General features: G+C 68.3%; 58 protein-coding genes (2 of these 58 running past the window's edge). 32 read left to right on the top strand and 26 right to left on the bottom strand.

Annotated features, from left to right (window positions below):
• Window positions 1-114, top strand: partial view of a 5-formyltetrahydrofolate cyclo-ligase gene (locus tag WS95_RS16910; RefSeq protein WP_059780796.1) — the end only. It extends 495 nt beyond the left edge of the window; the window shows 114 of its 609 coding nt (coding positions 496-609); its start codon lies off the left edge, out of view; it ends in the stop codon at window positions 112-114.
• Between the two features lie 86 nt (window positions 115-200).
• Here WS95_RS16910 and WS95_RS16905 read toward each other — a convergent pair whose 3' ends face one another.
• A complete protein-coding gene (locus WS95_RS16905; protein WP_011546427.1) occupies window positions 201-713 on the bottom strand; it encodes a winged helix DNA-binding protein in 513 nt (170 codons plus the stop codon).
• Between the two features lie 149 nt (window positions 714-862).
• Between WS95_RS16905 and pxpB the strand changes: the two genes are divergently transcribed.
• From pxpB to WS95_RS16875, 6 genes are all read left to right on the top strand, one after another.
• Complete coding sequence (gene pxpB / locus WS95_RS16900; protein WP_059824742.1) at window positions 863-1519, top strand: 5-oxoprolinase subunit PxpB; 657 nt, start codon at window positions 863-865, stop codon at window positions 1517-1519.
• On the top strand, window positions 1516-2583 hold the full coding sequence (locus tag WS95_RS16895; RefSeq protein WP_059824740.1) for a biotin-dependent carboxyltransferase family protein: 1068 nt from the start codon (window positions 1516-1518) through the stop codon (window positions 2581-2583). Before pxpB ends, WS95_RS16895 begins: the two co-directional genes overlap by 4 nt.
• 55 nt (window positions 2584-2638) lie before the next feature.
• Window positions 2639-3403, top strand: coding sequence for a 5-oxoprolinase subunit PxpA (gene pxpA, locus WS95_RS16890; protein ID WP_034208618.1), 765 nt, complete (start codon window positions 2639-2641; stop codon window positions 3401-3403).
• Between the two features lie 439 nt (window positions 3404-3842).
• On the top strand, window positions 3843-4031 hold the full coding sequence (locus tag WS95_RS16885; protein ID WP_034208619.1) for a hypothetical protein: 189 nt from the start codon (window positions 3843-3845) through the stop codon (window positions 4029-4031).
• 270 nt (window positions 4032-4301) lie between these two features.
• On the top strand, window positions 4302-4685 hold the full coding sequence (locus WS95_RS16880; RefSeq protein WP_155294483.1) for a hypothetical protein: 384 nt from the start codon (window positions 4302-4304) through the stop codon (window positions 4683-4685).
• An 85-nt stretch (window positions 4686-4770) separates the two neighbouring features.
• Window positions 4771-5028, top strand: a complete 258-nt coding sequence (locus WS95_RS16875) for a hypothetical protein (protein WP_059780792.1) — start codon at window positions 4771-4773, stop codon at window positions 5026-5028.
• 29 nt (window positions 5029-5057) lie between these two features.
• Here WS95_RS16875 and WS95_RS16870 read toward each other — a convergent pair whose 3' ends face one another.
• The 11 genes from WS95_RS16870 to WS95_RS16820 form a co-directional block, all read right to left on the bottom strand.
• Window positions 5058-5864 (bottom strand): response regulator transcription factor, encoded by an 807-nt coding sequence (locus WS95_RS16870; protein WP_257139826.1) that lies wholly within the window; start codon window positions 5862-5864, stop codon window positions 5058-5060.
• A gap of 653 nt (window positions 5865-6517) precedes the next feature.
• Window positions 6518-7663: a TraB/GumN family protein gene (locus WS95_RS16865; RefSeq protein WP_059824735.1), complete on the bottom strand. Its 1146-nt coding sequence runs from the start codon at window positions 7661-7663 to the stop codon at window positions 6518-6520.
• The gene (locus WS95_RS16860; protein WP_059824734.1) at window positions 7656-8672 is read right to left on the bottom strand and encodes a peptide ABC transporter ATP-binding protein; all 1017 of its coding nucleotides are present in this window, start codon (window positions 8670-8672) and stop codon (window positions 7656-7658) included. Before WS95_RS16860 ends, WS95_RS16865 begins: the two co-directional genes overlap by 8 nt.
• Entirely contained in the window at window positions 8669-9667 is a 999-nt protein-coding gene (locus WS95_RS16855) for an ABC transporter ATP-binding protein (RefSeq protein WP_059824732.1), read from the bottom strand. Before WS95_RS16855 ends, WS95_RS16860 begins: the two co-directional genes overlap by 4 nt.
• Before the next feature lie 84 nt (window positions 9668-9751).
• Window positions 9752-10669, bottom strand: coding sequence for an ABC transporter permease subunit (locus WS95_RS16850; protein ID WP_034208626.1), 918 nt, complete (start codon window positions 10667-10669; stop codon window positions 9752-9754).
• Window positions 10670-10673: 4 nt separating this feature from the next.
• Window positions 10674-11684 carry an ABC transporter permease subunit gene (locus WS95_RS16845; protein ID WP_059824731.1) on the bottom strand — a complete coding sequence of 337 codons (1011 nt, stop codon included), beginning with the start codon at window positions 11682-11684 and terminating at the stop codon, window positions 10674-10676.
• Window positions 11685-11794: 110 nt separating this feature from the next.
• On the bottom strand, window positions 11795-13423 hold the full coding sequence (locus tag WS95_RS16840; protein ID WP_059824729.1) for an ABC transporter substrate-binding protein: 1629 nt from the start codon (window positions 13421-13423) through the stop codon (window positions 11795-11797).
• Window positions 13424-13745: 322 nt separating this feature from the next.
• A complete protein-coding gene (locus tag WS95_RS16835; RefSeq protein ID WP_034208629.1) occupies window positions 13746-15053 on the bottom strand; it encodes an MFS transporter in 1308 nt (435 codons plus the stop codon).
• Window positions 15054-15243: 190 nt separating this feature from the next.
• Window positions 15244-15555, bottom strand: coding sequence for a high-potential iron-sulfur protein (locus tag WS95_RS16830; RefSeq protein WP_059780786.1), 312 nt, complete (start codon window positions 15553-15555; stop codon window positions 15244-15246).
• A 156-nt stretch (window positions 15556-15711) separates the two neighbouring features.
• Entirely contained in the window at window positions 15712-16821 is a 1110-nt protein-coding gene (locus WS95_RS16825; protein ID WP_059824728.1) for an NAD(P)/FAD-dependent oxidoreductase, read from the bottom strand.
• Window positions 16822-16977: 156 nt separating this feature from the next.
• Window positions 16978-17958, bottom strand: coding sequence for an AAA family ATPase (locus WS95_RS16820; RefSeq protein ID WP_059824726.1), 981 nt, complete (start codon window positions 17956-17958; stop codon window positions 16978-16980).
• 249 nt (window positions 17959-18207) lie between these two features.
• Here WS95_RS16820 and WS95_RS16815 point away from each other — a divergent pair, with 249 nt between their 5' ends.
• From WS95_RS16815 to WS95_RS16780, 8 genes are all read left to right on the top strand, one after another.
• Window positions 18208-18927 carry a nitroreductase gene (locus WS95_RS16815; protein ID WP_034208633.1) on the top strand — a complete coding sequence of 240 codons (720 nt, stop codon included), beginning with the start codon at window positions 18208-18210 and terminating at the stop codon, window positions 18925-18927.
• Window positions 18928-19073: 146 nt separating this feature from the next.
• A complete protein-coding gene (locus WS95_RS16810) occupies window positions 19074-19559 on the top strand; it encodes a hypothetical protein (protein WP_059824724.1) in 486 nt (161 codons plus the stop codon).
• 5 nt (window positions 19560-19564) lie between these two features.
• The gene (locus WS95_RS16805; protein ID WP_059780783.1) at window positions 19565-20380 is read left to right on the top strand and encodes an endonuclease/exonuclease/phosphatase family protein; all 816 of its coding nucleotides are present in this window, start codon (window positions 19565-19567) and stop codon (window positions 20378-20380) included.
• A gap of 307 nt (window positions 20381-20687) precedes the next feature.
• Window positions 20688-21458: a ferredoxin--NADP reductase gene (locus tag WS95_RS16800; RefSeq protein WP_034208636.1), complete on the top strand. Its 771-nt coding sequence runs from the start codon at window positions 20688-20690 to the stop codon at window positions 21456-21458.
• A gap of 415 nt (window positions 21459-21873) precedes the next feature.
• Window positions 21874-22689: a quorum system sensor histidine kinase RqpS gene (gene rqpS, locus WS95_RS16795; protein WP_059780781.1), complete on the top strand. Its 816-nt coding sequence runs from the start codon at window positions 21874-21876 to the stop codon at window positions 22687-22689.
• A 7-nt stretch (window positions 22690-22696) separates the two neighbouring features.
• Window positions 22697-23353, top strand: a complete 657-nt coding sequence (gene rqpR, locus WS95_RS16790; protein WP_034208638.1) for a response regulator transcription factor RqpR — start codon at window positions 22697-22699, stop codon at window positions 23351-23353.
• A 198-nt stretch (window positions 23354-23551) separates the two neighbouring features.
• Complete coding sequence (locus WS95_RS16785) at window positions 23552-24958, top strand: amino acid permease (protein ID WP_059500609.1); 1407 nt, start codon at window positions 23552-23554, stop codon at window positions 24956-24958.
• Between the two features lie 253 nt (window positions 24959-25211).
• Window positions 25212-26237, top strand: a complete 1026-nt coding sequence (locus WS95_RS16780; RefSeq protein ID WP_059824722.1) for an XdhC family protein — start codon at window positions 25212-25214, stop codon at window positions 26235-26237.
• 61 nt (window positions 26238-26298) lie between these two features.
• Here the strand turns inward: WS95_RS16780 and WS95_RS16775 are convergent, their stop codons facing one another.
• The 6 genes from WS95_RS16775 to fliE all read right to left on the bottom strand — a co-directional run bounded on the left by WS95_RS16775 (window position 26299) and on the right by fliE (window position 30438).
• On the bottom strand, window positions 26299-27033 hold the full coding sequence (locus WS95_RS16775; RefSeq protein WP_059824720.1) for a PepSY-associated TM helix domain-containing protein: 735 nt from the start codon (window positions 27031-27033) through the stop codon (window positions 26299-26301).
• A 269-nt stretch (window positions 27034-27302) separates the two neighbouring features.
• Window positions 27303-27620 (bottom strand): EscU/YscU/HrcU family type III secretion system export apparatus switch protein, encoded by a 318-nt coding sequence (locus tag WS95_RS16770; RefSeq protein WP_059824719.1) that lies wholly within the window; start codon window positions 27618-27620, stop codon window positions 27303-27305.
• Window positions 27617-28969, bottom strand: a complete 1353-nt coding sequence (gene fliK / locus WS95_RS16765) for a flagellar hook-length control protein FliK (protein WP_059824717.1) — start codon at window positions 28967-28969, stop codon at window positions 27617-27619. The genes WS95_RS16770 and fliK overlap by 4 nt, the downstream gene beginning before the upstream one ends.
• Before the next feature lie 159 nt (window positions 28970-29128).
• Window positions 29129-29461: a flagellar protein FliT gene (locus WS95_RS16760; RefSeq protein ID WP_059824716.1), complete on the bottom strand. Its 333-nt coding sequence runs from the start codon at window positions 29459-29461 to the stop codon at window positions 29129-29131.
• Window positions 29458-29892, bottom strand: coding sequence for a flagellar export chaperone FliS (gene fliS / locus WS95_RS16755; protein ID WP_034208645.1), 435 nt, complete (start codon window positions 29890-29892; stop codon window positions 29458-29460). Before fliS ends, WS95_RS16760 begins: the two co-directional genes overlap by 4 nt.
• A 201-nt stretch (window positions 29893-30093) precedes the next feature.
• A complete protein-coding gene (gene fliE / locus WS95_RS16750; RefSeq protein ID WP_034208646.1) occupies window positions 30094-30438 on the bottom strand; it encodes a flagellar hook-basal body complex protein FliE in 345 nt (114 codons plus the stop codon).
• A gap of 249 nt (window positions 30439-30687) precedes the next feature.
• Here fliE and fliF point away from each other — a divergent pair, with 249 nt between their 5' ends.
• Genes fliF through WS95_RS16720 form a run of 6 tightly spaced genes read left to right on the top strand, consistent with a single transcriptional unit; the run spans window position 30688 to window position 37495 of the window.
• Window positions 30688-32451 carry a flagellar basal-body MS-ring/collar protein FliF gene (gene fliF, locus WS95_RS16745; RefSeq protein WP_034208647.1) on the top strand — a complete coding sequence of 588 codons (1764 nt, stop codon included), beginning with the start codon at window positions 30688-30690 and terminating at the stop codon, window positions 32449-32451.
• A complete protein-coding gene (gene fliG, locus WS95_RS16740; protein WP_034208648.1) occupies window positions 32441-33436 on the top strand; it encodes a flagellar motor switch protein FliG in 996 nt (331 codons plus the stop codon). The genes fliF and fliG overlap by 11 nt, the downstream gene beginning before the upstream one ends.
• A complete protein-coding gene (fliH, locus tag WS95_RS16735) occupies window positions 33429-34112 on the top strand; it encodes a flagellar assembly protein FliH (protein WP_059824714.1) in 684 nt (227 codons plus the stop codon). Before fliG ends, fliH begins: the two co-directional genes overlap by 8 nt.
• Before the next feature lie 32 nt (window positions 34113-34144).
• Window positions 34145-35644 (top strand): flagellar protein export ATPase FliI, encoded by a 1500-nt coding sequence (gene fliI / locus WS95_RS16730; RefSeq protein WP_373557156.1) that lies wholly within the window; start codon window positions 34145-34147, stop codon window positions 35642-35644.
• A gap of 5 nt (window positions 35645-35649) precedes the next feature.
• Window positions 35650-36108, top strand: a complete 459-nt coding sequence (gene fliJ / locus WS95_RS16725; RefSeq protein WP_059824711.1) for a flagellar export protein FliJ — start codon at window positions 35650-35652, stop codon at window positions 36106-36108.
• A 31-nt stretch (window positions 36109-36139) separates the two neighbouring features.
• Window positions 36140-37495 carry a flagellar hook-length control protein FliK gene (locus WS95_RS16720; RefSeq protein ID WP_059824709.1) on the top strand — a complete coding sequence of 452 codons (1356 nt, stop codon included), beginning with the start codon at window positions 36140-36142 and terminating at the stop codon, window positions 37493-37495.
• A gap of 27 nt (window positions 37496-37522) precedes the next feature.
• Here WS95_RS16720 and WS95_RS16715 read toward each other — a convergent pair whose 3' ends face one another.
• Window positions 37523-39163 carry a GMC family oxidoreductase gene (locus tag WS95_RS16715; RefSeq protein ID WP_059824708.1) on the bottom strand — a complete coding sequence of 547 codons (1641 nt, stop codon included), beginning with the start codon at window positions 39161-39163 and terminating at the stop codon, window positions 37523-37525.
• A 318-nt stretch (window positions 39164-39481) separates the two neighbouring features.
• On the opposite strand from WS95_RS16715, the gene WS95_RS34855 reads away from it, so the two are divergent.
• Together WS95_RS34855 and WS95_RS16705 are read left to right on the top strand one after the other, a co-directional pair.
• Window positions 39482-39892 (top strand): hypothetical protein, encoded by a 411-nt coding sequence (locus WS95_RS34855; protein WP_059824705.1) that lies wholly within the window; start codon window positions 39482-39484, stop codon window positions 39890-39892.
• Window positions 39889-41331, top strand: coding sequence for a coniferyl aldehyde dehydrogenase (locus tag WS95_RS16705; RefSeq protein WP_059824704.1), 1443 nt, complete (start codon window positions 39889-39891; stop codon window positions 41329-41331). The genes WS95_RS34855 and WS95_RS16705 overlap by 4 nt, the downstream gene beginning before the upstream one ends.
• 78 nt (window positions 41332-41409) lie before the next feature.
• Here the strand turns inward: WS95_RS16705 and WS95_RS16700 are convergent, their stop codons facing one another.
• Window positions 41410-42432: a serine/threonine protein kinase gene (locus WS95_RS16700; RefSeq protein ID WP_082746934.1), complete on the bottom strand. Its 1023-nt coding sequence runs from the start codon at window positions 42430-42432 to the stop codon at window positions 41410-41412.
• A 272-nt stretch (window positions 42433-42704) separates the two neighbouring features.
• The gene (locus WS95_RS16695) at window positions 42705-42917 is read right to left on the bottom strand and encodes a hypothetical protein (protein ID WP_006477514.1); all 213 of its coding nucleotides are present in this window, start codon (window positions 42915-42917) and stop codon (window positions 42705-42707) included.
• Window positions 42918-43735: 818 nt separating this feature from the next.
• Here WS95_RS16695 and WS95_RS16690 point away from each other — a divergent pair.
• A complete protein-coding gene (locus WS95_RS16690) occupies window positions 43736-44632 on the top strand; it encodes a DMT family transporter (protein ID WP_059824775.1) in 897 nt (298 codons plus the stop codon).
• 351 nt (window positions 44633-44983) lie between these two features.
• A complete protein-coding gene (locus WS95_RS16685; protein WP_006482800.1) occupies window positions 44984-45169 on the top strand; it encodes a hypothetical protein in 186 nt (61 codons plus the stop codon).
• Between the two features lie 107 nt (window positions 45170-45276).
• On the opposite strand, the gene mgrA is transcribed toward WS95_RS16685, so the two are convergent.
• Window positions 45277-46320 carry an L-glyceraldehyde 3-phosphate reductase gene (mgrA, locus tag WS95_RS16680; RefSeq protein ID WP_034208657.1) on the bottom strand — a complete coding sequence of 348 codons (1044 nt, stop codon included), beginning with the start codon at window positions 46318-46320 and terminating at the stop codon, window positions 45277-45279.
• Between the two features lie 193 nt (window positions 46321-46513).
• On the opposite strand from mgrA, the gene WS95_RS16675 reads away from it, so the two are divergent.
• Entirely contained in the window at window positions 46514-46720 is a 207-nt protein-coding gene (locus tag WS95_RS16675) for a DUF3185 family protein (RefSeq protein WP_034208658.1), read from the top strand.
• Between the two features lie 148 nt (window positions 46721-46868).
• Here the strand turns inward: WS95_RS16675 and WS95_RS16670 are convergent, their stop codons facing one another.
• Window positions 46869-47642 carry a phytanoyl-CoA dioxygenase family protein gene (locus WS95_RS16670; RefSeq protein ID WP_059824701.1) on the bottom strand — a complete coding sequence of 258 codons (774 nt, stop codon included), beginning with the start codon at window positions 47640-47642 and terminating at the stop codon, window positions 46869-46871.
• Window positions 47643-47993: 351 nt separating this feature from the next.
• Between WS95_RS16670 and WS95_RS16665 the strand changes: the two genes are divergently transcribed.
• Window positions 47994-48335 carry a hypothetical protein gene (locus tag WS95_RS16665; RefSeq protein WP_034208660.1) on the top strand — a complete coding sequence of 114 codons (342 nt, stop codon included), beginning with the start codon at window positions 47994-47996 and terminating at the stop codon, window positions 48333-48335.
• Window positions 48336-48446: 111 nt separating this feature from the next.
• Here WS95_RS16665 and metK read toward each other — a convergent pair whose 3' ends face one another.
• Window positions 48447-49634, bottom strand: coding sequence for a methionine adenosyltransferase (gene metK, locus WS95_RS16660; RefSeq protein ID WP_006482984.1), 1188 nt, complete (start codon window positions 49632-49634; stop codon window positions 48447-48449).
• Window positions 49635-49899: 265 nt separating this feature from the next.
• On the opposite strand from metK, the gene lpxL reads away from it, so the two are divergent.
• A complete protein-coding gene (gene lpxL / locus WS95_RS16655) occupies window positions 49900-50784 on the top strand; it encodes a lauroyl acyltransferase LpxL (RefSeq protein WP_034208661.1) in 885 nt (294 codons plus the stop codon).
• Between the two features lie 31 nt (window positions 50785-50815).
• Here lpxL and WS95_RS16650 read toward each other — a convergent pair whose 3' ends face one another.
• The gene (locus WS95_RS16650; RefSeq protein WP_034208662.1) at window positions 50816-51118 is read right to left on the bottom strand and encodes a HigA family addiction module antitoxin; all 303 of its coding nucleotides are present in this window, start codon (window positions 51116-51118) and stop codon (window positions 50816-50818) included.
• A 13-nt stretch (window positions 51119-51131) separates the two neighbouring features.
• A complete protein-coding gene (locus WS95_RS16645; RefSeq protein ID WP_059780767.1) occupies window positions 51132-51410 on the bottom strand; it encodes a type II toxin-antitoxin system RelE/ParE family toxin in 279 nt (92 codons plus the stop codon).
• A 391-nt stretch (window positions 51411-51801) separates the two neighbouring features.
• On the opposite strand from WS95_RS16645, the gene dapF reads away from it, so the two are divergent.
• From dapF to WS95_RS16625, 4 genes are all read left to right on the top strand, one after another.
• The gene (gene dapF, locus WS95_RS16640) at window positions 51802-52671 is read left to right on the top strand and encodes a diaminopimelate epimerase (RefSeq protein ID WP_059780766.1); all 870 of its coding nucleotides are present in this window, start codon (window positions 51802-51804) and stop codon (window positions 52669-52671) included.
• A 39-nt stretch (window positions 52672-52710) separates the two neighbouring features.
• The gene (locus WS95_RS16635) at window positions 52711-53436 is read left to right on the top strand and encodes a DUF484 family protein (RefSeq protein WP_034208665.1); all 726 of its coding nucleotides are present in this window, start codon (window positions 52711-52713) and stop codon (window positions 53434-53436) included.
• A 13-nt stretch (window positions 53437-53449) separates the two neighbouring features.
• The gene (gene xerC / locus WS95_RS16630) at window positions 53450-54370 is read left to right on the top strand and encodes a tyrosine recombinase XerC (protein ID WP_059824699.1); all 921 of its coding nucleotides are present in this window, start codon (window positions 53450-53452) and stop codon (window positions 54368-54370) included.
• Between the two features lie 76 nt (window positions 54371-54446).
• Window positions 54447-55404, top strand: the 5' portion of a protein-coding gene (locus WS95_RS16625; RefSeq protein ID WP_059824697.1) for a class I SAM-dependent rRNA methyltransferase. Its footprint extends 257 nt past the window's final position; the window shows 958 of its 1215 coding nt (coding positions 1-958); its start codon is at window positions 54447-54449; the stop codon falls past the right edge of the window.

Here is a 55404-nt window from a genome sequence, read left to right as displayed (position 1 = left end):
ACGGTCGGCATCGCGTACGAAGCCTGCCGAGTCGATGCGCTGCCGGCCGAAGCGCACGATCTCGCGCTGCACTGGATCGTCACCGACGGCGCGCTTTATCCGGCCGCCGGATAATGCCGCTGCGGGCGCAGCGACCGTCGCCGCCGGCCCGCGAGCGCGGCGCGGCGCCCGAGCGTTTCCGCGAGCGTTTCCGCAAGCGCTTACAGCGATGCCGCCGCGCGCGCGGCCGTGTCGTAAAGGCCCGATGCGTGGCGCAGCAACTGCGCCGCGTCGCCGATCTGCTCGTTGGTGAGGCCGCTGTCCTTCAGCGTCTCGATCAGGCAGTGCTCGCGGACCTCGCGGTACTTCAGGCACAGGTCGCGGCCCGCGTCGGTCGCGAAGAAGAACACTTCCTTGCCGCTTTTCTCGCTCTTCACGTAGCCGCGGGCGATCAGTTTTTTCAGCGCATAGGTCGCGACGTGCGTATCCTCGATATTGAGCACGAAGCAGATGTCGGCGAGCTTCTTCTTGCGTTCGCGATGGCTGACGTGATGCAGCAGCGAGACCTCGACCGCCGTCATGTCCTTCGCCCCCGCCGCCGACATGCAGCGGACCATCCAGCGGTTGAACGCGTTGCCGGCCATGATGAGCCCGTATTCGAGCTCCGACAGCTCCGCGCTCGAATCGGAAACGAGGTGTTCGGATGACACGATCTTGGTCGCAGGACGCTTCATGGAAAGGCGGCGCAAGCCGGATGACAGGATGTGCCCGAGTGTACGCCAGAAGCCCCGGCCGACGGGCTAGGCAAAAACGCTTATTGATAAGTTGTCGATATTTTGTCGACAATGTGCGCTAACATTGCCGTCCGAACCGTGCCAGTCCGATGACGCAACCCCGCATTTATCCGCTCGGCGATGCCGCCCTCGTCTGCGAGGTGCCGCCGCCCGCCACGCTCGATTGCCAGCGCCGCGTCTGGGCCGTGGCCGAGGCCGCGCGCGCGTGGCCCGACGTGATCGACGTCGTCCCCGGCATGAACAACCTGACCATCGTGTTCGACGCGCTCGCCGCGACGGCCGACTCGCTCACGCCCGCGCTGCGCGACGCGTGGGAGACGGCCGACGTCGAGCACGCGGACGGCCGCGAGGTCGAGATCCCGGTCGAGTACGGCGGGGCCGCCGGGCCCGACCTGGCCGCCGTCGCCGCCCACACGGGCCTGTCGGCCGACGAGGTCGTCGCGCGCCACGCGGCCGGTACCTACGTCGTGTTCTTCGTCGGATTCCAGCCGGGCTTCGCGTATCTCGGCGGCCTCGACGCGTCGCTGCACACGCCGCGCCGCGCGGCGCCGCGCCTCGAGGTGCCGGCCGGCTCGGTCGGCATCGGCGGCGCGCAAACCGGCATCTACCCGGCCACGTCGCCCGGCGGCTGGCAACTGATCGGCCGCACGTCGCAGTCGCTGTTCGATCCGGCGCGGCCGCAGCCGACGCTGCTGCTGCCCGGCGACCGCGTCCGCTTCACCATTGCGGGAGTCGACCCACGATGACCCAGAGCCACGCACCGGGCACCATCGAGGTCGTGCGGGCCGGCCCGCTGTCGACCGTGCAGGATCTCGGCCGCCGCGGCACGCGCCATCTCGGCGTCGCGCAGGGCGGCGCGCTCGACGGCCTCGCGCTCGAGGTCGGCAACCGGCTCGTCGGCAACCGCCCCGACGCGGCGGCCGTCGAAATCACGATCGGCCCCGCCACGTTCCGCTTCACGCGCGCCACGCGCATCGCGATCACCGGCACCGAATTCGGCGCGACGCTCGACGGCAAGCCCGTGTACTCATGGTGGAGCCTGCCGGTCAGCGCCGGGCAGACGCTCGTGCTGCCGGCCGCGAAACGGGGCATGCGCGGCTACCTGTGCATCGCGGGCGGCATCGACGTGCTGCCGATGCTCGGCTCGCGCAGCACCGATCTCGCGTCGCGCTTCGGCGGCCTCGGCGGCCGCTCGCTGCGCGACGGCGACCGGCTCCCGGTCGGCGTGCCGCCGGCCGGCGCGGGCTGCCTCGCGGCCGACGCGCCCGAATTCGGCGTGAAGGCGCCGGCGTGGTGCGCGTTCGTGCGCGTCGACGAGCCGCCGCGCCGCCACCGCCCCGCGCACGCGCCGTGGGCGATGCCCGTGCGCGTGCTGCCGGGCCCCGACTACGCGTCGTTCGCGGCCGATTCGCAGCAGGCGTTCTGGGACGAGGAATGGCTCGTCACCGCGAACAGCAACCGGATGGGCTATCGGCTCGCCGGCGCCGAGCTCGTGCGTGAGCGCCCGGTCGAGCTGCTGTCGCACGCGGTGCTGCCCGGCACGATCCAGGTGCCGCCGAACGGCCAGCCGATCGTGCTGATGCACGACGCGCAGACCACCGGCGGCTACCCGAAGATCGGCACGGTGATCCGCGCCGACCTGTGGAAGCTCGCGCAGGCGCGGCTCAACCTGCCGATCCGCTTCGTGCGCACGACGCTCGACGCCGCGCGCGCCGCCCTCGTCGCCGAACGGGCGTACTTGCGGCAGATCGACGTCGCGATCGAGATGCGCGAGGAAGCGCGCCGCGGCGCCCAATCGCGCGCGGCGTGACAATGACGGAAGCGGCACGAAGGACGCGCCACGCAACCAGTGGACGAGGAACATCATGGAAATCGATCTGAATGCCGATCTCGGCGAAGGATGCGGATCGGACGAGGCGCTGCTCGACCTCGTCACGTCGGCGAACATCGCATGCGGATGGCATGCAGGCGGCGCGAATGCGATGCGCGACTGCGTGCGCTGGGCCGTGCAGAAAGGTGTGTCGATCGGCGCGCATCCGAGCTTTCACGATCCGGAGAATTTCGGCCGCAAGGAAATGCAGTTGCCGGCCGGCGACATCTACGCGGGCGTGCTGTACCAGCTCGGCGCGCTGTCGGCGATCGCGCAGGCCGAGGGCGGGCGCATCGCGCACGTGAAACCGCACGGCGCGCTGTACAACCAGGCCGCGCGCGATCCGATGATCGCCGACGCGGTGGTGTCCGCGATCCACGACTTCGATCCGTCGCTCGCGGTGTTCGGGCTCGCGAACAGCGTGTTCATCGCGGCCGCGCGACATGCGGGGCTCGCGGCGGTGGAGGAAGTGTTCGCCGATCGCGGCTACCGCGCGGACGGCTCGCTGGTGCCGCGCAGCCTGCCCGGCGCGTTGATCGACGATGAAGAGGCGGTGCTCGCGCGCACGCTCGACATGGTGCGCAACCGGCAGGTGCGCGCATTGAGCGGCGAATGGGTGCCGCTCAATGCGCAGACCGTCTGCCTGCATGGCGACGGGCCGCATGCGCTGGCATTCGCGAAAAGGATTCGTGCGGCGCTCGAAGCGGCGGGCGTCGACGTCGTGGCGCCCGGCGCGCTGCAGGCCGACGAAGGGGCTTAAGTCGTTCCACCTCCACTGGCGCCTCTTGCGCCTACGTGCAGCGCTTCTCGAGCAAGGCCGCGTCACCCGCGAGCGTCGCATCGGAAGGGCATCCGGCGCGGCATGCCTTCGCCGGTTTGCGGATTCGTCGCATCGTCGAACGAATACACCGGATTTCGCTCCCCTCAACATCGAAGGCTCTTTTCGGCAAGCTCCGTCCTTCGAGAGCGCGGCACGTCGGCTCCTTGATTCCTTCGACCTGCATCGAAGCATCGATTCGCCGGACGGGGCGGCTGGCGCTCGCGTCGCCCGAGAGACAGCCCGTCTTCCGCCGAGTTATCTCGAAAAAACCGTGAGAAATTCCATATTTTCAGACGATTGAACCGCTGTTAAGTTTGGTGCCGAGACAGTCAATCGGAATGGCCGATCGGTTTTCTCTCATTCAAAGGAGACTTGACTCATGCGGGTTCTGACGAAGGACGAAATCAACCAAGCCAGCGGCGCGATTACCTGCACGCTCAATCCGAATCCGATCAATCTCGCCGACCTCGCGATCGCAACGGCATTGGGGGCGCTGGCCGGCCCTCAAATGGCGATTCTCGCTGGCGGCGGCAATTTCCTCTCCCAAAGCTGGATCTGCCGGTTCTGACCCAGATCGAAGCCCCGATCGCCCCGGTCGGGGCAATTTGCGTACTCGGCCAGATATGTTCTGAACCAAACCGCTCGATCCAATGAAACTCCGCACGGTCACCGATATCCTCAAGAGATACTGGGTCTATGGCGTTTTTCTTGCCCCTCTGGCTCCCCGTTTCGGAGGCGGCTGGAAAGGTATCGTCCTTGCCGCGATCATCCGGTCGGCAATCGTTTCGATACCGTATGCAATTCTGTTCCACGCATTCTCATCGGAAAATATCTTTGGATGGCTAATCGTCAGCTCGTCCGCACTTCTTTACTCGATCTGGCAGGAATTTCGCGCGAGCCCAAAAAATCGGCATTGACATCGCGCCCCGTCAGAATGCTCGAATCGACTAAAACCGACGAAAACCCAATCGCAATGGATGCAGTGAAACGATTCATGATCCGCTGGATTCATTTCAATCCACTTGCACACCGCTTCGGAGGCGGGTGCACGGGAATCGTCATGGCCGCCACAGCAAAAACCGCGCTGTTCGCAATCATCCATGCCGTCGTACTCGGCGTCACCGATATCGGAACACTTTCGTCGTGGCTCGCTTCCACTGCAGTGATGTTTGTCGTCATGCTGGCAGGCGAAGTGCTCGGCCAATGGGTTCATCGACGCTAACCCCGACACGCACCGACCGGCCCCAGGTTGGACGGCACCGCCGAAATCAGGCTCTGTCCGAATCGACCACGCGGTCCGTCAGGCAATGAAAAGCAAAACCCTCGCTGCAACCCTGAAAAAACTGGCTCGGCACGGCATCTTTCTCGGTCCGCTTGCTCCTCGCCTCGGAGGGGGATGGATCGGCATCCTGGCTGGCGGAGCAGTCAGAGGCCTCGTATTTTCCGTACTGTCCGCACTGGCGCTGTACATGCTCGGCACATGGGAACTGTTCAAATGGAGCGTGGGGACCGTCGGTTTTCTCGTGTATTCGGTCTTGCTTGAAATAGACCTGAGCCGGCAATGACGGTGCCGACTGCTCATTGACGTGCTCGTTCATCGCGACATCGCATCGCGCTGGCGGGCAACCGGTTCGTCCTGCCCGCCTTCCCATCCCCGGCCCTGCCGTGCATCGATCATCCCCAGCGCGATCGCTCGCGTGATCGCATGCGTGCGATTCCTGACCCCAAGCATCCGCATCACGTTCGCGATGTGATTGTCGACCGTGCCGACAGCCAGCGTCAGCGCCGTCGCGATTTCCTTCGTCGAATACCCGGCGCCGAGCAACTGCAGCACATCCCGCTGGCGTCCCGTCAACCGCACGTCGGCCTCGGCGTGCGCAGCGATCTCCGGATACGCGGAGCGGCCGTCGAGCACTGACTGCAGTGCGTCGGAGAAATCGCCGAGCGGCACACCCTTGGCAAGGTAGGCGATCATGCCGAGGCGCTTCGCCTCGGCGATCCACGACGGTCGCACACCCGCCGTGACGATCGCGCATCGATCGGCGACACCCGACGCATGAAACTGCCGCGCAAACGGCAGCCCGCCGCCAGGCACCTCAAGATCCAGAAGAATCCGGAACCACGCGGGCGCGCGATGAAACACTTCCATCGCGCCGCTCGCACTGTGACAAATCGTGACGTCGAGCCGGGCATCGAGGTCCACCAGCGCACCGCCTATCGCATTCGCAACGATCGGATGCGCATCGACCACCAGCACCGGCAGGCGCTCCCGTCCTCGTCCGTTCATCCGTCCGCCCCTGTTCGTTCGCCGTGGTAGGACGTAGACGGTGCCATCTCGGGCATCTCGACACAATCGCATAGCGTCCATTGTGCTGAACCCGGACGGGTGGCGCCGGCTCATCGGGCAGGCTCGATTCGGCTTGGGAAGAGACGCCCGCCCGAGATGGCAGGCGAAGGAGCGAGTGCCGGCGTGCCCGACAAGCGAGGCGGTATACGGCACATCGAGCTGGGCACGATCACGAACGGAACACGTCGGCCGCACCAAAGAAAAAAGCGCCCTCGTGGCGCTTTTCCGTTGGCGCAATCGCTGCGGCTTCGCCGTCTGTCGATTCGCCCCCCGAAACCGTCTTTCGACGGTGACCGGAAAACCATTCCGGATTAAAAAACGTCCGCCGCCGCCCGATCACTGCCTTCCCCGGTCAGACGACGGAACGTCGCTTATGTGCAAGTCGGCCTGCATGCATCTGTTGTTCGACGACGATTGGCCCCGCCGTGCATGCAGACTCTCCGCGGCCGGCACATGCTTCATGTGCCGGCGACGCTCACCCCGCGCTTTATTTCTGCTACCCCGTAGAACTTATCTATTCTTTTCATTTTTTCAACTTGTGGGGTGAAGAATAGATATCGGCCGAACGGGATGTCAATCGTTTTAAACGCTATTTTCCGACGATTCAAGGGTTTTCCTTATCGAGCGACGCCACCGCGCAGGCGCCGTGGGCCGTGCGCGCGACGTCGATCAAACAGGGGACGATCGATGCGGGCAGGCGGGCGCGATCAGTTCGCGTCGACCCGGTATCCTTGCTGGCGCAACAATTCGAGCACGCCGCGCGGGCCGCCCAGATGCAGCGCGCCGATCGCGACGAACAGCGGCCGGTTCGGCGCGGCGATTGCCGTCATCCGTGCAACGAAGCGCCGGTTGCGCTCGTACACGATCTTGTTGTCGAGCGACGCCGACAGCGCCTTCGAACGCGCGAGCCGCTCGCTCTTCGCGACGGCCCATGCGGAGATCGCATCGGCGTCGCCAATTCGCCACAGCCGGTGCAGCGCCTTGATGTCGTCGGCGTTCTGCGCGGGCGTCTGCACCATGTCCTGCGCGAGCATCTCGCGCTGCTCGGCCAGTGTCAGCCCGGTGAACGCGCGCATCTGCTCGGCGAGCGTCTCGAGCCCGATCACGCGGCCGCCCTTCTTCTTCAGGAACACGTTCTGCAGTTGCGCCTCGGTGCCGTATTCGGTCTGCAGGCCCGCCGACAGCGAATCGTAGGTCTCGACGACGAGCGCCGCGAGCCACGGCCGCATCTTGCGGATCTCGGCGAGCGCGGCCGGATTGCCGCGCAGGCGCGCCGCGAGCCGCTCCCACAGCGGCTCGGGCAGCAGGCGCTGCAGGCACGGGTAGCGGCACACGCCGTACCTCGACACGTCGTCCTGCGATTCGAGCAGGTCGTCGGGCGACAGTTCGAGCGCGAGCGTCGGCGACGCGGCGAGCGCCGCGAGGATGCGCGGCCGGAACGGCTGCGCGCTCGGGTAATCGGACGGATCGCCCGTGTGCAGCGTGCCGAGCACGTAGAGCGTGACCTTGCCCTTGGTCGCGACGTAGAAAGGCATGCGCGCCGGCTGCACGCGCACGGTGCCGCGCGATACCGTGCCGTCCGCTCCGGCCGGCGCGTGGAAGCCCGGCAGGCTCATGCCGGGCGGCGGAACCTGCGACGGATGAATCGGCGAAGTCGCCGGCGCACGCCCTTCGGCGCGCGCCGGCTCGACGGGCACCACGACGCTGGCCGCCACGCACGCACCGGCCAGCGCCGCGCCCGTGACGGTGCGCACGCTCCAGCGCCGCGCGTAGCGGTACGCGCGCAGCGCGCGCGCGCTGCCGGCCCCCGCACGGCGCACGCCGGACACGCGCGCCGCCAACGCTTCAGGCATTCTCCTCCCCGACCTCCTCGGCGCGATGGCAGGCCAGGCGCCGGCCGTCCACTTCGCGCAATTGCGGCTCCTCTACACGGCACCGCTCGATCGCGTACGGGCAGCGCTGGTGAAACGCGCAGCCCGACGGCGGATTGAGCGGCGACGGCAGCTCGCCCTGCAGCTTGATCTGCACGCGGCGGTCTTCCTCGAAGATCGCCGGCGTCGCCGACATCAGCGCCCGCGTGTACGGATGGCGCGGCCGTGCGTAGATAGTCGCCTTGTCGCCGAGCTCGGCGACGCTGCCGAAATACATCACCATCACGTCGTCGGCGACGTGCTCGACCACCGACAGGTTGTGCGAGATGAACACGTAGCTCGTCTTGAACTGCTCCTGCAGATCCATGAACAGGTTCAGGATCTGCGCCTGGATCGACACGTCGAGCGCGGACACCGGCTCGTCGGCGACGACGATGCGCGGATCGAGGATCATCGCGCGCGCGATCGCGACCCGCTGGCGCTGGCCGCCCGAGAACATGTGCGGATAGCGCTTCGCGTGCTCGGGCCGCAGGCCGACCGTGCGCATGATCTGCGCGATGCGGGCGGCGCGCTCGGCGGCCGTCAGGTTCGCGTTGATCTCGAGCGGCTCGGCGAGCGTCTGCTCGACGGTCTTGCGCGGGTTGAGCGACGCGAACGGGTTCTGGAACACCATCTGCACGCGGCGGCGCAGGTCGGCGATCGTGTCGCGGCTCGCGCCGGCCACGTTCTTGCCGTCGATCGTCAGGCTGCCCGACGTGGGCGTCTCGATCATCGTGAGCTGGCGCGCGAGCGTCGACTTCCCGCAGCCCGACTCGCCGACGACGGCGAGCGTCTTGCCGCGCTTCAGCGAGAACGACACGCCGTTCAGCGCCTTCACCGTGCCCTGCCCGAACATCCCGCGCTTGACCGAATAGTGCTTCGCGAGCGCGTCGGCGACCAGCACCGTATCGTCGTCGCGAGACGCGTGGCGCGTTTCGTGGACAGCATTCATCGTGCGCCTCCGTTCAGGTCGAGGGTGGAAAGATTGAGCGGCTTGATGCAGCGCGCGCGCATCGCATCGTTGCCCTGCACCAGCGTGTCGAGCGCCGGCCGCGCCTTGCGGCAATCGTCGACGACGTACTTGCAGCGCGGCGCGAACAGGCACCCGGACGGGCGATCATCGCGGCCCGGCACCATGCCCGGCAATGCGGCAAGGCGACGCGCCCCCTGATTGTGCTCGGGAATCGCCGCGAGCAGCGCTTCGGTGTACGGATGATGCGGCGCGCGGAAGATGTCGGGCACGCGGTTGGTCTCGATGATCTCGCCCGCGTACATCACCGCGACGCGATGCGCGACCTCGGATACCACCGCCAGATCGTGCGAGATCAGCACGAGCGCCATCCCGCGCTCCTTCTGCAGCTTCACGAGCAGATCCATGATCTGCGCCTGGATCGTCACGTCGAGCGCGGTGGTCGGCTCGTCGGCGATCAGCAGCTTCGGGTTGCACGCGACCGCCATCGCGATCATCACGCGCTGGTTCATCCCGCCCGACATCTGGTGCGGGAACGACGCGATGCGGTTCTTCGCATCGGGAATGCCGACCTGGTCGAGCAGTTCGAGCGCGCGCCGGTGCAACGCGTCGCCGCGCAGGCCTTCGTGCAGCTTCAGCACCTCCTTGATCTGGTAGCCGACCGTGTAGCTCGGATTCAGGCTCGTCAGCGCGTCCTGGAACACCATCGCGATGTCCTTGCCGACGATCCTGCGGCGCGCCTTCGGCGACGCCTTCAGCAGGTCGACGCCGTCGAACGTGATCTCGTCGGCCGTCACCTTGCCCGGCGCGTCGATCAGGCCCATCAGCGCCATCATCGTCACGCTCTTGCCCGAGCCCGATTCGCCGACGACGCCCACCACCTCGCCCGGCGCGACAGACAGGTTGATCCGGTCGACCGCGGGCAGGCCGTTGAAGTTCACCGCGAGATTGCGGATAGTCAGTAGATTTTGGGTCATGCCATCCTCCGCCGGGCCGCCCCAAGGAGGATGACCGCCCCCTTGGGGGGCAACGAACGAAGAGAGTGTGGGGGTCGTTTCATATCACGCCATCCGCTTCAGTTTGGGATCGAGCGCGTCGCGCAGCCCGTCGCCGAGCAGGTTGATCGCGAGCACCGAAATCAGGATCGACAGCCCGGGCATCGTCACGATCCACCACGCGTTGTCGATGTAGTCGCGCGCGGACGCGAGCATCGCGCCCCACTCGGCGGTCGGCGGCTGCACGCCGAGGCCGAGGAAGCCGAGCGCGGCCGCGTCGAGGATCGCCGACGAGAAGCCGAGCGTTGCCTGCACGATCAGCGGCGCCGTGCAGTTCGGCAGCACCTGCGAGAACATCAGGCGCAGCGTGCCGGCGCCGGCCACGCGCGACGCGGTCACGTATTCCTTCTGCAGCTCGCCGAGCGCCGACGCGCGCGTGAGGCGCACGTAGGCCGGCAGCGCGACGATCGCGATCGCGAACATCGTGTTGGTGAGGCCCGGGCCGATGATCGCGACGACCGCGACCGCGAGCAGCAGCGACGGCAGCGCGAGCAGCACGTCCATGATCCGCATCACCGGCGTGTCGGCCCACTTCTGGAAGAACGCGGCGATCAGGCCGAGCACGATGCCGGGGATCAGCGCGAGCACGACCGACACGAAGCCGATCCAGAACGACATCCGCGCGCCGAACATCAGCCGCGAAAGGATGTCGCGGCCCGCTTCGTCGGTGCCGAGGATGAATTGCCAGTTGCCGCCGGCGAGCCACGCGGGCGGGATCTTCACGTAGTCGCGGTATTGCTCGACCGGGCTGTGCGGCGCGATCAGCGGCGCGAGGATCGCGACCAGGATCAGCAGCAGCACGACGATGCCCGCGCCGACGGCGCCGCGGTTGCGCGAGAAATTGGCCCAGAACTCGCGCAGCGCGAGCGCACGGCCGCCGGCCGGCGCGGATTCGCTCGGCAGGGTATTTTGCAGATTGCTCATGGAATTACCTCGTGTGGCGGATGCGCGGATTCAGCACGCCGTACAGCAGGTCGACGACCAGGTTCACGACGATCACGAGCGTCGCGATCAGCAGGATGCCGCCCTGGACGACCGGATAATCGCGGCGGCCGATCGCATCGATCAGCCACTTGCCGACGCCGGGCCACGAAAAGAGCGTCTCGGTCAGCACGGCGCCGGCAAGCAGCGTGCCGATCTGCAGGCCGATCACGGTGACGACCGGGATCAGCGCGTTGCGCAGCGCATGCACGACGACCACGCGCACGGGCGACAGCCCTTTCGCGCGGGCGGTGCGGATGTAGTCCTCGCGCAGCACTTCGAGCATCGACGAGCGCGTCATTCGCGCGATCACCGCGAGCGGGATCGTGCCGAGCACGATCGCGGGCAGGATCAGGTGGCTCACAGCCGACTTGAACGAGCCTTCGTCCGGCGCGAGCAGCGCGTCGATCAGCATGAAGCCGGTCGGATGCGGGAAATCGTATTCGACCGCGATGCGCCCCGACACGGGCGTCCAGCCGAGGTACGACGAAAACACCATGATGAGGATCAGCCCCCACCAGAAGATCGGCATCGAGTAGCCGGTGAGCGCGGTGCCCATCACGCCGTGATCGATGACCGAGCCGCGCCGCAGCGCGGCGATCACGCCGGCCGGCAGGCCGACGGCGAGCGCGAACACGAGCGCGCACAGCGACAGTTCGACGGTCGCCGGAAAGCGCGCGAAGAATTCGCCCGCGACGCTCGTGTTGGTGATGATCGACGTGCCGAGGTCGCCATGCAGCGCCCGGCCGACGTAGTGGAGGTACTGCAGCGGCAGCGGCTGGTCGAGCCCGAGGCGTTTCATCGCCTCCGCATGCATCGCGGGATCGACGCCGCGCTCGCCCATCATCACTTCGATGGGGTCGCCCGGTATCAGGTGAATCAGCGCAAACGCCAGGATGGTGATGCCGATGAAGGTCGGGATCACCATCCCCACGCGGCGCAACACGAATCTGAACATGATGCGTCTCGTATTTTCTTGTGGGAAATGTGCGACCGGCGACGGGAAGCTTTTGGCCTCCCGCCGCCGGATGAGTTAGCCGGTCTTCGCGACAGCTTACGACAGGCGTGTTACTTCACGCTCACCCCGTCGAAGCGGGCATAGCCGAGCGGTTCGATACGCATGTCGACCACGTTCTTGCGCACCGGCTGATAGACCGTCGAGTTCGCGATCGGCGAGAACGGCAGCTGCTGCGCGAAGATCTGCTGCGCCTGCGTGTAGAGCTTCGTGCGCGCGTCCTGGCCCGTCGTCGTGCGGCCCTTCTGGACCAGCTCGTCGAACGGCTTGTAGCACCAGTGCGAGAAGTTGTTGCCCTTGATGGCCTCGCAGCCGAGCAGCGTGCCGAGCCAGTTGTCCGGATCGCCGTTGTCGCCCGTCCAGCCGATCAGCATCGTGTCCTGCTCGCCGCCGTGCGCGCGCTTGATGTACTCGCCCCACTCGTACGTGACGATCTTCGCCTTCACGCCGATCTTCGCCCAGTCGGCCTGGATCATCTCGGCCATCAGGCGGGCGTTCGGGTTGTACGCGCGCTGCACCGGCATCGCCCACAGCGTGATCTCGAAACCGTTCGGATAGCCCGCCTTCGCGAGCAGCGCCTTCGCCTTCGCGGTGTCGTACGCGGCCATCTTCAGGTTCTTGTCGTACGACCATTGGGTCGGCGGCATCGGCGCGGTCGCGGCCTGGCCGGCGCCCTGGTAGACGGACTCGAGGATCGCCTTCTTGTTGATCGCCATGTCGAGCGCCTGACGCACTTCGAGCTTGTCGACCGGCTTGTGCTCGACGTTGTACGCGAGGTAGCCGAGGTTGAAGCCGGCCTGCGACGGCATGTCGACGTTCGAATCGGCCTTCAGCGTCGCGATGTCGGCCGGGCGCGGATAGCTCATCACCTGGCATTCGTTGCGCTTGATCTTCTGCACGCGCACGCCCGGATCCGGCGTGATCGAGAAGATCAGCTTCGACAGCTTCACCGCACCCTTCTTCCAGTAATCAGGATTGCCATCGAAGCGGATCGTCGCGTCCTTCGTGTAGCTGCGGAAGATGAACGGGCCCGTGCCGATCGGCTTCTGGTTGATGTCGGCGGCCTTGCCGGCCTTCATCAACTGGTCGCCGTATTCGGCCGACAGGATCGACGCGAATTCCATCGCCATGTTCTGGATGAACGGCGCGTTCGGCTCGGCCAGCGTGAACTTCACGGTGTACGGGTCGACCTTCTCGATCTTCGTGATCAGCTTGTCGAGGCCCATGTCGGTGAAGTACGGGAACGACACCGGGTATGCCTTGCGGAACGCGTTGTTCGGATCGAGCATGCGCTCGAACGAGAACACGACGTCGTCCGCGTTGAATTCGCGCGTCGGCTTGAAGAAGTCGGTCGTGTGGAACTTCACGCCATGGCGCAGGTGGAACGTGTACACCTTGCCGTCGGACGACACGTCCCACTTCTCGGCGAGGCCGGGCTCGACCTTCGTGCCGCCGCGCTCGAATTCGACGAGGCGGTTGTAGACGGTGAACGTGGCGGCGGTGAAATCGACGCCGGTCGTGAATTGCGCGGAATCGAAACCCGCCGGGCTGCCTTCTGAGCAGTAGACGAGCGTTTTGTTCGGGATCTGTGCGAATGCAGAGCCCGCGACGCCGAGCGATGCCGCTGCCACGCCTGCCATGGCGGTAACACGCAGGGTGTGCAACAGACGGTTGTATTCCATGTTTCCTCCAGGTCTCCAGATCGGAACCGGCCCCGCCAGGGGCCGGCGTACGCGGATATTACTTGAGCTAACGATGCGGCAACAAGCTGGAGAAAAAACTCTTCTGGATGCCCGCCGGGTTTTTGCCGATTTTTAGTGTGGGTAAAAAATGCGACAACGCGCGCGAGCGACGATTCCGTTCATTTCGCGGCATGTTTCGTTCGACGACTAAACAATTCGGGTGCGAACACGAAGGGGGCGACGCCCCGTTTCCTCCGCATTCCGCAGCACATCATTGCGTTTTGCGAAACGATTCGATGACCGTCTTCGAATCGTCACGTCGTCACGCCGGCGCATCGAGATCGGCGCTGCGCGCGGGCACGAACGCGACCGCGACGATCGACAGCGCGAGCCCCGCCATCACGTAGTAGGTCGGCGCGAGCGGCGTGCCCGTGACCTTGATCAGCCACGTGACGATGAACTGGCCGAAGCCGCCGAACAGCATCACCGCGACGTTGTACGCGATCGACAGCCCGGTCGAGCGCACGTTGGCCGGGAACAGCTCGGCGATCATCGCGCCGAACGGTCCGTAGTAGCCCGCGAGCGTCACCGACAGCACGGCCTGTACCGCGATCAGCCGCCCGATGCTCGGCGCCGCGTCGAGCCACGCGAACAGCGGATACATCAGCGCGAGCGTCAGCACGAGCGACCACAGCGACAGCCCCTTGCGGCCGATGCGGTCCGACCACGCGCCGGCGACCGGCGACAGCACCATCAGCAGCAAGTTGCCGACGATCACCGCGTAGAACGACTCCGCATAAGGCAGCTTCAGTTGCTTCACCGCGAAGGTCGGCAGATAGCTGATCAGCACGTAGATCGTCACCGTGAGCGCGATCACCGAGCCGAGCCCGCACAGCACCTCGCGCGGGTGGCGCGTGAACACTTCGCCGAGCGTCGCGCGGCGCGCGCTTTGCTGCGCATGCAGGAATGCTTCGGAATCCGCGAGATGGCGGCGGATGTAGAAGCCGATCGGGCCGATCACGAGCCCGAGGATGAACGGCACGCGCCAGCCCCAGCTGCGCAGCGCGTCGTGCGACAGCCCGCGCGTGACGGCTGCGCCGACGAGCGCGCCGATCAATAGCGCGGCCGCCTGGCTCGCCATCTGCCAGCTGCCGTAGAAACCGCGTTTCGAGAACGGCGCGGCTTCGATCAGCAGCGCCGTCGCGCTGCCGAATTCGCCGCCCGCGGAAAAGCCCTGCAGCAGGCGGCCGAGCACGATCAGGAGCGGCCCGCCGATGCCGATCGCCGCATAGGGCGGCGCGATCGCGAGCAGGAAGATGCCGGCCGTCATCAGCAGGATCACGAGCGACAGCGCGGCCTTGCGGCCCGCGCGGTCCGCGTACAGCCCGAACACGATGCCGCCGATCGGGCGCATGAAGAACGCGACGCCGAACGTCGCGGTGGTGAGCAGCAGCGACGAGTATTCGCTGGTGGTCGGGAAGAACAGCTCGGCGATCACGACCGTCATGAAGCCGAACACGGTGAAGTCGTACCACTCGAGCGCATTGCCGATCACGGCGGCCACCACCGCGCGCCGGTTCAGCGCACGCTCGGGCCGGGTCGCTTTCGTTGAATTCGCAATCGTCGCCATGCGTGCCTCGTCCTCGTGAATACGTCGTATCGGGCGGTTCGGCGCGCGGCGTGCCGCGGCGCGCTGGTGTGCAGCGAGTGTAGAAAGCGACGGAACCGTTTTCAAGCAATAAAAAACGCCCGCCATCGAACGACGGCGAGCGTGTTGCGGTTTTCGCCACAATGCGGCATCGCACGATGCCGCACGGGCCTCAACCCATCTTCGAGAAAGCGCTGCACCAGCCCTTCGCCGACACCTGCTTGCCGGGGAACGCGCCGCACGGGCCCGAAGCCGAGCCCTTCTTGCCCTGATACAGCATGCAGGCCGCGCAATCCTGGCCCGCTGCGTATTTCGGGTACTTCGTCTTGTCGACCTTCGTGGCATCGGCCTTGTAGCCGAGCGCCGTCGCGGTCGGATCGGTTTCCGACAGCATCGGCGCATCGGCCAGCGCTTCGCGCGACAGCGCCAGCGCGGACACGGCGCCAATGCTCGTGATCAGGAAACTCCGACGGGATGTTTTCATGGGGGACTCGCTCCAACGTTATCGGTTTGAAAGCCGTTCTGGCGACGGCGTACGACAGAATAACGCCCAAGCGGATAAATGTGCGCGCCGAAATGCCGGAGATAAGGGATTTCACACGGGCTCGTCCGGCCGGCCCGCGCGGCGGCGGGCCGTGCGTCACGCGCGCGACACCATGTCGCCGACGCGCTGCGCGAGCGCGAGCGCGGCGGTGAGCCCCGGCGACTCGATGCCGAACAGGTTCACGAGCCCGCGCACGCCGTGCTGCGCGGCGCCCTGCACGATGAAGTCGGCCGGCGGCTCGCCGGGCCCCGCGACCTTCGGCCGGATGCCCGCGTACGCCGGCTGCAGCGCATCGTCGGGCAGGCCCGGCCAGAATGCGCGGATCGACGCGTAGAACGCGCCCGCGCGCGCCGGATCGACGTCGTAGCGCAACGCATCGCACCACTCGACGTCCGGGCCGAAGCGCGCCTGCCCGCCGAGATCGAGCGTCAGGTGCACGCCGAGCCCCGCGCGATCGGGCATCGGATAGATCAGGTGCGAGAACGGCGCACGGCGCGACAGGCTGAAATAATTGCCGCGCGCGAGATAAAGCGGCGGCACCCAGCGCGGGTCGAGGCCGCGCGTGCGGCGCGCGAGCGCCTGCGCGCCGAGGCCCGCGCTATTGATCACGCAGGCGGCGTCGATCTCGGTCGGCGCGGCGCCGCCGGTGCGCACGATGAAGCGCCCGCCGCGCAGCACGTCGATCGCTTCGACCGGCGATTGCAGCGCGCACACGGCGCCGTGGCGCTCCGCATCGCCGAGCAGCGCGAGCATCAGCTGGTGGCTGTCGACGATACCCGTCGACGGCGAGAACAGCGCCTCCACGCATTCGAGCGCGGGCTCGAGCGTCTGCGCCTCGGCACGCGTGAGCGGCAGCAGGTCGAGCACGCCGTTTTCGGCCGCGCGCGCGGCGATCGCCTTCAACTGCTTCACCTGCGCGGCGCTCGTCGCGACGAGCAGCTTGCCCGTGCGCCGGTGCGGCACCTGATGGGTGTCGCAGAATTCGTACAGCAGGTCGCGCCCGTGCACGCACGTCACCGCCTTCAGCGACCCGCGCGGATAGTAGAGCCCCGCGTGAATCACCTCGCTGTTGCGCGAACTCGTGCTCGTGCCGATCGCGTCGGCCGCCTCGAGCACGATCGTTTCACGCCCGCGCGCGGCGAGTTCGCGCGCGATCGCCAGACCGACGACACCCGCGCCGATCACGACACAATCCGTCTGCTCCATGGCTTTTCGCGCTGCTCGCGCATCGAAGGGAGAGGGAAGAATTGTACGTCCCGGTTCGCCCGCTTGCCGAACGCGCGCGCATCGTGTCGCGACGCTGCGGCCGACCGCGCACCCCGCGCCACGCGCGCACGCCGCAGCCGTGCGCGCGTGGCCGCGTCAGAAGCCGATCGGCCGGCGCTTCGCCGCGCCTTCGTCGGCGCGGATATCGGCCGGCGCGATCGCGTCGCGGCCGTCGAGCCGCGCGGCGCCGAACGCGTGCAGCAGCGCGCGGCGCATCGTGCGCGGCGGCGTCGCGGCCAGCACGTCGAGCGCGTCGTCGCCGAGCGTATCGGGAAAGCGCCGCCCCCACGCATGTGACGTCCGGATCTCGTCGTAGATCGTCTGCGCGATCCGTCGCGCGCCGGCCGCATCGGGCGGCGCGATCTCGTACACGTTCATCCGGTTGAGCAGCGGCTCGGGAATCGCGTGCGCGTCGTTCGCGGTCGCGATCCAGATCACGTTGCCCGCGTTGATCGGCACTTCCGCGAATTCGTCGACGAACGCGCGCGCGGTGTCGTGCTCGAGCAACGCATACAGCGCGCCGAGCGGATCGTATTGCGCATCGCTGCCGGCCTTGTCGATCTCGTCGACCGCGATCACCGGGTTCGCGTAGCTGCCGTTCACGAGCGCGTCGAACACCTTGCCGGGCTTCGCGTTCTTCCATTGCGACGATGCGCCCGACAGGATCCAGCCCGCCGTCAGCGAACTCATCGGCACGTAGTGGTACGCGGTGCCGAGCAGTTGCGCGAGCGCCTTCGCGAAATGCGTCTTGCCGATCCCGGGCGGCCCGAGCAGCAGGATCGGCATCAGTTCGAGCCGGTCGTCCGTTTCGAGACACAGCGCGATCTGCTTTCGTACGTCGTCGAGCGGCTCGCCGAAATTCGGCAACGTTTCGCCGAGCGCGTCGAACGACGGCATCCGGTTCGGCTTCACGCAGAAGCGCAGATTCCCCGTCTTGAGCATCTTCTCGTAGGTCGAGCGCAGTGCGTCGCTTGCGCTCTCGTTCAGGTCGCCCAGCGCCGTCTCGACCTGCTCGAGGTCGTACACCGTGCTGAAGGACGCCACCGCCAGTTCCTGTTTCACCATCGCCGTCGTCATACCTACCTCGCTGCACTTGCCGTCACATACTCATCAGACCCTTACGATTTCAGTGTAGCGATCCCGCATCGCCATGCAAGCAAGCAGCCGGGCGCGTCTGCTGCTAACAGCGCGCGCACGCTGCATGGCCGCGCGCCGCGGCGTATGATCGAAAGTCCACGAGGCTCGCGCCGGGCTCGCCGATGGCGCCCGCGCGCCGCGCACACGCTGCCGCGCACCTCGCCCGACGCCTCGCCCGAAGGGTTGCCGATGTCCATCCCCGCTGCTTCTCCGCGCGTCGACGCCGACGCGATCCGTTCCGTCGACGCCGCGCTCAAGTCGCGTCGTTCGGTCCGTGCGTTCCTGCCGACGCCCGTGCCGCGCGAGACGATCGAGGCGATCCTCGAAGCCGCGAGCCGCGCGCCGTCGGGCACCAACATCCAGCCATGGCGCGTGTACGTCGCGACGGGCGCCACGCGCGACGCGCTCGCCGCCGCGCTCACCGCGGCCTACGACGATCCGGCGCGCGACGAGAAATACGTCGCCGAATACGACTACTACCCGCGCGAATGGGTGTCGCCGTACATCGACCGGCGCCGCAAGGTCGGCTGGGATCTGTACGGCCTGTTGAACATCCGCCGCGACGAGAAGGCGCGCATGCACGCGCAGCACGCGCGCAATTTCCGTTTCTTCGATGCGCCGGTCGCGCTGTTCTTCACGCTGGACCGGGTCATGACACACGGCGCGTGGCTCGATTGCGGGATGTTCCTGCAAGGCGTGATGACGGCCGCGCGCGCCCGCGGCCTCGATACCTGCCCGCAGGCCGCGTTCGTGCCGTTTCACCGGATCGTCGCCGACCACCTCGGCATTCCGCCGAACGAACAGTTCGTCTGCGGGATGGCGCTCGGCCATGCGGACCCCGACGCGATCGAGAACCGCCTCGTCACCGAGCGCGCGAGCGTCGCCGAATTCACGCGCTTTTTCGCTTGAAAACGCATGACGCGGCCTTACCTGTCGAGCAGGACCGCATCGTGCTGCGAACCTGCCGCGGCGCGTCCCGTCACATCGCGACCGAAATCGATCGGGCGTAAGATGTGCGTCCGTTCCCCGCTATCCCGCGTTTCCGGAGACGTTTCATGCTGAAACACGGCCTGGCCGTCCTGCTTGCGAGCGTCGTGCTCGCCGCCCATGCGCAGAGCCCCGCGCCGGCCGTCGTCGCATGGGAAATCCAGGTGGTGCGCGACGGTCAGACGATCGACACGTTCCAGCAAAACACCACCGTGGGCCAGTCCCGCACCGATACTCATCGCTATCCGGCCGCCGTGCCGGTGGGCTGCGGCAATGCCGCGCGCGTCGTGCCGACCGAGCGCTCGCGCTCGGTGACGGTCGCCCCGCTCGCCGTCGACACCAGCGCGAACACCGTGTCGCTCGGGCTCGACGTGCAGGAAACGCTCGACGACGAAAGCGCGCGCGGCGATCCGTGCCTGCCCGCGTCGCCGCGGCAAATCGTCGCGAGCCACCCCGGCCTGTCGGTCGGCGGCGACGCCTGGACCGACTGGACGCTCGTGGAGCAGCATCCGCATCTCGTCTACCGCGTGCGCGCGCACGTCGCGAAGGACTGAGCGTCATGGCCGCCGACGCCCTCTCGCTGCCGTTCGCCGAACCGCACGCCGCGCCCGACGAAATCACCGCCGTCAGCTGGAACCTGCACAAGGGCCGCTCGCCGCTCGGCTTCACCGCGTGGAACGCGATGCGCGACTGGATGCAGTCGACGCACGCCGACGTGTATTTCCTGCAGGAAGCGATGGCGCGCCGCATGCCGCGCCCGATGCTCGCCCCAGGCTTCGGCGCGCCGATGGACGACGCGGTCGACGATGTATGGCATTGCCAGGCCACCGAGATCGCGCAGGCGCTCGACTGGCAGATCGCGCTAGGGCCCAACGTGTTCAAGCCGTCGTGGCGGCACGGCAACGCGATCCTGTCGCCGCATCCGCTCGACCTCGGCGGCCGCTGGGACATCTCCGCGCACCGCTTCGAGCGGCGCGGGCTGCTGGTCGCGCGCGCGACGCTCGCGGGCGCGCGCCCGGTCACGCTGCTGTGCGCGCATCTCGCGCTCACGCGCGCCGCGCGGCTGCGCCAGATGCACTGGATCGCGCACTGGATCGTGCGCAACGCGGGTGACGGCCCGCTGATGCTCGCCGGCGACTTCAACGACTGGCGCAACGATTCGGTCGCGCTGTTCGGCGAGATCGGGCTGTCCGAGGTCGCGACGCTGCTCGGCGAATCGGGCCGCACGTTCCCGGCGTTCTCGCCGGCGCTCGCGCTCGACAAGATGTTCGTGCGCGGCCTGACGCCGCTCGAATGGCGCGCGCCGTCCGGCGAGGCCGCGTGGCTGTCGGACCATCTGCCGTACATCGCGCGCCTGCGCCTCGATCCGCAGTAAGCCGCCCGGTCGGGCGTGCCGCCGGCCGCCGCGCCGCCGGAACGCGTCGGCCTCGGCGCGAAACGGGCGGCCGACCGATGAAAGTTCGTTGAAAGGATATGTTGCGCCAAATCCGCGCGGCCGCGGGGGTCAAGCCCGCGATCCGCGTCAACAGGGTAAAATAACGAGTTCCTCAAACGTCTGTCATCGAGAAGGCGCGTGTCCGACGCGCCGGCCGGCCGATCCGCGATCGGGCCGACGCACTCGGTTTTTTGCCCGTTTTTGGGCCCGTTACACGCGTCCGCTACGCGCGTCCGTTTTCAAAGCCATGAGCAAATACGACACCGCCACCGTCCAATCCGTCCATCACTGGACCGACACGCTTTTCAGCTTCACCTGCACCCGCGAGCCGAGCCTGCGCTTCAACAACGGCGAATTCACGATGGTCGGCCTCGAAGTCGACGGCAAGCCGCTCGCGCGCGCCTACTCGATCGTCAGCCCGAACTACGAAGAGCATCTCGAATTCTTCAGCATCAAGGTACAGAACGGCCCGCTGACGTCGCGCCTGCAACACCTGAAGGTGGGCGACAAGGTGCTGATCGGCAAGAAGCCGACGGGCACGCTGGTGGCCGACAACCTGCTGCCGGGCAAGACGCTGTGGATGCTGTCGACGGGCACGGGCCTCGCGCCGTTCATGTCGATCATCCGCGATCCGGACATCTACGACCGCTTCGACAAGGTGATCCTGACCCACACGTGCCGCCTGAAGGGCGAGCTCGCGTACATGGACTACATCAAGCACGACCTGCCGGGCCACGAGTACCTGGGCGACATCATCAAGGAAAAGCTCGTCTACTACCCGACGGTCACGCGCGAAGCGTTCGACAACGAAGGCCGGATCACCGACCTGATCGCGACGGGCAAGCTGTTCACGGATCTCGGCGTGCCGGCGTTCTCGCCGGAAAACGACCGCGTGATGCTGTGCGGCAGCACCGCGATGCTGAAGGACACGACCGACCTGCTGAAGCAGGCTGGCCTCGTCGAAGGCAAGAACAGCGCGCCGGGCCATTACGTGATCGAGCGCGCGTTCGTGGACTGATCGATCCCCCAATTTGCGCGTCATCAAGAACCGGAGCGAAAGCTCCGGTTTTTTTTCGTCCCTACTTGGCGAATTCGTAACAAACTGGGACCATTCCATCTCAAATAGTTACATTTTGATACGTCATCGCAGGGTGCTCGGGCGTCAGTGTTTTTCCTACAACACCTTCATTCCGATTATTCACATTTACCCTTAAATGACCGCCTGACATGATCTTTCCGGAAATTTTGAGATATTATTCGGCGCGCGTGGTTGCCGTGCGGATGAGCGTGGAAGGGTCGGATGCAAGTGTTACAAGACGTAACTTTTGTTACTTCGGCATGGAGCGATTCCGTGGCGGCGACCGTCATCGAAACGGCAGCCAGCCCACGCAGCCAGCCGGTGTCTGAACCGCTTTCTGACAGCAGGGAGAGTCATGGATACGTCGCTTAACGCGCCCTTGGGCGCCCACGCCCCGTTCCCGTCGCGGCAGCGCATGCCCGGCTGCGCTGCCACTCCGCCCATCGCCGACGAAGCGTCGGGACGCGACGCGTCCGCCGCGCGGATCGCGGCACTTTCCGCCCAGCTTCTCGCCGCCGACGAAGCGGCCCGCCGCCATTTGGCCGGCGAGCTGCACGACGGGCTCGGCGCCGAATTGACCGCCGCCCGCTTCGCACTCGCAAACGTTCAAACATGGCTGCCGGCCGACGCACCGGAAGCCTGCCTGCGCGCGCTGGCGCTGGCGCAGCAGGCGCTCGACGCCGCAACCGACGCGAATCGCCGGCTCATCGACGAGCGTGGCGCGCCGGCGCTCGACGCCGGCATGGTCGGTGCGCTGTCGTCGTGGATCGACACCCATGCGGCGCGCACCGGCCTGCGCACGAGCTTCGTGTGCGCGGCCGACGCCCGCCTGACGCAGCTCGCCGGCGCCGGCGCGCTCGCGGTGTTCCGCGTCGCGCAGGAGGCGCTGTCGAACGTCGCGAAACACGCGCGCGCGACGTCGGTCGACGTCCGGATCGTCACCGACGGCACGCATCTGTCGCTGAGTGTCGCCGACGATGGGACCGGTTTCGCCCGGCACCGCCGCAACGGCTACGGCCTGGCCGGCATGCGCGCCCGCTGCGAGGCGTTCGGCGGCAGCTTCGAGACGGCCACGCCGGCGACCGGGCGCGGCACGCGCGTCACCGCGCGCTTCGCGTGGGCTTCGCTGCTCGGGGTGCCCGGCGCGGCACGCCGCACGTCGCTTTCGTGAGGTCGCGATGAGCCTGAACATCCTGCTCGTGGACGATCACGCGATCGTCCGGCAAGGGATCCGCCAGTTGCTGATCGATCGCGGCGTCGCACGCGACGTGACCGAGGCCGAGAGCGGCGGCGACGCGATGGCCGCCGTCGACAAACAGGAATTCGACGTGATCCTGCTCGACATTTCGCTGCCCGACACGAACGGCATCGAGGTGCTCAAGCGGCTCAAGCGCAAGCTGACGCGCACGCCGGTGCTGATGTTCTCGATGTACCGCGAGGACCAGTACGCGGTGCGCGCGCTGAAGGCCGGCGCGGCCGGCTACCTGTCGAAGACGGTCAACGCCGCGCAGATGATCGGCGCGATCCAGCAGGTCGCGGCCGGCCGCAAATACGTGAGCCCCGCGATGGCCGAGGCGCTCGCCGAATACGTGTCGTTCGAGAACGAGCCGCTGCCGCACGAGAAGCTGTCCGATCGCGAATACCAGACGCTCTGCATGCTCGCGTCGGGCAAGCGGCTCACCGATATCGCGAACACGCTGTCGCTGTCGGTGAAGACGGTGAGCGTGTACCGGTCGCGGCTGCTTGAGAAGATGCGGCTGTCGAACAACGCGGAACTCACGTTCTACGTGATGAGCAACCGGCTCGTCGACATGGCGCCCACGGCCGGCGCCTGATCCGATCCCCGGCCCCCCTCGAATTCGTCCGATCCCGCGACGCGGCGCAGGCCGCGCCGCGCACAAACGCTTGTTTTATCGGACGATTTCGCGGCGCCCCGCTGCGCCGCAGCGGGGCTTGTACGCCAAATCGGCTAAAATTATCGGTTTTCACTCAGTTGGCGCGCCGTGCCTGCGCGTGCTGGCGATTCATCCGCAATGTCTCTCTTCCGCAAGAAAAACGTCGATCGCATGATCGCCGGCGCGCAAGCCGCCGGGCTCAAGAAAGCGCTCGGCGCGATCGACCTCACCTTCCTCGGCATCGGCGCGATCATCGGCACCGGCATCTTCGTGCTGACCGGCACCGGCGCCGTCCAGGCCGGGCCGGCGCTGATGCTGTCGTTCGTGATCGCCGCGATCGCGTGCGGCCTCGCCGCGCTGTCGTACGCGGAGTTCGCGTCGACGATCCCCGTCGCCGGCTCGATTTACACGTATTCGTACGCGACGCTCGGTGAGCTCGTCGCGTGGATCATCGGCTGGGACCTGATGCTCGAGTACGGCCTCGCGTCGTCGGCCGTGTCGGTCGGCTGGTCCGGCTACCTGCAGTCGCTGCTGCAGGGCTTCGGCCTCACGTTGCCGACCGTGCTCACCGCCGCGCCCGGCGCGGTGCCGGGCGTCGTCACGTGGTTCAACCTGCCCGCGTTCCTCGTGATGATCGTGATCACGACGCTGCTGTCGATCGGCATCCGCGAATCGACCCGCATCAACAACATCATGGTGTTCATCAAGGTCTCGGTCGTGCTGCTCGTGATCGCGGTCGGCCTGTTCCACGTGACGCCCGCGAACTGGAAGCCGTTCATGCCGCACGGCTGGAACGGCGTGTTCGGCGCGGCCGCCGTGATGTTCTTCGCGTTCATCGGCTTCGACGCGGTGTCGTCGGCGGCCGAGGAAGTGAAGAACCCGAAGCGCGACCTGCCGATCGGCATCATCGCGTCGCTCGCGGTGTGCGCGGTGCTGTACGTGACGGTCGCCGCGGTCGCGACCGGCATCGTGCCGTCCGCGCAGTACGCGAGCATCTCGCACCCGATCTCGTACGCGCTGCAGATCGCCGGCGAGAAGTGGGTCGCGGGCTTCATCGACCTCGGCGCCGTGCTCGGCATGCTGACCGTGATCCTCGTGATGAGCTACGGCCAGACCCGCATCATCTTCGCGATGTCGCGCGACGGCCTGCTGCCGGCGGCGCTGTCGCGTGTGCATCCGCGCTTCGCGACGCCGTTCCTGACGACCTGGCTGGTCGGCCTGTTCTTCGGGCTGATCGCCGCGCTGGTGCCGCTCAACGTGCTCGCCGAGCTGATCAACATCGGCACGCTCGCGGCGTTCTCGATGGTGTCGATCGCCGTGCTCGTGCTGCGCCGCACGCACCCCGAACTGCCGCGCGCGTTCCGCTGCCCGGGCGTGCCCGTGGTGCCGATCCTCGCGGTCGCGTCGTGCCTGTTCCTGATGCTGAACCTGCAGCCCGTCACGTGGGCCGCGTTCGGCATCTGGCTCGTGATCGGCCTGGCGATCTACGCGCTGTACTCGCGGCACCACTCGAAGCTCGCGCACGGCCACCCCGACGCGCACTGAGCATCCGCGATGGCGCGCCTTCCGCGGTGCGCCATCGCGAGCACCCCACGCGGAGCCTGCACCGGCTCCCGCCCCGCTCTCCCGAACCCTCGGCCACCGCACGATCGCTGTCCGATCGTCGCAATCTCTTGCCCGATTCTCCGGATTTGCGTGCCCGGCCGGCGCGCTGCCTGCACGCGCGCGCCGGGCGGTTCATAATCCCGCCATCGAACGACGGCGCCGCACGACGGGCCGTCCGGCAACAGGAAAAACGATGGAAAGCGTCGATCTCGATGTACTGAAATCCAGCGCGCGCTGGCTCGAAGAAGGGCGGCGCGTGCTGCTCGTGACGGTCGTGAAGACGTGGGGCTCGTCGCCGCGCCCTGAAGGCGCGATGCTCGCGGTGCGCGAGGACGGCCTGGTGGTCGGCTCCGTGTCCGGCGGGTGCATCGAGGACGACCTGATCGCCCGCGTGCATGCGAGCGGGATCGCGGCCGATGCGCGCCCGGAAGCGCTCAAGTACGGCGTGACGGCCGAGGAAGCGCACCGCTTCGGGCTGCCTTGCGGCGGCACGATCCAGCTCGTGCTCGAACCGCTCACGCGCGACAGCGGGATCGCCGCGCTGTGCGCGGAAGTCGAGGCCGGCCGCCTCGTCACGCGCACGATGACGCTCGCGACCGGGCGCGCGTCGCTGTCGCCCGCGCAGGCGACCGACGGGCTCGCCTTCGACGGCGAACGGCTCGTGACGATCCACGGGCCGCGCTACCGGATGCTCGTGATCGGCGCCGGCCAGTTGTCGCGCTATCTGTGCCAGATCGCGGTCGGGCTCGACTACCAGGTGACGGTCTGCGATCCGCGCGAGGAATACACGGATGCGTGGGACGTGCCGGGCACGCGCGTCGTGCGCACGATGCCCGACGATACGGTGCTCGACATGAAGCTCGACGCGCGTTCGGCCGTGATCGCGCTCACGCACGACCCGAAGCTCGACGATCTCGCGCTGATGGAAGCGCTGAAGACGCCCGCGTTCTACGTGGGCGCGCTCGGCTCGCGGCGCAACAACGCGGCGCGGCGCGAGCGGCTGCGCGAATTCGATCTGAGCGAAGCGGAGCTGGCTCGGCTGCACGGGCCGGCCGGCATCTACATCGGCAGCCGGACGCCGCCGGAAATCGCGATCTCGATCCTCGCGGAGATCACCGCCGCGAAGAACAACGTGTCGCTGCCGACGATCCTGCAGGTCGAAGGCGCGAAGGCCGCACGCGAAATCGCGGCGCACGGCGGCGCGGCCTGCGGCCTCTGACCCGCGGCGGCGGGCGGCCGCGCTCGCGCGGGGCGCCGGCGCCGGCCGGCGCGAACGTCGGTCAGGCCAGGCCGGCCGCCAGCGCGGCGGCAACCGAACCGACCACCAGCACGACGCCGACCGTACGGCGCTTGTTCAGCTCGGTCCACAGCAGCACGCCCGTCAGCGACAGCAGGATCAGCGAGCCTGCGATCGTGTCCATCAGCAGCACCCAGCCGAGCTTCATCCCGACGCCGCGATGCAGGTTGTTCAGCGTCGTCAGGAACGTGTTGCCCGTGCGTTTCACGGACACGTAGCCGTTGCCGACCCAGTACTCGCCCTGCAGGTTCTGGTGCGGCCCGAACACGCCGAATTGCCAGTGTTCGGGCTGCATCACGCGCTTGTCGCCCCACGCGACGGCCTGCGCAGGCTCCTTGCGCATGCGGCCCGGCTTGCCGTCGAAATGCAGCTCCTGTTGCAGCCACTTCGTCATCGCGGCAGGCGTCTTCGGCACCGGATCCGGCAGCGCGATCTGCATTTCCTCGACCTGCGGCTCGCCGGTCGAAATCTTCAGCGGCGGCGCGCGGTGATTCAGCAGCACGCCCGTCACGCCGAACAGCAACCCGAGCACCGCGCCCCACAGCCCGACCCAGCCGTGCACCTTGCGCAGCCACTTGATGAAGGTCGCGCGGCGCGAGCGCTGGCGGCGCGCGGCCAGTTCGTCGTCGGTCAGCGGGCGACCCGCCGGGTGCAGCACGGTGACGCCGGCGAGCGGCAGGCCCGTCTTGGGCGGGTCGATCGTTTCGGGCGCGTTCACGCGAAAGTATCCATTCGTTCAAAACGACGGGCGGCGCGCAGGGTGTGCGCGCCGCCCGGGCAGCATGAAAATGAGAATGGATATCATTACATAAATCGGAAGCCGGCTCAATCCGTGCGCATACGGAGCGGGAGGCACGGCGCACGCGCAAATTCGGACGAAAGGCACACGTTGCAATCCGAAGGCGAACGATGGATGGAAAATACCGGCAGAACGATCCCGCAAGCCACGGACAGCCTTTCGTAAGAACCCGCCCGTCGGCAGACCGCTCAGCGCAACGGCGGCAGCGGAAAACGCGGCGCGGCGTCGTCCGGCGCGGGGTCGGCGCGATCGAGCGCGTACAGCCACGCGAGCAGGTCCGCGACCGCCTGATAAAGCTGCGGCGGAATCCGGTCGTCGAGATCGACCTGCATCAGCAGCGACACCATCTCCGGCGCCGTATGCACGTACAACCCCGCATCGTGCGCGCGCGCGACGATCATCTCGGCGAGCACGCCGTAGCCCTTCGCCACCACGCGCGGCGCCGCATCGCCGCCTTTCGGATCGTAGACGAGCGCGGCCGCGCGCTTGCGCGACGTCATGCTCATGGCAGCGCCTCGTCATCGTCGCCCGGCACCCGCGCGTCGGGGCCGCCGGCCGCGCCGCGCGCGTACGCGGCGGCGGCGGCCTGCGCGGCGAACAGGTCGAAGCCGTCCGGCCCGTCGTCGACCGCGCGGATCGACAGCCCACCCACCCTGAGCCCCGATCCTTCGAGCCGCTGCCGCAGCGCGGCTTCGTGGCGCGCGAGACGGTCGGCGCCCGTCTGGTTCGCGCGCAGCCGCGCGACGAGCTGCGCGCCGTTCAGCACCAGTTCGGCATCGACCGTGCCGAGCGACGGCAGCGTCAGCGTCAGGCGCGTGCGCCATGCGATGCCGTCGCCCGTATCGTCGCCGCCGCGCGGTGCGCGATGGCCCGGCTCGTCGGGTTCGATCGTCCAGTCGAGCCGCGCGCCCGGCCACGCCTCCCCGGTCCAGCGAAACTGGTCGGTCGCGAGCGCGTCGAGTTGCTGCCGAACGAGCGGCACGGCGGCCGGATGCACGGTCGCGAGCGGCTGCGCCTGCGGCTCGGACGATGCGGCGGCCAGCTCGGCCCGCGCGGGCGTCCAGCGCGTATCGGTGTGCGCGGCCAGCGGATCGGCGGGGTCGAGCGGCGACGATGCGCTCTGCCGGGCGGCCGCCGGCGCGGCCTGCGCCGGGTCGCGTGCAGGCGCGCCGCCGCCCTGGGGCGGCGGGGGCGCGCTGGCCCGTGCGGTGGCCGGCAGCGGCGGGCGCTGCGCGAGCAGTTCGTCGAGCACGTCGGTCGGCTCGTGCGGAACGGCTTGCGGGTCGGCCGGCGCGAGCGCGGTCGCGAGGCGCGCCTGCGGCTCGCGCAACAGCGCCGCGAGCGGACGCTGGCCGGCCAGCCACTGCGCGAGATGGGATTCGTAGAAGAGGCCGCTTTCGCTCACGGCCTGCGCGAGCGCCGCGCGCAACGCCGCGACCGGCGGCGGCGCGGCCGCCTCGCGCGCCGCCGCGGTGGACGACGCTTCGGCGGAAGCGGGCGTAGAGGACGCCGCGGGACTGGACGCAGCCGGCACGCGCGCCGGCGCGGGCGTATCGGCGAGCAGCACGGCGGGATCGGCCAGCAGCGGTAGCCGACCGACGATCGCCGGCGTCGCATCGCCGCCCGAGCGCGAAATCGCGTCGAGCGCGCGCCCGACCTCGGACAGCGCGGTCTGCGTGGAAGCCGGCGGCGCGGCGGGCGGACTGCCGGCCGACGGCGAGGACGACGCGCCGGCGCCCGGCGTGCCGACCTGCGAGGTCGCGCCGCCGCCGGCGGGCGCCGATACGGTGCCGGTCAGCAAGCTGTCGAGGCGGCTCGCCAGCAGCGCGGCCGCAACGGAGTCGATACCGGTCATGATCGGAGCCTGCTCACCTTGGGGTCCGTTTGCGTGGGCAAACGGACCGACACATCGTTGCGAATCCGGCGCGGCACACCGGCGCCGCCCGCGGGAACGGCGCGCGCCGCGTACGGCACCGGGCCCGGGCGCCTCGCGCCCGTCTTCCGGACGACGGCCCTATCCGCGCGCGCGATAGAGATCGGTCAATACCTGGGTCGAGCGCCGCGCCTCGAACAGCGCGGACAGCCGCGCGACGTCCGGGCTCACGAGATCGCGGATCGCGGCGTCGTCGGCCAGGATGCGGCGGATCAGGTCGAGCTTGCGGCCGAGATCCGATTCGTCGAGCGCGACGCCCGGATCGGCCTCCTTCAATCCGTCCACGAGCTGCATGAATTCGGCCTGCAACCCCGGCAACGCGTTCCAGTCGGCGCCGCGCGCGGCGCACAGCATCCGGTTCGACACGGCGGCGAGCGCCTCGTAACGCGCGAAGTATTCGGCCTTGTGATTCATCGTGATGCTTCCGCTGCCTGTTGCGCGGCCATCCGCGCGACTTCCGGGGCGATGCCCGTCCATGCTTCCTCGAGCGTCGCGAGCAAGCCGTCGACCTCGACCAGCATCGCGTCGCTCGCCTGCGCGTTCGCTTCCAGCAGGCGCCGGCCGATATACGCATACAGCGCATGGAGCCGGTCGGCGATCTCGCCGCCCGCGTCGCGGTTCAGCGACGCCTGCAGGCCGCTCTCGACGATTCGGATCGCCTTGCCGATCGCTTCGCCGCGGCCGGCTACGTTGTCCTGTTGCAAATGCATGCGCGCCAGCGCGATCGCCTGCCGCGCCCCCTGGTACAGCATCGCGATCAGCCGATGCGGGGAGGCGCCCATCACCCCGGTCTCGACGCCGACACGCGCGTACGCACTGGCTCCAGCGTGTCCTGGGGAAAACATGCGCTTCTCCTTTATTTGCCTTGGCTATGCGGGAGCCGCCGCCGTGCGTCGCACGGCGCGGCCTTCACCGGAGTTATCGGAAGGGATTTGAAAAGCTTTAGGTGCGCCGGGGCTGCCGGCGGGCCAGCGTCGCCGGCCCGTTGGCCCCGTTCCGCAAGCGCCGGATCGTCGTCGGAAGGCCGCCCCCGGATGCCCGTCGCCTCACACCGACATCTGCATGATGTCGTTGTAAGCGCTCACTAGCTTGTTGCGGACCTGGAGCCCGAACTGGAAGCCGATATTGGCTTTCTGCATGTCGACCATCACGTCGTTCAGCGAGATGTTCGGCGCGCCGACCTCGAACGCCTTCGCCTCGCCGAGCGCGCGCTGCTGGTCGCCGCTGATCTTGTCGAGCGACGCCTTCATCGCGCTCGCGAACGTGCCGGCCGTCGCCGCGCCCGAGCCGGCCAGCGCCGCCGTCGGGCTCGCGACGCCGCCGGACGCCTGCGCGGCCATCGACTGCATCTGTTGCAACACCGAACCGATTCCGCTGACGTTCGCAGTCATGCTGTCCCCAGACCTAGAGAAGTGACCCGGACGCGCCGGGCGTTTCCGCCGGCGCCGCACCACGCGCACCATGCCGGATCGCGAAAAAGGATAGCAGCGCGGCGCGCGTCAAAGCCGAGAAAGTACGGGGGAAACCCCGCTCTTTTCGGTCGATCGGAGTGCGCCGCGGGTCACGATAATCGCATCGTGTCATTGTCCGCCCGCTCGCCCGAGCGAGCTCAGTCGCCCCGCTCCGGAGAAACTCGACGCATGGATTCGCAGGCCAACTCGCTGATCAACCCAGACGCCCGCGCGGGCCTCAGCCCGGCGTCCGGCGCCGCCGCGGCCGCCGCGTTGCCGGGCGCGGGCGGCGCAGGCGCGGACTTCGGGCTGGGCGGCTTCGCCGAACGCATTCCCGGCATCTCGCGGATGAAGGGCAACCCGAAGCTGCCGTTCGTGATCGCCGTCGCGTTCGCGATCGCCGCGATCACCGCGCTCGTGCTGTGGAGCCGGGCGCCCGACTACCGCGTGCTGTACAGCAACCTGTCGGACCGCGACGGCGGCGCGATCATCGCCGCGCTCCAGCAGGCAAACGTGCCGTACAAGTTCGCCGATGCCGGCGGCGCGATCCTCGTGCCGTCGAACCAGGTGCACGAAACGCGGCTGAAGCTCGCCGCGATGGGGCTGCCGAAGGGCGGCTCGGTCGGCTTCGAGCTGATGGACAACCAGAAATTCGGCATCAGCCAGTTCGCCGAGCAGATCAACTACCAGCGCGCGCTCGAAGGCGAGCTGCAGCGCACCATCGAATCGATCAACGCCGTGCGCGGCGCGCGCGTGCATCTCGCGATCCCGAAGCCGTCGGTGTTCGTGCGCGACAAGGAAGCGCCGAGCGCGTCGGTGTTCGTCGACCTCTACCCGGGCCGCGTGCTCGACGAGGGCCAGGTGCAGGCGATCACGCGGATGGTGTCGTCCGGCGTGCCCGACATGCCGGCGAAGAACGTGACGATCGTCGACCAGGACGGCAACCTGCTGACCCAGACCGCGTCGGCTTCCGGCCTCGACGCGAGCCAGCTCAAGTACGTGCAGCAGGTCGAGCACAACACGCAGAAGCGCATCGACGCGATCCTCGCGCCGATCTTCGGCGCCGGCAACGCGCGTTCGCAGGTCAGCGCGGATCTCGATTTCTCGAAGATCGAGCAGACGTCGGAAAGCTACGGCCCGAACGGCACGCCGCAGCAGGCCGCGATCCGCAGCCAGCAGACCAGCAGTGCGACCGAACTCGCGCAAGGCGGCGCGTCGGGCGTGCCGGGCGCGCTGTCGAACACGCCGCCGCAGCCGGCTTCCGCGCCGATCGTCGCCGGCAACGGCCAGAACGCGCCGCAGACGACGCCGGTCAGCGACCGCAAGGACCAGACGACCAACTACGAGCTCGACAAGACGATCCGCCATACCGAACAGCCGATGGGCAGCGTGAAGCGGCTGTCGGTCGCGGTCGTCGTCAACTACCAGCCGGTCGCCGACGCGAAGGGCCACGTGACGATGCAGCCGCTGCCGCCCGCGAAGCTCGCGCAGGTCGAACAGCTCGTGAAGGACGCGATGGGCTACGACGCGAAGCGCGGCGACTCGGTCAACGTCGTGAACAGCGCGTTCTCGACCGCGAGCGACCCGTATGCCGACCTGCCGTGGTGGCGCCAGCCCGACATGATCGCGATGGCGAAGGAAGCCGCGAAGTGGCTCGGCATCGCGGCGGCCGCGGCGGCGCTCTACTTCATGTTCGTGCGCCCGGCGATGCGCCGCGCGTTCCCGCCGCCCGAGCCGGCCGCGCCGGCGCTCGCGGCGCCGGACGAAGCGGTCGCGCTCGACGGCCTGCCCGCGCCGGAAAAGGCGGCGGAGGAAGCCGATCCGCTGCTGCTCGGCTTCGAAAACGAGAAGAACCGCTACGAACGCAACCTCGACTACGCGCGCACGATCGCCCGCCAGGATCCGAAGATCGTCGCCACCGTCGTGAAGAACTGGGTGTCCGATGAACGCTGAAGGCTTGACCAAGAGCGCGCTGCTGCTGATGTCGATCGGCGAGGAAGAAGCCGCGCAGGTATTCAAGTTCCTCGCGCCGCGCGAGGTCCAGAAGATCGGCGCCGCGATGGCCGCGCTGAAGAACGTCACGCGCGAGCAGGTCGAGGACGTGCTGCAGGAGTTCGTGAAGGAAGCCGAGCAGCACACCGCGCTGTCGCTCGATTCGAGCGAGTACATCCGCTCGGTGCTGACGAAGGCGCTCGGCGAGGACAAGGCCGGCGTGCTGATCGACCGTATCCTGCAGGGCAGCGACACGAGCGGCATCGAAGGCCTCAAATGGATGGATTCGGGCGCGGTGGCCGAACTGATCAAGAACGAGCATCCGCAGATCATCGCGACGATCCTCGTGCACCTCGACCGCGACCAGGCCTCGGAAATCGCGTCGTGCTTCACCGAACGGCTGCGTAACGACGTGCTGCTGCGGATCGCGACGCTCGACGGCATCCAGCCGGCCGCGCTGCGCGAGCTCGACGACGTGCTCACGGGCCTGCTGTCCGGCAGCGACAACCTGAAGCGCAGCCCGATGGGCGGCATCCGCACCGCGGCCGAGATCCTGAACTTCATGACGAGCGTGCACGAGGAAGGCGTGCTCGAAAGCGTGCGCCAGTACGACGCCGATCTCGCGCAGAAGATCATCGACCAGATGTTCGTGTTCGAGAACCTGCTCGACCTCGAGGACCGCGCGATCCAGATGGTGTTGAAGGAAGTCGAGTCGGAAACGCTGATCGTCGCGCTCAAGGGTGCGCCGCCGGCGCTGCGCCAGAAGTTCCTGGCGAACATGTCGCAACGCGCGGCCGAACTGCTCGCCGAGGATCTCGACGCGCGCGGCCCGGTGCGCGTGTCCGAAGTCGAGACGCAGCAGCGCCGCATCCTGCAGATCGTGCGCAACCTCGCCGAGAGCGGCCAGATCGCGATCGGCGGCAAGGCGGAAGACGCGTATGTCTGATTCGGCGAGCGAGCGCGTGGGCACCCTCACCGCGTACCAGCGGTGGGAGATGGCGTCGTTCGACCCGCCGCCGCCCCCGCCGCCGCCCGACGACGCGGCCGCCGCCGCCGCCGCGCTCGCGGAGGAACTGCAGCGCGTGCGCGACGCCGCGCACGCCGAAGGCCATGCGGCCGGCCACGTCGAAGGCCAGGCGCTCGGCTACCAGGCCGGTTTCGAGCAGGGCCGCGAACAGGGTTTCGACGCCGGCCGGGCCGACGCCCGCGAACAGGCCGCGCAGCTCGCGGCGCTCGCCGCTTCGTTCCGCGAAGCCGTATCGGCGGTCGAACACGATCTCGCGTCCGACCTCGCGCAACTCGCGCTCGACATCGCGCAGCAGGTCGTGCGCCAGCACGTGAAACACGACCCGGCCGCGCTGGTCGCCGCCGTGCGCGACGTGCTCGCGGCCGAGCCCGCGCTGTCCGGCGCGCCGCATCTCGCGGTGAATCCGGCCGACCTGCCGGTCGTCGAAGCGTACCTGCAGGACGAACTCGACACGCTCGGCTGGAACGTGCGCACCGACGCGTCGATCGAGCGAGGCGGCTGCCGCGCGCACGCCGCGACCGGCGAGGTCGACGCGACGCTGCCCACCCGCTGGCAGCGCGTCGCCGCCGCGATCGGCAAGGTGAGCGCGTGGTGACGCGCGTGCCCGACGCGCTCGCGCACGACGGCATGACGCCGCTCGAACGCGAGCTCGCGCTCGCGTCGTTCGGGCCGGCGGCCGCGCACGATCCCGCCCACGACACCGCGCCGCATCCAGCGGCCTCGGCCGTCGCCCCGCGCGCGCCGCACAATCCGCATCTCGCACACTGGCGCACGCACCTGAACGGGCTCGCCGCGCGCAGCCGCCACGCGCTGCCGCTGCGGCCGTGCGGACGCCTCACGCGCGCGGCCGGCCTCGTGCTCGAGGCGATCGGGCTGCGCCTGTCGGTCGGCGCCGAATGCACGATCGAACTGCCGCCCGGTAGCACGCTGCCGCACGCGGAAGCCGAAGTCGTCGGGTTCGCCGGCGACCGCCTGTTCCTGATGCCGACCACCGACGTCGCCGGCGTCCTGCCCGGCGCACGCGTGTGGCCGCGCGAAAGCGCGCCTGTCACCGATCCGCTCGCGGGCGCGAAGCGGCTGCCGGTCGGCTGGGAGATGCTCGGGCGCGTCGTCGACGCGTCGGGCCGCCCGCTCGACGGCCTCGGCCCGCTCGCGTCGAAGGTCGACGCGCCGCTGTCGGCGCCGTCGATCAACCCGCTCGATCGCGAGCCGATCCATCACGTGCTCGACGTCGGCGTGCGCGCGATCAACGCGCTGCTCACCGTCGGCCGCGGCCAGCGGATGGGCCTGTTCGCGGGCTCCGGCGTCGGCAAGTCGGTGCTGCTCGGTACGATGGCGCGCTACACGAGCGCGGAAGTGATCGTGATCGGCCTGATCGGCGAGCGCGGCCGCGAAGTGAAGGAATTCATCGAACAGATCCTCGGCGAGGACGGGCTCGCGCGCTCGGTCGTCGTCGCGGCGCCGGCCGACGTGTCGCCGCTCTTGCGGATGCAGGGCGCCGCGTACGCGACGTCGCTCGCCGAGTATTTCCGCGACCAGGGCAAGCACGTGCTGCTGCTGATGGATTCGCTCACGCGCTACGCGATGGCGCAGCGCGAGATCGCGCTGGCGATCGGCGAGCCGCCCGCGACGAAAGGCTATCCGCCGTCGGTGTTCGCGAAGCTGCCCGCGCTCGTCGAGCGCACCGGCAACGGGCCCGAAGGCGGCGGCTCGATCACCGCGTTCTACACGGTGCTGACCGAAGGCGACGACCAGCAGGACCCGATCGCCGATTCGGCGCGCGCGATCCTCGACGGCCACATCGTGCTGTCGCGCGCGCTCGCCGAGGCCGGCCACTATCCCGCGATCGACATCGAGGCGTCGATCAGCCGCGCGATGACCGCGCTGATCGACGAAACGCATCTCGACCACGTGCGGCAGTTCAAGCAGATGCTGTCGCGCTACCAGCGCAATCGCGACCTGATCGCGGTCGGCGCCTACGCACCCGGCCGCGACGCCCAGCTCGACCGCGCGATCGCGCTCTACCCGCGCATCGAGGCATTCCTGCAGCAGGGCTTTCGCGAATGCGCGCCGTTCGCATCGAGCCTCGCCGCGCTCGATGCGCTGTTCGACGCTTACGGAGGCTGATCCCGATGGCTCACGGCTTTCCCCTTCAGTTGCTGCTCGACCGCGCGCAGGATGACCTCGATTCGGCCGCGAAGCAGCTCGGCACCGCGCAGCGCGACCGCACCGCGGCGGCCGAACAGCTCGACGCGCTGCTGCGCTATCGCGACGAATATCACGCGCGCTTCGCGCAATCGGCGCGGAGCGGGATGCCGGCCGGCAACTGGCGCAATTTCCAGGCGTTCATCGACACGCTCGATGCGGCGATCGCGCAGCAGCGCACCGTGCTCGCCGCGGCCGAAGTCCGCATCGACGAGGCGCGCCCGAACTGGCAGCAGAAGAAACGTACCGTCGGCTCGTATGAAATCCTGCAGGCGCGCGGCATCGCGCAGGAAGCGCGGCGCGACGCCCGGCGCGAACAGCGCGACGCCGACGAACATGCCGCGAAGATCCTGCGCATGCGGGCCGACGCGGCCCGTTCGTCGTAACCGACCACCGCATTCGAACGAGAGAACCGCCATGCCTCCCCTGCCCCTGCTCGGTGCGCTGCTCGACACCGCCGGCGCCGCACTCAAGGCCGCCCGCGGCTCGAGTGCGTCCGCCGCCAGCGATGCGTCGGCCGCCGCGAGCGCCGTGCCGTTCGCGCAGACGCTGAAGCAAAGCGTCGCCACGCGCGGCGATACGGCCAACGCCGGTACGCCGGACGTGTCGACCCAACAGGTTTCGTCGAAGCCGGCCGCCGGCGCGAAGCCGTCCGGCACGAACGACGACGACGCGGCCGACGATACGACCGCGAACGCCGCCGCCAACCCCGATGCCGCAGCACTCGCGGCCGCCGCCGCCGTACAGGCGCAACTGCAGGCACGCCCGGACCCTGCGACACCGGCCGACGCGGCGAGCGCCGCTGCCACGACGCAAAAGACGGCCGTGTCCGGCCAACCGGACGCCACGGCGATGCTCGCCCACCACGCGAGTCAGGACGCGGCCGCCGAGCCGAGCGATCCGGCATCGAGCCGCGACGCGCTGCAAGCGGCGCTCGCCAAGCTGACGGGCGGCGCGGGCGCGATCGCGATGCCGGTGACCGGCGCGGCCGCCTCCACCACGCCGACGGCGCCGGCAGCGACCGCGTCGACCGCCGCCGCGCCGCCGACACCGAAAGTGCCGACCGTCGACCGCACGCTCGCCGATGCGAAAGGCGCGCTCGCCTCCCAGCAGACGCCGACTCAGCTCACGCCGCAAGCGCTGCAGGCCGACGCGAACGCGCAGTCCGGCTCACAGCACGCGCTCGCGGCGGCCGGCAACGCGACGGACCCGGCCGCCAGCGCGACGCTCGCGGCCGGCGCAACGGCTGCCGCCGCCGCGCAGGCGAACCTGCAACTGTCGCCGGCCGCCGGCGCGATCGCCGCCGCCAACGCGCACGCGCTCGCGCCGCACGTCGGCACGGCCGACTGGACGGATGCGCTGAGCCAGAAAGTGGTGTTCCTGTCGAATGCACACCAGCAGAGCGCCGAGCTGACGCTCAACCCGCCCGATCTCGGGCCGCTGCAGGTCGTGCTGCGCGTCGCGGACAATCACGCGCACGCGCTGTTCGTGTCGCAGCACGCGCAGGTGCGCGACGCGGTCGAAGCCGCGCTGCCGAAGCTGCGCGAGGCGATGGAAGCGGGCGGGCTCGGGCTCGGCAGCGCGACCGTCAGCGACGGCGGCCTCGCTTCGCAGCAACAGCAGCCCAACCCGCAGCAGACCTTCGCCGGCGGCCAGTCGTCGCGACGCGGGACCGGCGGACCGTCAGCCGTCGATGCACCCGCCGACGCCGCGCCATCCGCACCGGTCGCCGCACGCGCGAGCCGCGCCGGCCTCGTGGATACGTTTGCCTGAGCATGACCGCCGCCGTGCGCGCCGCGCCTAGCGGCCGTGCACCGCGGCAGCCGCCTCGCCGCGCGGCACGCCGCTGCGCCGCGCCGCGACGATGAAGTCGGCCGCGCGTTCGCCGATCATCACCGACGGCGCATTCGTGTTCCCGCCGATCAGCGTCGGCATCACCGACGCATCCACCACGCGCAGCGCGTCGACGCCGCGCACGCGCAGTTGCGGACCGACGACCGCGCGCGCATCGGCGCCCATCCGGCAGGTGCCGACCGGGTGATAGATCGTGTCCGCATGCGCGACGATCGTCGCGCGCAGTTCCGCTTCGCTCTGGTCCGGCCGCGTGTACAGCTCGCGCCCGCCCTGCGACGCGAGCGGCGCCTGCGACAGGATGCGCCGCATCGCCTGCGCGCCGCGCACCAGCAGGTCGAGATCGCGCGAATCGCTGAAGAAGCGCGGATCGATCAGCGGCGCGTCGCGCGCATCGCCGCTCGCGAGCGCGACCGTGCCGCGGCTGAACGGCCGCAATGCGCACACGTGCAGCGAATAGCCGAAACCCCAATGCATCTTGCGGTTGTGATCGTCGACGAGCGCCGTGCAGAAATGCAGTTGCAGGTCGGGACGCTCGAGCGACGGATCGCTCTTGATGAAGCCGCCGGCCTCCGCGACGTTGCTCGTCATCATCCCCGTGCGGCTCGAGAAATAGCGCGCGAGCGCCGGCGTCATCTTCGCGATGCCGCGCAGGCACACGCCGACCAGCTCCGACGAATTCACGCGCGTGTTGATGATGAAGTCGATGTGGTCGATCAGGTTCGTGCCGACGTCCGGCGCATCCTGCACGACCGCGATCCCGTGCCGGCGCAATTGCTCCGCCGGGCCGATCCCGGAACACATCAGCAGTTGCGGCGAATTGAACGCGCCGGCCGACAGGATCACTTCCGCGCGCGCGCCGAGCGTCTCGATCCGCCCGTTGCGCGACACGACGACGCCGACCGCGCGCTTGCCGTCGAACCCGACGCGCAGCGCCGTCGCATCGGTGATCACGTGCAGGTTCGGCCGGTTGCGGCCGTAGATGTACGCGCGCGCCACGCTGCAGCGCGAGCCGTCGCGATGCGTGACCTGATAGAAGCCGACGCCTTCCTGCTTCGCGCCGTTGAAGTCGTCGTTCAGCGGATAGCCGGCCGCGTGCGCGGCCTGGATGAATCGTTCGGAGAACGGATTGCGAAAGCGCAGATCCGACACCGACAGCGGGCCGTCCGCGCCGTGCCACGCGTCGGCGCCGCGCTCGTTGCCTTCCGCGCGGCGGAAATACGGCAGCACGTCCTGCCAGCCCCAGCCCGTCGCGCCGAGTTGCGCCCACTCGTCGTAGTCGCCCGGGTGGCCGCGCGTGTAGATCATCGCGTTGATCGCGCTCGAGCCGCCCATCCCGCGCCCGCGCGGTTGATACCCGCGCCGCCCGCCGAGGCCCGGCTGCGGCACCGTCTCGTAGCCGTAGTTGGTGCCGAGCTTGAACGGCACCAGCGCCGCGATGCCGACCGGCATGTTGACGAGCAGGTTGCGCTCCGTATGCGAGCCGGCCTCGATCAGCGCGATCGTCGCATCGGGGCAGGCATCGGCGAGACGGCCGGCGAGGCTCGAGCCGCCCGAACCGCCGCCGACGATGATGTAGTCGTATTGCATGTCACGTCTCCGTCGTGTCATGGAAGGCGCCCGGCACCGCCGCGCGACCGCGTCTCCTCTTGTGTTCGGGCATTGTAGGAATGGCCGTCGCGTGCGCGGCGCGCGGATTCAAGAGCGATTCCTCTAAACGCCCGCGTGAACTAAATTTAAGATGTACCGATACGCTTCGCGCGATGTACCGGCCACGAGAAGCCGATTCGTCGCGAAACGGGAGGAACGACGATGCAGCGCCGGATTCTGCAGGCCGCGTGTCGACCGGGTGATCACGAGGTCGCGCGCGCGGCCCGTATTTCATTTCAAACGACGGCCCGCGCGACGATGCTCGGCATCATGCGTGCGGTCGGTCGAAATCGAACGGCGCGTGTCGTCGTCGACCGTTTGGACGGTGAGTCGGCGCCGCTGCACGATGCACGGCGGTGCGCGGTCGCATACGCGTCGCGCTACCCGGTCGCGGTGCGCGGGCAGACGATCGCGAGAAGTTATCGCGTGCCCGCTCGTCACCGTATCGAGTCGCGCGCGCAGGCCGTGCGGCACGATTTTCGGGCGCGCGCACCGTCGCGCGGATACGACGCCTGCCGCGTGCCGCCACCGGTTTTCGAGCACCCGTCGCATCCGGCCCCATGCCGCGCGACACGCATCACCCGATCCGCGTCGCCGCGCTCGCCGAGCGTGCGCGTGCGGCGTGACGGCCGGCCGATCGGCCAGGCCCAACTGGAGGAGACGACATGAAGAACGACCTGCCCGAACTGGCCCCGCAAGCACTGCCGTCGGTCGATGCGCTGACGTCGCTGCTGCACGACCAGCGCGCGGCGTACCTGCGCGCACCGTACCCGGCATGGGACACGCGTGCGCAGCACCTGCGCGCGCTGCGCACGATGCTGATCGACCACGCGGATGCGCTCGCCGACGCGATCAGCGCCGATTTCGGCCATCGCGCGAAACAGGAAGTGCTGCTGTCGGAAATCTGGATGGCGAAGGAAGAGATCGACGACGCGCTGAAGCACGGCAAGCGCTGGATGAAGCCGATCCGCAAGCCGATGAACAAGTGGCTGCGCCCGGCGCGCGCGAAGGTGATCCCGCAACCGCTCGGCGTGGTCGGCATCGTCGTGCCGTGGAACTACCCGGTGCTGCTCGCGGCGGGCCCGCTGATCTGCGCGCTCGCCGCCGGCAACCGCGCGATCGTCAAGATGTCCGAACTGACGCCGCACACGTCGGCGTTGTTCGAGCAGCTCGTCGGCAAGACCTTCGCGCGCGACCACGTCGCGGTCGTGAACGGCGACGCGGAGGTCGGCGCCGCATTCAGCGCGCTGCCGTTCGATCATCTGCTGTTCACCGGCTCGACGCACGTCGGCCGCCACGTGATGCGCGCGGCCGCCGACAACCTCACGCCCGTCACGCTCGAGCTCGGCGGCAAGTCGCCGGCGATCGTCGGTCCGAATGCGCGCTTCGACGCGGCCGTCGACGCGATCGTCGCCGGCAAGACGCTGAACGCCGGCCAGACCTGCATCGCGCCCGACTACGTGCTGCTGCCGCGCGGGATGGAAGGCGCGTTCATCGAACGCGCGCGAACCCGCTTCGCGAAGCTGTATCCGGACCTGGCGGCCAACGGCGACTACACGACGATCGTGTCGCCGCGTCACTACGCACGCCTGCAGCAACTCGCGAGCGACGCGCAGGCGGCCGGCGCGCAATTGCATCCGCTGTCCGACGCGCAGTCCGATCCCGTGTCGCGCCGCTTCGTGCCGTGCGCGGTCACGCAGGCGCCGGCCGCGTCGTCGCTGATGCAGGAAGAGATCTTCGGGCCGCTGCTGCCGCTCGTGCCGTACGAGCGGCTCGACGAGGCGATCGCGTACGTCAATGCGCGCCCGCGTCCGCTCGCGCTGTACCTGTTCGACGAGGATCGCGGCACGATCGACCGCGTGATGCGCGAAACGGTCTCGGGCGGCGTATCGATCAACGAAACGCTGATGCACATCGCGTGCGGCAGCTTGCCGTTCGGCGGCGTCGGTGCGAGCGGCATGGGCGCGTATCACGGCTACGACGGCTTCGTGACGTTCTCGAAGATGAAGCCGGTGCTCACGCAGGCGCGGCTGAACGCACGCAACCTGCTCGCGCCGCCGTACGGCAAACGCTTCGCCGCGCTGATCAAGCTGATGCTGAAATTCTGAGCCGGCCGGGCCGCACGCACGCGTCGCGTTGCGGCCCTTGCGAGCCTGACGCGCGGCACCATGCCGCGCACGCAGCCGTCACACCGGCCAGAGCGGCCCTTCCTGCATCGCGCCGATTTGCTCGCGCAATTCGAGCACGCGCGCTTCCCAGTAACGATGCGTGTTGAACCACGGGAAGGCGGCCGGAAACGCGGGATCGTCCCAGCGCCGCGCGAGCCACGCCGCATAGTGGATCAGCCGCAGCGTGCGCAGCGCTTCGACCAGATGCAGCTCGCGCGGCTCGAATTCGCAGAAATCCTCGTAGCCGGCGAGCAGGTCCGCCAGCGCGCGCGACGCGCCTTCGCGATCGCCGGGCAGCAGCAGCCACAGATCCTGGACGGCCGGCGCCATCCGGCTGTCGTCGAAGTCGACGAAATGCGGGCCGGCATCGGTCCACAGCACGTTGCTCGGATGACAGTCGCCGTGCGTGCGCAGCAGGCGAACCGCTCCGGCGCGCTCGAACGCGGCCTCGACGCCTTCGAGCGCGAGCGCGAGCGCGCTCGCGTACGCCGGTCTTACGTCGTCCGGAATGAAATCGTGCGCGAGCAGATAGTCGCGCGGCTCGTAGCCGAACGTATCGATGTCGAGCACGGGACGCGCGACGTACGGCTGCGTCGCGCCGACCGCATGAATGCGGCCGATGAAGCGGCCGAGCCATTCGAGCGTGTCGCTGCGGTCGAGATCGGGTGCGCGGCCGCCGCGCCGCTCGAAGATCGAGAAGCGGAAACCGTCGAACGCGTGCAGCGTGCGGCCGCCGAACGATCGCGCGGGCACCGCCGGAATCTCGCGCGCGGCGAGTTCGGCGACGAACGCATGTTCTTCGAGAATCGCGTCGTCCGACCAGCGCGCCGGGCGATAGAACTTCGCGACGACCGGCGGGCCGTCTTCGATACCGACCTGGTAGACGCGGTTTTCGTAGCTGTTGAGGGCGAGCAGGCGCCCGTCGGTGCGCAGGCCGGCCGGCATCAGCACGCTGTCGAGCGCGTCGAGCACGCATTCGGGCGTGAGGCCGGCGAACGGCGGGCTGGCGGGAGAAGCGGGAGCGGAAGTGGCGTCTGTCATGCCCCGCATTGTGCCGTCAGCCGGACCGAAAGACGAGCGTCCGGTGCGATGCGCCAAGGCCTGTTCACGTTAATAACGGACTTGCGCCGGCCCCATGGATGAATTACTCCAAACGGGAGAACGCGCCTTTCCGCCCGCATGGCGGCGTCGTTCGTCGTTGCAATGGCGACGGCTATTGCGCCTCCTCTCTTCTTGCACGCACCCGAAGGAAGTCCCCTTGGGGGACGGGTGCAAAGGTGCGTTCGCAAGCCCGTTACAAGCGCGAACAGGCCCTAGTGAAGCGCCGCGCCGGCCGGCAGGACGGATTCGCCGGTGTCGATCAGATCCTCGAGAAAGAAGGGCTCGGTGTTGAGTTCTTTCGACTCGCCCGGCACGCCCGCGTACCAGGTCACCATGGCCATGTCGCCCAGGATGCGCTGGACGATGCCGCGCGCGCCTTTCGGCACCGCGATATGGGTAGTGCAGACGATCGACCCGATATGCATGATGGTTCCCCACTCTTGAATCTTGAAACCCGGCCCGCTGGCGAGCCGGCAAATGCACGATCCGCGCCGCTCTCGGCGGAGCGTTGCGCGTGATCCCATTGTTCACGGTTTATCGAAGCACGAAAAGAAGAAGAAGCAGGCGAAGTGCCGCGAATTCGTCGAATGTCTCCAATCAACCACTGCGCCGGGCGCGTACTTGTCCGCCCGGTTACCCCCATCATACCCTGTCGAATGTGACCGCCCGCCGAAACCGCCCGGCGGCGCCGCGCGCACGGTTTGACGCCACGTGCGTACCGCTTCGCTTCTTCCGTGCGGGATCGTCGGCACGCGCGCCGCGATCGGCGCCGACTTCGCGTCGCGCGCGCCGCATGCCGACCGCTTTTCACCCGTTTGCGCATGCTCGCGTGCGCAGCGGCCGGCGCACCGGCATCGGCCCGTATCGACGCAACATGTCGCTCGCGACAGGCAGCCGCCGACAGGCGTTGCGTTCGGCGGTTGTCTTGCGGTACCTTAGGCTTTCGTTCGCGTTCACTCGCATTCCGACACGATGCATCCGCTCACGTCCGCCCTCGCCCAATCCCGGCCGCAGTTCGACTCGCGGCCGCAGGCGTGCGCGCATCCGTCGGTCCTTCCCCCTCCTGTCGCACCGCCGCCCGTCAGCGCTGCGCCGCCCCCGCCGGCGGCACGCGTCGGCTGACCGGCCGGCTTCCGTTTTCGTCTTCCATTCGCCTCGTTGGCTGCAGGTGCGTGCGTCGTGACGCACGGCATGTTGCTGCGCGCGGATGGAACGTTTCGATCCGTTCGACAGGTGGATTCACATGGTTTCGTTCAAACGCGCGCTCGCCGCGCATGGCGCGACGTCGCTCTTCGTGCTGCTGTGGAGCAGCGGGGCGATCTTCGCTGAACTCGGTCTGCATCACGCATCCGCGTTCGCCTTTCTCACTGCCCGTTTCGCGCTCGCATCGCTCGTGCTGCTCGCACTGGCCTTCGTGCGCAAGCGCTGGCTGCCGCCGCGCGGCGAGCGGCGCATGGCCGCGCTGACCGGCTTGCTGATGATGGGCGGCTATTCGATCTTCTACCTGCTCGCGCTCGAGCGCGGCATCGCGCCCGGCGTGCTCGCGACGATCCTCGGCGTGCAGCCGATCCTCACGCTCGCGATCGTCGAGCGTCGTTGGCAGCCGGTGCGCATCGCGGGGCTCGCACTGTCGCTCGCCGGCCTCGCGCTCGTCGTCGGCCGTGGCGTGAGCGACATGAGCGGCGGGAAGGGCGGCCTGTCGGCTGCCGGCATCGCGTGCGCGCTCACGGCGCTCGTCGCGCTGACCGTCGGCTCGCTGCTGCAAAAGCGCGTCCGCGCGGCGCCCGCCGACGTGCTGCCGCTGCAGAATGCGATCGGCCTCGCGCTGTGCATCGCGATCGCGCCGTTCCGGCCGGTGTCGTTCGACGCGAGCTGGGCGTTCGTCGTGCCGCTGCTGTGGCTCGGCATCGTGATTTCGGTGATCGCGCAACTGCTGTTCTACCGATTGATGCAGCGCGGCGATCTCGTGAACGTGACGAGCCTGTTCTATCTCGTGCCCGTCGTCACCACGCTGATGGATGCCGTGTGGCTCGGCAACCGGCCCGAGCCGCTCGCGCTCGCCGGCATGGGCGCGATCGTCGCCGGGCTCGCGCTCGTGTTCCGCACGCCGGCCGGCCGCCCGCACCCCGAGCGCGCGTGAGCGGGCGGGCCGCCGCGCCTGCGGGGCGGCGGCCCGCATCGGACACATACGACGATTCCGCGAAAATCGAAAGGAACGGGAAAGATGCGTGCAAGGCGTTCGTCTTGCTTGCACGAAAAACGCGTGCTTCTCGGGGTTTTCCGCTGATTTTTAATGGTTCGGATAGCGAAAAACGCCGCCGGTTGCCTATACTCGAATGGACGGCCTGCACGTAACGGGCCGGACCCATACTAGAAACGCCCGGCATGGGACCGGGGTGAGCGTACGCATGCCGACTTCGGCCGACATCCCGCGAGGATGGAGCCCAGGCAAGCACCGAAACGCCCACTTCGGTCGACACTGGAGACACGCATGACGACCTATTTCACGATCGGCGACTTCATCCTGTTGATTCCGATGGCGCTGGCCGGAGCGCTATTTCTCGGCGCGGTGCCGTGCGCGACCCAATTCCGTCACAACCTGCTGCGCGTACTCGGCGTCATTCTCGGCGTCGGTGTCGCGGTGCTGCTCGTTGAAGGCCTGCCTGCGCTGATCTAGCGCGCCGCCAGTGCGCGACGTGCGTCGCTGCATCGCCGCGACGCGACGTACGGTCCGCGGGCCGGCGACACGGCACGCGATGTTTCGCATGCCGTATCGACTCGCGATCAGATCGCCTGATCGGTGGACGGCTTTTCCCACAGATTGATGCCGCCTTCCGTCGCGTAACGATCGATCTCCGCGAGCTCCTCCGCCGAGAATTCGAGGTTCTTCAACGCACCGACGTTCTCGCGCACCTGCTCCGCGCGGCTCGCGCCAATCAGCGCGGACGTCACGCGACCGTGACGCAGCACCCACGCCAGGGCCATCTGCGCCAGGCTCTGCCCGCGCCGTTCGGCGATCGTGTTGAGCTTGCGCACATGCTCGAGATTGTCCGCGCTCAGGTGTTCCTGCTTCAGCGAGCCGCCGCCCGGCTTGTTCACGCGCGCGTCGGCCGGCACGCCATTCAGGTACTTCGACGTCAGCAAGCCCTGCGCGAGCGGCGTAAACGCGATGCTGCCCGCGCCGACGTCGTCGAGCGTGCCGAGCAGGTCGCGCTCGATCCAGCGGTTCAGCATGTTGTACGAAGGCTGGTGAATCAGCAGCGGCACCTTGTATTGCGCGAGCAGCTCGGCCATCTCGCGCGTCTTCGCGGCCGAATACGACGAGATGCCGATGTAGAGCGCCTTGCCCTGCTGCACGGCCGACGCGAGTGCGCCCGCCGTTTCCTCGAGCGGCGTGTGCGCGTCGAATCGGTGCGAATAGAAGATGTCGACGTAGTCGAGCCCCATCCGCTGCAGGCTCTGGTCGAGACTCGCGAGCACGTACTTGCGCGATCCGCCGCCGCTGCCGTACGGCCCCGGCCACATGTCCCAGCCGGCCTTCGTCGAGATCAGCAGCTCGTCGCGATACGGCCGGAAATCCTCCTTCAGCAGCCGGCCGAAATTGATTTCGGCGCTGCCGTACGGCGGCCCGTAGTTGTTCGCGAGGTCGAAGTGGTTGATGCCGAGGTCGAACGCGGTGCGCAGGATCTCGCGCTGCGTCGAGATCGGCGTCGAGTCGCCGAAGTTGTGCCACAGACCCAGCGACAGGGCGGGCAGTTTGAGCCCGGATTTGCCGCAGGTGCGGTATTGCATGTCGGCATAACGTTCGGAAGCTGCTTCGTAGGCCATGAGTCTGTTCCGTCAGGACATCGGGGGAAGGGACGCGCGCCGGCCGCGCACGTGGCGCGACGGCGGCGAAGGAGTCATACGACGACTATGGTAGCGAAAGCGGCCCGATCGCGCACGGCGGCACGGCGATGGACGCGACCGCGGCCGTCGCCTACACTGCGGCGTCTCGAATCACCGTTTCAGCGAGGTTGGTATGTCCCGGGTCATCTCGGTTGCACTGCTCGTCGGCGGCATCGTGCTGCTGTATTTCGGCGGCCAGTCGTTCCATTCGATCAACGACAACGTGTCGCGCTTCTTCACCGGCTCGCCGGCGACGAAGACGATTCTGCTGATCGTCGGCGGCGCCGTCGCGTCGTTCGCCGGCCTGATCGGCCTCGCGATGCCGGGCAGCAAGCGCTGATCGCTGCGCATCGCGACACCCGCACGCCCTGCCTCGCGCGCGCGGGCCCCAAACGAAACGGGCGGCCACGCCACCCGTTGCTTCATTCGCCCGCGACGCGCCGCATCGCGTGATCGGAGCGGCAACACCCTGCCGCGTCGATCCCGACCTAGAACTGCACTTCCGGCTTCGACGCCGAGCGTGTGCCGGGCACCGGCCGGTTGCTTGCGCCGTGATACGTGTACACGAGCGAGAACTTCACCTGGTCGGAACGGTTCTGCCCGGCCGAATGCAGCGTGTTGCAGTGGAAGAACACGACATCGCCCGTTCCCAGCGACGGACACGTGGCCGCGTCGATCATCCTGCGGTTTTCCGGCAGATCGCCGCGGAAGAATTTCGCGTCGTCGAACGCTTCCGGCCCGAATTCGGCCGTATGCGAACCCGGCACGAGCCACAACGCGCCGTTCTCGTTGGTTTCCGGCCCGAGGGCGAGCCACACCGACACCATGTCGGGGCGCTCGAACGCCCAGTAGCGGAAATCGCGATGCCAGCCGGTCAGGCTGCCGTACGCCGGGTGCTTCGTCATCATGCAGTTGTGATGCGCGCGCGACAGCACGGGCTCTTCACCGAAATACTCGCGCATCCACGCGCCGATTTCAGGGGCCACCGCGCGCTCGGCAAACGCCGGATCGCGCGAATACGCATCCAGCAGCCGCCGCACCGTATGCCCGCCCGGCGCATGCTTCGATTCGGGCGCGCCCGGGTAGCGCAGGTCGGCCTCGAACTCGATCGGCTCGGCGGCCTCCCGCAACTGGCGCTGCGCGATCTGCCTGAGCGCCGCGCACTGCTCCTCGCCGACGAGGCCGCGCGCGACGACGAAGCCGCGCTCGCGCAATTCCGCGACCTGCGCGCGGATCGATTCCGACTGCAATGGAGACGACATGGGATGCCAGACGTTTATTGTGTGAATGTGACGATTGTAAATCGGCGCCGGATACCGCGAACAGCACCATTGTCGTGCGCAGGGGCATGCCAATCGCGGCTTTGATCCAGCGCAAGGGAACTGTGCGACGCGGCACCTGCCTCAGCGACAGGCGGTATGCGGCACACGCGTTGCGGCACAAGGGTTTATCGCGACTTTTGCCCGTCACGAAACCCCTGTAGCCTGACGCGGCCTGTCAATTCTGGCGGGGGCGGCGCGCAGCGGGATCCGATAAGATCCGTTGTGCCATCCGAGGCCGTTCATACCAGTGCGCTCTTCAGGCGCCACCCATACAAGCGAAGCATCGTTCACATGCCATTCCGTCTGACTTCCCGTTTCAACCGCGCTGCGAAGCGCGTCGTGCCGTCCGCTCCCGCCCGCTCGCTGCGCCATCACCGCGCACGCACGCAGGCGCTGGCCGAGCGTACGCACACGCACAGCCGGCTGGACGGCATCCGTGCGTGGTTCCACGCGTTTTTCTCGATGATGAGCGCACAGACGTTCGCGCGCCGCGCCGGCCTGCGCTCGCTGCTGCAGAAGCCGTCGTCGCTGCGCGCGCTCGCGCTGCGCCGCACGCTCGGCCCGCAGCGCCGCGTCAACCGCCCGCGCCGCCTCGCGGCGAGCAATGGCTGGTTCGGGTTCGGCGCACGCTGAGCGAATGCCTGGCGGGCATGGCCCGCACCGATCGCCGCCATTGCATCGGCGACCGAAATCCATAAAAAAACCCCGGCCTGGCCGGGGTTTTTCATTTCAGGCGAACGACGCTTACGCGACGCGTGCCGTCGGCTCCACACCGGCCGCTTCGGCCAGCGCGAGCGCCTTGTCGGTCGCTTCCCACGAGAATTCCGGCTCTTCGCGGCCGAAGTGGCCGTAAGCCGCGGTCTTCTCGTAGATCGGGCGCAGCAGGTCGAGCATCTTGATGATGCCCTTCGGACGCAGGTCGAAATGCTCGCGCACGAGCTTCGTGATCACCGCATCCGACACGCGGCCCGTGCCGAACGTGTTGACCATCACCGAGGTCGGCTCGGCCACGCCGATCGCGTACGACACCTGGATCAGCGCGCGCGACGCGAGGCCCGCGGCGACGATGTTCTTCGCGACGTAGCGGCCGGCATAGGCAGCCGAACGGTCGACCTTCGACGGATCCTTGCCCGAGAACGCGCCGCCGCCGTGCGGTGCGGCACCGCCGTACGTGTCGACGATGATCTTGCGGCCGGTCAGGCCGCAATCGCCCTGCGGGCCGCCGATCACGAACCGGCCGGTCGGGTTCACGAGGAACTTGATGTCGCCCTTGATCAGATCGGCCGGCAGCGTCGGCTTGATGATTTCCTCGATCACGGCTTCGCGCAGCGCGGGCAGCTCGATATCCGGTGCGTGCTGCGTCGACAGCACGACGGTGTCGATCGAATCGGGCTTGCCGTCCACGTAGCGGACGGTGACCTGCGACTTCGCGTCCGGACGCAGCCATTGCAGGCGACCGTCGCGGCGCAGGCTGGCCTGGCGCTCGACGAGGCGATGCGACAGGTAGATCGGCAGCGGCATCAGTTCCGGCGTTTCGTCGCACGCATAGCCGAACATCAGGCCCTGGTCGCCCGCGCCTTGATCGAGGTTGTCGTCGTGTGCGCGATCGACGCCCTGCGCGATGTCCGGCGACTGCTTGTCGTACGCGACGAGCACCGCGCAGCCCTTGTAGTCGATGCCGTAGTCGGTATTGTCGTAGCCGATGCGCTTGATCGTGTCGCGCGCGATCTGGATGTAATCGATGTTGGCCGTCGTGGTGATTTCACCGGCCAGCACGACGAGACCCGTGTTGCACAGCGTTTCGGCCGCAACGCGGGAGTATTTGTCCTGCTCGAGGATGGCGTCGAGAATCGCGTCCGAGATTTGGTCTGCGACCTTGTCCGGATGGCCTTCGGAGACGGATTCGGACGTGAAGAGATAATCGTTTGCCACTTTTTCAGGCTCCTGTGTGGTTACGGTTGGTTTCACGTAGCCAGCTTCGTTGGGCCTGAAGCGGCGACGCTTTAGCGGATTACCAGGACCGGGCAGCGTGTGTCGCGCCAGCCGGCTTCGCCCCGCAAGTTGTCAGTTAACTCGGCGAAGCCCGTATTATAGCGGCTTTCCTGAATTGTCACAGAGCGCCGCCCGTGCTGCATCTTCCGCTGTCTCACCACCCTGTTCGCAACGTGCCGGCCTGCCGGCCCTACGGAGCTTCCGCATGCTAGGCCGCCTCGGCACGCACCTCGCCATCGGCTTGCTGAAGCTGCTCGCCCTGCTGCCGTACGGTCTCACCGCACGGTTCGGCGACGGCCTCGGCTGGCTGCTGTATCAGATCCCCAGCCGGCGAAAGCGCATCGTACATACGAATCTGAAACTCTGCTTCCCCGACTGGAGCGACGAGCGGCGCGAGGACGTGGCGGGCCGGCATTTCCGCCATGCGATCCGCAGCTACGTCGAGCGCAGCGTGCAGTGGTTCGGCTCGGAGAAAAAGCTCGCGAAACTGATCCAGGTCGACAGCGCGGTCGATCTCACCGATCCCGACCTGCCGCCGACGCTGTTCCTCGGGCTGCACTTCGTCGGCATCGAAGCCGGTTCGATCTGGCTCAACCGGTCGCTGCAGCGCCGCTGCGGATCGCTGTACCAGCCGTTCTCGAACGCGGTGCTCGAGGAAGAGGCGAAGAAGGCGCGCGGGCGCTTCGACGCCGAGATGGTCGGTCGCGCGGACAGCGCGCGCGTCGTGCTGCGCTGGCTGCGCGACCGCAAGCCGGTGATGCTCGGCGCCGACATGGACTACGGGCTGCGCAATTCGACGTTCGTGCCGTTCTTCGGCGTGCCGGCCTGCACGCTGACGGCCGTCGGCCGGCTCGCGAAGACGGGCCGCGCGCAGGTCGTGCCGTTCATCGGCGAGGTGCTGCCGAACTACAAGGGCTATCGGCTGAAGGTGTTCAAGCCGTGGGACAACTACCCGACCGGCGACGACGATCTCGACGCGCGGCGGATGAACGAATTCCTCGAGGAACAGATTCCGCTGATGCCCGAGCAGTATTACTGGGTGCACAAGCGCTTCAAGACGCGCCCGCCTGGCGAGCCGAGCCTCTACTGAGACTGAGCAGCATCGGCCTGCGGGCGCACGGTCAGGCGCGCGTCCGCACTCGGGTTACCTTCGGCACGCCTTTCGCGCGTGCCTGCCACAGATCGTAGGCGGATTGCTGCGCGAGCCACAGATCCGCACGGCCGCCATTCTCCTCGCCGAGCCATGCCTCGAGGCGCAGCGCCATTTCCGGCGAGATTCCTGCATGGCCGTGCAGGATGCGCGACAGCGCCGCGCGCGTGACGCCAAGTTGCGCGGCAGCCTCGGTGACAGTCAGGCCCAGCGCCGGTAGCACGTCCTCGCGCAACGCTTCGCCCGGATGCGGTGGATTGAAGATGCGAGTCATGGCTTGAATCACCTCAATGGTAGTCCTGGTAATCGACCAGGACGGCATCGGCTCCGTCGAAGCTGAACGTCAAACGCCCGTTGCTGCTCACGCTCACCGCGTAATGGCCGTCCAGCCCTCGGGCCAGGCCGTGAAAGCGCCAGCCCGGCACGTTCATGTCGAGCGGCCGGCTCGCAGCGTCGAGACGTGCGAGCTGGCGCCGTAACCTCGGGGCATGGTCGGGCCGGATGCCCGCCTTGTTCCCGCTCGTGAAAAACGCTTCCAGCCCCTTGTGCTGCCACGACTTGATCATGGATCTCCCACATTCGAGTCGCGATGCCGACAGCATGGCCCATGCGTATAGCCACACTATACGAATCGCTTGATTGCGCTGTCAATTTGACCTGTACGAAAGTGCGCGTCCCGCTCATCCGCTGTTTTCGCCGAGCCTTGCGCCCGCCGCGACAGGTTCGCCACACCGCACCAATTTGCCCACCCGCCTCGCATGCGACCAGTCGACCGATCGGCAGATACCGCTCCCTGCCCGCCTTCGCCCGCGGTACAAACCGGTCGCCCACGCAGGACGCCCCTGTCGGCTGCATGTATCATTTGCGGTTGAGATCAGCACGACGAACGAGGCCGCCCCGGCGTGGCCGCCGGCCGTCCGTGCCGACCGCCTTGTTCGCCATGGAATTCCGGACCCAGTGAAACTCTCGTTCACCAAGATGCACGGCGCGGGCAACGACTTCGTCGTGCTCGACGGCTATTCGCGCGCGCTGCCGCCGCTCACCGATGCGCAGGTGCGCGCGCTCGCCAACCGCCACTTCGGCATCGGCGCCGATCAGTTGCTGCTGGTCGAGAAACCGACCGTCGACGGCGCGGATTTCAAGTACCGGATCTTCAATTGCGACGGCGGCGAAGTCGAGCACTGCGGCAACGGCGCGCGCTGTTTCGTGAAGTTCGTCAGCGACCGCGGCCTGACCGACAAGCGCAGCGTGCGCGTGCAGGTCATGAAGGGCCTGATCACGCTGACGATGCAGGACAACGGCGAAGTCGTCGTCGACATGGGTGCGCCCGTGTTCGCGCCGGCGCAGGTGCCGTTCGATGCATCGGGCCTCGACGGCCGGGCCGACGGCAACGACACGCTGTGGCCGCTCGACGTCGGCGGCGCGACGCGCTGGATCTCGACGGTGTCGATGGGCAACCCGCATGCGGTGCAGGTCGTCGACGACGCCGAAGCGTATCCGGTGCTGGAAGAAGGCCCGCTGATCGAGCGCCATGCGCGCTTCCCGCAGCGCGTGAACGCCGGTTTCATGCAGATCGTGTCGCGCCGCGAAGTGAAGCTGCGCGTGTACGAACGCGGCGCGGGCGAGACGCTCGCGTGCGGCACCGGCGCGTGCGCGGCGGTCGCGGCCGGCATCCGGCGCGGCCTGCTCGATTCGCCCGTGACCGTGCACACGCACGGCGGCACGCTGACGATCGGCTGGGACGGCGCGCGCGACGAAGCCGCCGCGCTGACGATGGCCGGCCCCGCCGCGACCGTGTTCGAAGGCGAGATCGACCTGACCGCCTGACCCTGCAACGTCCTTGACAACACTGAACGCTCCAGCCACATGAACGATCGCGAAGTCGCCGACTACCTGCTCGCCAATCCCGAATTCTTCGCGCAGCACGCCGAGCTGCTCGCGACGATCCGTCTCGCGAACCCGCACGGCAAGGCCGCGATCTCGCTGCAGGAGCGGCAGATGGAGATGCTGCGCGACAAGAACAAGCATCTCGAACGCCGGCTCGCCGAGCTCGTGCGCTACGGGCACGAGAACGACAGCCTGTCCGCGAAGTTCAGCCGCTGGACCGCGCGCGTGATCGCGGAGCGCGATCCGTACGCGCTGCCGCGCACGATCGCCGACGGCATCGCCGACGTGTTCGACGTGCCCCAAACGGCGGTGCGCGTGTGGGATGTGGCCGACACCTACGCGCAAGCCGACTTCGCACGCCAGGTCGGCGAGGAAGTGCGCCTGTTCACGAACGGCCTGTCGACGCCGTACTGCGGTGCGAACACGGGCTTCGAGGCCGCCCAGTGGCTCGCGCCCGCGCTCGCCGCCCCGGCCGCGAGCGCGGCGGAGGGCGCCGAAGCCGCGCCGGCCGGCGACGGCTCGGCCGCATCGGTCGCGCTGCTCGCGCTGCGTGCGCCGCTCGCCGGCAACGACGCGCCCGCGTTCGGCCTGCTGGTGCTCGGTTCGCCCGATCCGCGCCGCTTCCACGACGGGATGGCCACCGACTTCCTCGCGCAGATCGCGACGCTCGCGAGCGCCGCGCTCACGCGCCTGCTGCCGCACTGATTCGCCGCACGCGATGACCGACGATCCGATCGCCGCCTACCTGTCGAACCTGAAGCACGTCAGGCAGCTGTCGGAACACACGCTGCGCGGGTACGCGCACGAACTCGACGAACTGACGAAGCTCGCGGCCGGCCGGCCGCTCGAAGCATTGACCGCCGCCGACATGCGCGGCGCGGTCGTGCGCGCGCACGCGGCCGGGCTGTCCGCGCGCTCGATCTCGCACCGGCTTTCCGCATGGCGCGCGTTCTATCGCTGGTTCGCGCAGCGCATCGAGATGCCCGCGAATCCCGTGGCCGGGGTACGCGCGCCCAAGCGCGAGAAATCGCTGCCCAAAGCGCTGTCGGTCGACGATGCGGTCGCCCTCATGGATACGCCGCTGCCCGAGACGACCGAAGGCGTCCGCGACCACGCGATCCTCGAGCTGTTCTATTCGTCGGGGCTGCGCCTCGCCGAACTGGTCGGGCTCGATGTCGGGTACGTGCAGGCCGACGGCTACCGCTCGGCCGGCTGGCTCGATCTCGCCGAAGCCGAAGTCACCGTGCGCGGCAAGGGCAACAAGGAGCGCAAGGTGCCGGTCGGCCGCAAGGCGATCGATGCGCTGAACGCGTGGCTCGCGGTGCGCGGCGAATTCGTGAAGCACGATCCGCATCCGCTGTTCGTGTCGGTGCGCGGCAACCGGATGTCGCCGGGCGTCGTGCGCGAACGCGTGAAGCGCGCGGCGCTCGCCGCCGGCATCCCCGCCAACGTCCACCCGCACGTGCTGCGCCACTCGTTCGCGACGCACGTGCTGCAGTCGAGCGGCGACCTGCGCGCGGTGCAGGAACTGCTGGGCCACGCGAGCGTCGCCGCGACGCAAATCTATACGTCGCTCGACTTCCAGCATCTCGCGAAGATTTACGACAGCGCGCATCCGCGCGCGAAGAAGCGCGACTGACGCGCGTCCCGTGTTACCCGCCGCGCGCGGCGGCCGGCATCGACCGGCGTCGCGCCCGGCCCCTTTCGATCTCATCATGCAAACCGTCACCCTCAAGCCGTCCAAGGAAAAATCGCTGCTGCGCCGCCATCCGTGGATCTACGCCAATGCGATCGACCGCGTCGACGGCAAGCCCGCGCCCGGCGCGACCGTGCTCGTGCGCGCGCACGACGGCCGCTTTCTCGCGCGCGGCGCGTACAGCCCGCAGTCGCAGATCCGCGTGCGGGTGTGGAGCTTCGACGAGCACGAGCCGATCGATCACGCGTTCTTCAAGCGCCGCGTGCAGCGCGCGGTCGCGCACCGCACGACGATGGTGTCGGGCACGGGCGCGGTGCGGCTCGTGTTCGGCGAAGCCGACGGGCTGCCGGGGCTGATCGTCGACCACTACGTCGCCGATACCGCCGAAGCCGGCGCGACGCCGCGCGGCCAGCTCGTATGCCAGTTCATGGCGGCCGGCGTCGAAGCGTGGAAGGACGCGATCGTCGCGGCGCTCGTCGGCGCGACCGGCTGCCCGAACGTGTACGAGCGCTCGGACGTGTCGATCCGCGACAAGGAGGGGCTCGAGCAGACGACCGGCGTGCTGGCCGGCGACGCGCCGCCCGCGACGCTGATCGCGAACGAAAACGGCGTGCGCTATCACGTCGACGTGCCGAACGGCCACAAGACCGGCTTCTACGTCGACCAGCGCGACAACCGCGCGCTCGTCGCGCAGTACGCGGCCGGCCGCGACGTGCTGAACTGCTTCTGCTACACCGGCGGCTTCTCGCTCGCGGCGCTCAAGGGCGGCGCAAAACGCGTCGTGTCGATCGACTCGTCGGGCGACGCGCTCGCACTCGCGCAGCAGAACGTCGTGGCCAACGGCTTCGACGCGGCGCGCGCGACCTGGCTCGATGCCGATGCGTTCAAGACACTGCGCCGCCTCGTCGACGAAGGCGAGCGTTTCGACCTGATCGTGCTCGATCCGCCGAAGTTCGCGCCGACCCGCGACAGCGTCG

Source organism: Burkholderia sp. MSMB1826 (assembly GCF_001526325.1).
Lineage (GTDB): Bacteria > Pseudomonadota > Gammaproteobacteria > Burkholderiales > Burkholderiaceae > Burkholderia.
Note: the sequence above shows the minus strand (reverse complement) of the source record. Positions and strands in the feature narration are given on the sequence as shown.

Excerpts from the sequence above, each read along its gene's own strand:
- WS95_RS16905 (WP_011546427.1), bottom strand. The coding sequence starts at position 713 with ATGAAGCGTCCTGCGACCAAGATCGTGTCATCCGAACACCTCGTTTCC.
- pxpB (WP_059824742.1), top strand. The coding sequence starts at position 863 with ATGACGCAACCCCGCATTTATCCGCTCGGCGATGCCGCCCTCGTCTGC.
- WS95_RS16895 (WP_059824740.1), top strand. The coding sequence starts at position 1,516 with ATGACCCAGAGCCACGCACCGGGCACCATCGAGGTCGTGCGGGCCGGC.
- pxpA (WP_034208618.1), top strand. The coding sequence starts at position 2,639 with ATGGAAATCGATCTGAATGCCGATCTCGGCGAAGGATGCGGATCGGAC.
- WS95_RS16885 (WP_034208619.1), top strand. The coding sequence starts at position 3,843 with ATGCGGGTTCTGACGAAGGACGAAATCAACCAAGCCAGCGGCGCGATT.
- WS95_RS16880 (WP_155294483.1), top strand. The coding sequence starts at position 4,302 with ATGGCTAATCGTCAGCTCGTCCGCACTTCTTTACTCGATCTGGCAGGA.
- WS95_RS16875 (WP_059780792.1), top strand. The coding sequence starts at position 4,771 with ATGAAAAGCAAAACCCTCGCTGCAACCCTGAAAAAACTGGCTCGGCAC.
- WS95_RS16870 (WP_257139826.1), bottom strand. The coding sequence starts at position 5,864 with ATGAGCCGGCGCCACCCGTCCGGGTTCAGCACAATGGACGCTATGCGA.
- WS95_RS16865 (WP_059824735.1), bottom strand. The coding sequence starts at position 7,663 with ATGCCTGAAGCGTTGGCGGCGCGCGTGTCCGGCGTGCGCCGTGCGGGG.
- WS95_RS16860 (WP_059824734.1), bottom strand. The coding sequence starts at position 8,672 with ATGAATGCTGTCCACGAAACGCGCCACGCGTCTCGCGACGACGATACG.
- WS95_RS16855 (WP_059824732.1), bottom strand. The coding sequence starts at position 9,667 with ATGACCCAAAATCTACTGACTATCCGCAATCTCGCGGTGAACTTCAAC.
- WS95_RS16850 (WP_034208626.1), bottom strand. The coding sequence starts at position 10,669 with ATGAGCAATCTGCAAAATACCCTGCCGAGCGAATCCGCGCCGGCCGGC.
- WS95_RS16845 (WP_059824731.1), bottom strand. The coding sequence starts at position 11,684 with ATGTTCAGATTCGTGTTGCGCCGCGTGGGGATGGTGATCCCGACCTTC.
- WS95_RS16840 (WP_059824729.1), bottom strand. The coding sequence starts at position 13,423 with ATGGAATACAACCGTCTGTTGCACACCCTGCGTGTTACCGCCATGGCA.
- WS95_RS16835 (WP_034208629.1), bottom strand. The coding sequence starts at position 15,053 with ATGGCGACGATTGCGAATTCAACGAAAGCGACCCGGCCCGAGCGTGCG.
- WS95_RS16830 (WP_059780786.1), bottom strand. The coding sequence starts at position 15,555 with ATGAAAACATCCCGTCGGAGTTTCCTGATCACGAGCATTGGCGCCGTG.
- WS95_RS16825 (WP_059824728.1), bottom strand. The coding sequence starts at position 16,821 with ATGGAGCAGACGGATTGTGTCGTGATCGGCGCGGGTGTCGTCGGTCTG.
- WS95_RS16820 (WP_059824726.1), bottom strand. The coding sequence starts at position 17,958 with ATGACGACGGCGATGGTGAAACAGGAACTGGCGGTGGCGTCCTTCAGC.
- WS95_RS16815 (WP_034208633.1), top strand. The coding sequence starts at position 18,208 with ATGTCCATCCCCGCTGCTTCTCCGCGCGTCGACGCCGACGCGATCCGT.
- WS95_RS16810 (WP_059824724.1), top strand. The coding sequence starts at position 19,074 with ATGCTGAAACACGGCCTGGCCGTCCTGCTTGCGAGCGTCGTGCTCGCC.
- WS95_RS16805 (WP_059780783.1), top strand. The coding sequence starts at position 19,565 with ATGGCCGCCGACGCCCTCTCGCTGCCGTTCGCCGAACCGCACGCCGCG.
- WS95_RS16800 (WP_034208636.1), top strand. The coding sequence starts at position 20,688 with ATGAGCAAATACGACACCGCCACCGTCCAATCCGTCCATCACTGGACC.
- rqpS (WP_059780781.1), top strand. The coding sequence starts at position 21,874 with ATGGATACGTCGCTTAACGCGCCCTTGGGCGCCCACGCCCCGTTCCCG.
- rqpR (WP_034208638.1), top strand. The coding sequence starts at position 22,697 with ATGAGCCTGAACATCCTGCTCGTGGACGATCACGCGATCGTCCGGCAA.
- WS95_RS16785 (WP_059500609.1), top strand. The coding sequence starts at position 23,552 with ATGTCTCTCTTCCGCAAGAAAAACGTCGATCGCATGATCGCCGGCGCG.
- WS95_RS16780 (WP_059824722.1), top strand. The coding sequence starts at position 25,212 with ATGGAAAGCGTCGATCTCGATGTACTGAAATCCAGCGCGCGCTGGCTC.
- WS95_RS16770 (WP_059824719.1), bottom strand. The coding sequence starts at position 27,620 with ATGAGCATGACGTCGCGCAAGCGCGCGGCCGCGCTCGTCTACGATCCG.
- fliK (WP_059824717.1), bottom strand. The coding sequence starts at position 28,969 with ATGACCGGTATCGACTCCGTTGCGGCCGCGCTGCTGGCGAGCCGCCTC.
- WS95_RS16760 (WP_059824716.1), bottom strand. The coding sequence starts at position 29,461 with ATGAATCACAAGGCCGAATACTTCGCGCGTTACGAGGCGCTCGCCGCC.
- fliS (WP_034208645.1), bottom strand. The coding sequence starts at position 29,892 with ATGTTTTCCCCAGGACACGCTGGAGCCAGTGCGTACGCGCGTGTCGGC.
- fliE (WP_034208646.1), bottom strand. The coding sequence starts at position 30,438 with ATGACTGCGAACGTCAGCGGAATCGGTTCGGTGTTGCAACAGATGCAG.
- fliF (WP_034208647.1), top strand. The coding sequence starts at position 30,688 with ATGGATTCGCAGGCCAACTCGCTGATCAACCCAGACGCCCGCGCGGGC.
- fliG (WP_034208648.1), top strand. The coding sequence starts at position 32,441 with ATGAACGCTGAAGGCTTGACCAAGAGCGCGCTGCTGCTGATGTCGATC.
- fliH (WP_059824714.1), top strand. The coding sequence starts at position 33,429 with ATGTCTGATTCGGCGAGCGAGCGCGTGGGCACCCTCACCGCGTACCAG.
- fliI (WP_373557156.1), top strand. The coding sequence starts at position 34,145 with ATGACGCCGCTCGAACGCGAGCTCGCGCTCGCGTCGTTCGGGCCGGCG.
- fliJ (WP_059824711.1), top strand. The coding sequence starts at position 35,650 with ATGGCTCACGGCTTTCCCCTTCAGTTGCTGCTCGACCGCGCGCAGGAT.
- WS95_RS16720 (WP_059824709.1), top strand. The coding sequence starts at position 36,140 with ATGCCTCCCCTGCCCCTGCTCGGTGCGCTGCTCGACACCGCCGGCGCC.
- WS95_RS16715 (WP_059824708.1), bottom strand. The coding sequence starts at position 39,163 with ATGCAATACGACTACATCATCGTCGGCGGCGGTTCGGGCGGCTCGAGC.
- WS95_RS34855 (WP_059824705.1), top strand. The coding sequence starts at position 39,482 with ATGCTCGGCATCATGCGTGCGGTCGGTCGAAATCGAACGGCGCGTGTC.
- WS95_RS16705 (WP_059824704.1), top strand. The coding sequence starts at position 39,889 with ATGAAGAACGACCTGCCCGAACTGGCCCCGCAAGCACTGCCGTCGGTC.
- WS95_RS16700 (WP_082746934.1), bottom strand. The coding sequence starts at position 42,432 with ATGACAGACGCCACTTCCGCTCCCGCTTCTCCCGCCAGCCCGCCGTTC.
- WS95_RS16695 (WP_006477514.1), bottom strand. The coding sequence starts at position 42,917 with ATGCATATCGGGTCGATCGTCTGCACTACCCATATCGCGGTGCCGAAA.
- WS95_RS16690 (WP_059824775.1), top strand. The coding sequence starts at position 43,736 with ATGGTTTCGTTCAAACGCGCGCTCGCCGCGCATGGCGCGACGTCGCTC.
- WS95_RS16685 (WP_006482800.1), top strand. The coding sequence starts at position 44,984 with ATGACGACCTATTTCACGATCGGCGACTTCATCCTGTTGATTCCGATG.
- mgrA (WP_034208657.1), bottom strand. The coding sequence starts at position 46,320 with ATGGCCTACGAAGCAGCTTCCGAACGTTATGCCGACATGCAATACCGC.
- WS95_RS16675 (WP_034208658.1), top strand. The coding sequence starts at position 46,514 with ATGTCCCGGGTCATCTCGGTTGCACTGCTCGTCGGCGGCATCGTGCTG.
- WS95_RS16670 (WP_059824701.1), bottom strand. The coding sequence starts at position 47,642 with ATGTCGTCTCCATTGCAGTCGGAATCGATCCGCGCGCAGGTCGCGGAA.
- WS95_RS16665 (WP_034208660.1), top strand. The coding sequence starts at position 47,994 with ATGCCATTCCGTCTGACTTCCCGTTTCAACCGCGCTGCGAAGCGCGTC.
- lpxL (WP_034208661.1), top strand. The coding sequence starts at position 49,900 with ATGCTAGGCCGCCTCGGCACGCACCTCGCCATCGGCTTGCTGAAGCTG.
- WS95_RS16650 (WP_034208662.1), bottom strand. The coding sequence starts at position 51,118 with ATGACTCGCATCTTCAATCCACCGCATCCGGGCGAAGCGTTGCGCGAG.
- WS95_RS16645 (WP_059780767.1), bottom strand. The coding sequence starts at position 51,410 with ATGATCAAGTCGTGGCAGCACAAGGGGCTGGAAGCGTTTTTCACGAGC.
- WS95_RS16635 (WP_034208665.1), top strand. The coding sequence starts at position 52,711 with ATGAACGATCGCGAAGTCGCCGACTACCTGCTCGCCAATCCCGAATTC.
- xerC (WP_059824699.1), top strand. The coding sequence starts at position 53,450 with ATGACCGACGATCCGATCGCCGCCTACCTGTCGAACCTGAAGCACGTC.